Below are 56,132 nucleotides of genomic sequence, written 5' to 3' on the forward strand. Positions count from 1 at the left end.
TCATCGCCGCGCCTTCCGTGTCGGTCGCGGTGACCGACGGGATGTTGGTCACGGTGGTGCCCAGCGTGCCGCCGAAGGCGCCCGCCACGTTGTTGTACACCACGGCGCCGACGCCGCCGCTGTTCTGGCAGTTGCTGACCTTGGTGGCGAAGTCCACGGTGCCGCGCTGGATCAGGCAGACCTTGCCCGAGACGGCGGTGTTGACCTGGTCGCCAATGCCGAAGTCGGCCAGCGGTGCGGTGGCGGTCTTGACCGGCGAGCCTTCCATCGCGCCCGGGGCGTAGGTGCTGCTGCCCACGGTCAGGACGGCTTCCTGGCCGGTGCCCATCGGGACGGTCGACAGCACGCTCACGCCCGGGCCGGCCAGTTCGACGCTGCTGTTGTATTGCGAGAAGCTGGCCCATTGCTTGTTCTCGTCGACCGCGCCGACCATGATCACGCTCGCGTAGCCTGCCGGGTAGGACACCACGGTGTTGCCGTCGTTGCCGGCAGCGGCCAGGCTCAGGACGCCTTTGGAGTACAGGGTGTCGAAGGCCTTCTGCTCGGTGGTGCTCTTGCGCCCGCCGCCCAGCGACATGCTGATCACGTTGGCGCCGGCGGCGCCGCACTTGTTGGCGGCCGAGGCCAGGGTAGAGGAATAGGCCCAGCCGTCCTTGCCGAAGACCTTCACGATGTGCAGCTTGAGCTGCTTGTTGGCGGCCACGCCGACCACGCCGGTGCCGGCGTTGTTGATGGCGGCGATGGTGCCGGCCACGTGGGTGCCGTGGCTGTTCTCGTCGGTGTACCACCAGCCGGTGCCGGCATCGTATTCGCCGGTGGCCGGGTTGCCCGACAAGTCTTCGTGGCTGCGGTCATAGCCCGAGTCGATGATGCAGACCTTGCGGTTGGCGGCGTTGGCGTCGCTCAGCAGGTCGGCCTGCACCTGCTTGATGCCGTACGGGACCAGCTGGCCCGACGCGTACGGGGTGCCGGTCGACGGCGAGGTGAGGGCGAAGGGCTTGCGGATCACGTCTTCTTCGATGTATTCGACGTTCGGGTTGTTCTCCAGTCCTTTCAGCGCGACCGCCGGGACCTCGATGGCCATGGCGTTCATGCCGAAGATGTCGTGCTTGACCGAACCCTTGGCCGCGGCGACGGCCGACTTCACCTTGGCGGCGGCGCCCGGCTTGAAGGCGACGATGACGCGGGTGGTGTCGGGCGCTGCGGCCTGCGCGTTGCCGAGGACGCCGGCAGCGACCAGGGCCGCCAGGCAAACGCGAAGGGAGGATGCGCGAGTGTTTTTGTCTACCATGAATCTTCTCCGTTTGAAAACAAGTTATGTCGCCTTGGCTCTGTAGGCCGCGTGCGTTGTTGTGCCACCTCATGGGTGGTGAAATTAGTGTATTTCAAAAGCTTGTATATATGCATACCAAATTCAACTGTGCGCAGGCAACACTTGATCAGGCACAGCTCGCTACCGTTTGTCCATACACATCGTCTGTACAACGTGCTATCATCTTCCCCAAATATCCGCACAAAACGCACGCTTCGCCCCATCGTGCGTAAGCAAACGCCGAGGCGCGCCACGCGCATGCCCACTTCTTGTTATCATTTTAAACTTTACGGCGTTGCAATCCGGCGGCGTCCGTTGCGAGTACGAGGTTTAGGAAGGGAAACATGAAGACCAAGGCTGCAGTTGCATGGAAGGCGGGCCATCCGCTCACGATCGAAGAAGTTGAACTCGAAGGCCCGAAGGCCGGCGAGGTGCTGGTCGAGGTCAAGGCGACCGGCATCTGCCACACCGATTACTACACGCTGTCCGGCGCCGATCCGGAAGGCCTGTTTCCCGCCATCCTCGGCCACGAAGGCGCGGGCGTGGTGGTGGACGTCGGCCCGGGTGTCACCAGCCTGCGCAAGGACGACCACGTCATTCCGCTGTACACCCCGGAGTGCCGCCAGTGCAAATTCTGCCTGTCGCAGAAGACCAACCTGTGCCAGGCCATCCGTACCACGCAAGGCCGCGGCCTGATGCCCGATGCGACCTCGCGCTTCTCGCTGGACGGCAAGCCGCTGTACCACTACATGGGCACCTCGACCTTCTCGAACTACATCGTGGTGCCGGAGATCGCCCTGGCCAAGGTGCGTTCTGACGCGCCCTTCGACAAGATCTGCTACATCGGCTGCGGCGTCACCACCGGCATCGGCGCCGTGATCTTCACCGCCAAGGTGGAGGCGGGGGCCAACGTGGTCGTGTTCGGTCTGGGCGGCATCGGCCTGAACGTGATCCAGGCCGCCAAGATGGTGGGCGCCGACAAGATCATCGGCGTCGACCTGAACCCGGAACGCGAAGCGATGGCGCGCAAGTTCGGCATGACCCACTTCATCAATCCGACCAAGGTCGAAAACGTGGTCGACGCCATCGTCCAGCTGACCGACGGCGGCGCCGACTACAGCTTCGAATGCGTGGGCAACGTCACCACCATGCGCCAGGCGCTGGAGTGCTGCCACAAGGGCTGGGGCCAATCGATCATCATCGGCGTGGCGGCGGCGGGCCAGGAAATCTCGACCCGTCCGTTCCAGCTGGTGACCGGGCGCGTGTGGAAGGGCTCCGCCTTCGGCGGCGCGCGCGGCCGCACCGACGTGCCGAAGATCGTCGACTGGTACATGGAAAACAAGATCAACATCGATGACCTGATCACCCACCACCTGCCGCTCGAGCGCATCAACGAAGGCTTCGACCTGATGAAGTCGGGCGAATCGATCCGCTCGGTCGTGGTCTACTGATACCTGCCATTCGGCATCCTCGACGCGGCCTCCAGGCCGCGTTTTTTCATTCTGCACACCGGGGTCAGGTCTGACATTTAGACACGAACTCGAGCATTGATGTGTTGTATTGCTCAGCCCGTGTCCGAATGTCAGACCTGACCCCGGGTGTTTTTTCGTTCTGCTCCGCCATTTCTGCCGCCTGTCGCACCGGGCTGGCACGCGTCTGCACACACGCCTAGAGTAGTTGCGGTGCCGGGGTGGTCCGGCTCAAAGTAGAAAAAAAGTTCTAGACAATTTTATCTAGAACTTTTAATCTAGTTGCCAACGATGAGGGGGCACACCCGATGGACGAATGGTTCGGTACCGCGGCAAGCAGCCTGGCCTGGGCGCTGATCGATTTCCTGTGGCAGGGCCTGCTGGTCGGCTGGGTGGCGGCGCTGCTGCTGGCGCTGATGCGCAAGGCGCGGCCGCAGGCGCGCTACCTGGTGGCCTGCGGCGCGCTGCTGCTGTGCGCGGCGCTGCCGCTGGCCGGGATGGTCGCGCGCATGGCCGAGGCGGATGCCGGCCCGGCCAGTTCCGCGCTGCCGGTCGTGGCATCCGGCACGGTGGCGAACGCGGTGGCGGCGCTGCCGCTGGCCGCCATCGATGCCGGCCGGTTCGCCGCCTGGACGAATTGGGAGTCGGCCCTGCAGGAGCGCCTGCCGCTGGTGCTGTTGTGCTGGGCGCTGGGCGCCGGCCTGCTGGCACTGCGCATGGTGCTCGGGCTGGCCTGGGTGCGCCGGCGGACCCGGGCGGGGCAGTACCGGCTGGACCCGGCCTGGCAGGCGCGGCTCGACAGGATGGCGCAGGGCATGGGCATCGCCCGCCGCGTCACCCTCGGCCTGGTCGACGACTTGACGAGTCCGGTGACCGCTGGCTGGTGGCGCCCGGTGGTGCTGGTGCCCGCAAGCCTGGTGTCGGGCATGCCGCCGCAGCTGCTGGAAGCGCTGCTGGCGCACGAACTGGCGCACGTGCGCCGTTGTGATTACGTAGTGAATGTGATCCAGAGCGCGATCGAGATCCTGCTGTTCTACCACCCGGCCGTGTGGTGGCTGTCGAAGCGGATCCGCGACGAGCGCGAACAGATTGCAGATGATGTAGCCGCAAGCACGCTCGGCGAACCGCGGCGCCTGGCACTTGCACTGTCCGAACTGGACCTGTTCCAGTTCACCCCGCAACTTGCCCCAGCAGCACATGGAGGAAATCTTATGTCCCGCATCAAACGCCTGGTTCGTCCCGAAGTCGAACCGCTGAACTGGAAGCTGGCGCTTCCGATCCTGGGCCTGGCCACCGCGGCCGCCTTCTATTCCTGGTCGGCGCCGGCCCATGCCGAGGCCGGGCAGCCGACGCCGGCGCCGCGTGCCGAGCCGGCACCCCGTCCGCAAGCCGCGCCGGCCGAGCACCGCGTGGTGCGCAAGGAGGGCAGGGAAGAACCCTATGCCGTGGTGCGCGCCAATGACAAGAACACGAGCATGAGCGGCAGCAACGAGGACTGGGACGACATCAAGGAAGCCAAGCGCCGCATTGGCGGCGACTTCCTGTGGTTCCGCGAGGGCGGCCAGGCCTGGTACATCCAGGACGCCGGCGTGCTGGCCAGGGTCGACGCGGCCTGGGCCCCGATGACCAGGCTGGGGGCGCAGATGGACGCGTACGGCAAGGAGATGGACGTGCACGGCAAGGAGATGGATGCGCTCGGCAAGGAAATGGACGTGGCGGCGCGCGGCTTCAAGCCGGACGAGGGCAAGCTGCGTGCGGTCGAGAAGCGCATGGAAGCGCTGGGCGAAGACATGGAGAAGCTCGGCAGGCAGATGGGGGCGACCGATAGCGTCAAGGAACGCGAGCGCATCCAGCGCCGCATGAGCGAGGTCGGCCAGCAGATGTCGGCGGCCGGGCAGGAGATTGGCCAGCTGCACCAGGGGCCGGGCATGCGCGAGGCGCAGAAGTCGATGGACGCGATCGGCCGCCGCATGAGTGAGGCCGGCAAGCCGATGGATGCGATCGGCAAGAAGATGGGCGCGCTCGGCAAGGAAATGGAGCGCGAGAGCAAGGCGGCCGACAAGACAGTGCGCGCCCTGATCCGCGAAGCGCGCGACAAGGGGCTGGCCAAGCCGGTGCCGCAGGCTGGCTGAGTCCGGTCAGGCAATAGAAAAATCGGCCTGCCGCACGCTGCGACAGGCCGATTTTTACCAACTGGTCAAAAATGCCGGCGCGCTGCCTCAGCAGCGGCGCGCCGGGGCCGCGACCGGCCTTACTGTTGCGCGATCTTGCCGCGCCATGCGCCGCTTTCCGCGCCGCGCTTTTCCAGCAGTTCCTTGAAGTTCTGCAGGTTGCCGCGCAGTTCCATGCGCACGGCGCCCATGGCGTCGCCGATGGCTTCGAGGGCGCCATCCGGTTCATAGTCCATCTGGACCATGACGCGGCAGCAGTTATCCGAGATCTTGTGGAAGGTAGCGACGCCGCCGTTCTTCACGCCGGTGACGCTGCGCCATGCGATGCGCTTGTCCGGGATCTGTTCGGTGATTTCGACATCCCACTCCTTCTCTTCGCCGGCCACGTTGGCGCGCCAGTGCAGGTGCTTGTCGTCGAGCTGGCGGATTTCCTTGACGCTCTTCATGAACTGCGGGAAGTCCTCGAACTGCGTCCACTGGTTGTACGCGGTCTTGGCCGGAACATTGATCTCGATCGATTCCGAGACCGACGAGCTGGCGCCATAGCCATTGCGGTTCGACTTCAGTTTTTTGGACAGCATCATGCCGCCGACGGCAAGCGCGGCAACGGTAACTACGCGGTTCAGCATAAGTATTCTCCTTTGGGCTGGGAAGCCGCTCGCACCTGTAAATTGTTGGCCCGAAACAAGGGATGCGAGACTGATTGCTTCGTAAGATCATGGTCTGACGGGCCACGCGAACTGTCGCGAATCTCTCGTTAAAATAAGCGAAAAGACAATTGGGCGGCGCGCGGAACGATGGGCCGCTTATACTGATGAGCCCGTTGTTGGCCGCCAGAAAGGAGACGACATGAACCTGCAAGGAGGATGTTTCTGCGGTGCAGTTCGTTACACGGTAAAGGGAGATATTTTCAACAGCACACTGTGCCACTGTACCGATTGCCGCAGAATATCGGGCGCGCCCGCCCTGGCCTGGTTCAGCGCGCGCCGCGCCGACTTCCGCTTCACGCAGGGCGAGCCGCGGCGCTTTGCGTCGAGTGAGCACGTGCTGCGCAGTTTTTGCTCGCAATGCGGCACCACGCTTACGTTCGAAGACGCCCGCTGGCCGGAAGAACTGGACATCGCCAGCGCCAGCCTCGATGATCCGGAGCAGGCACCGCCAGGCGACCACACTTTCGTGCGCAGCCGCCTGAGCTGGGTGAAGCCAAACGACGGCCTGCCCGAATACCCGACCACGCGCTCGGCCGGGAACTAGCGCCGGCCGAGCCTTGCAGGCCTAGCGCCGCCGGATGCTGCCGTCGCTGATCTGGGCCTGGGTGTGCACCAGGTTGGCTTCGAAGGATTGCATCTGCAAGCCGACCGGCGTCATGTCGATGCCCGAGCCTTCGATGCGCGGGAACAGCTGGTTCTCCTCTTCCTGGATGTGGGCCGTGACGGCGCTGATCAGCTCGCGCATCAGGGTGTCGCTGTGGCTGTCGTCGAGCGACATGCCCTCCAGTGTCGCGACCAGGTCGTCCACCTTCAGATGGTCCTGTTCGAAGTGGCTGATCAGGGATGCGTCGATGCTGCGCACCGCCGGATAGAAGATCGATTCCTCCAGCCGCGAGTGCATGTGCAGGGACTGCAGGATCTGGGTCCCGGCCTGCTTCCTGACTTCCGGGTTGTCGCTGGCGAGATACCTGTCGGCCAGCGCGCGCACCATGTCATGGTCGCGGATCAATGCCTTGACCGGCTGGTCGACCGGAAACGCGCCTGCTGCTTTGTCGGTTGCCATACCATCCTCCTGTCGTGTTCGCTCGGTGGCGGCGGCGTCCTGCCGCCGCCGTGGCCTTTCAGGCTAGTACAGGCAAGGGATAAAACAAGGATGGCGTGGCAAGGCTTGCAAAGCTGGATGGGCATACAGTAATCACGGCGTTATAATGGCCGCATGCAGAATCTCCTCCATAACCTCAATCCCGAACAGCTCGCCGCCGTCACCCTGCCGTCGCAGAGCGCGCTGATCCTGGCCGGCGCCGGTTCCGGCAAGACGCGCGTGCTGACGACCCGCATCGCCTGGCTGATCCAGACCGGGCAGGTGTCGCCCGCCGGCATCATGGCGGTGACCTTCACCAACAAGGCGGCCAAGGAGATGCTGACGCGCCTGTCCTCCATGCTGCCGATTAATACGCGCGGCATGTGGATCGGCACCTTCCACGGCCTGTGCAACCGGCTGCTGCGCACCCACTACAAGGACGCCGCGCTGCCGCAAGCCTTCCAGATCCTCGATTCTCAGGACCAGCTCTCGCTGATCAAGCGCATGCTGAAGGCGCACAACGTGGACGATGAAAAATATCCGGCCAAGGCGCTGATGTACTTCATCAACAACGCCAAGGAGCAGGGCCTGCGCGCGAATCGCCTGGAGCCGAACGACCCGATCGAGCGCCGCATGATCGAGCTCTACGAGCTGTACGAGGGCCAGTGCCAGCGCGAGGGCGTGGTCGATTTCGCCGAGCTGCTGCTGCGCTCGTACGAGCTGCTGGCCCGCAATGGCCCCTTGCGCCACCACTACCAGATGCGCTTCCGCCACATCCTGGTCGACGAGTTCCAGGATACCAACGACCTGCAGTACAACTTGTTGAAACTGCTGGCCGGGCATGACGAGGAGGGCGGCGGCGCCATCTTCGCCGTGGGCGACGACGACCAGAGCATCTACGCCTTCCGTGGCGCCAACGTCGGCAACATGCAGGCCTTCGAGCGCGAATTCCGCGTCAAGAACCTGATCAAGCTGGAGCAGAACTACCGCTCCTTCGGCCACATCCTCGACAGCGCCAACTACCTGATCGCCAACAACACCAAGCGTCTCGGGAAGAACCTGCGTACCGATGCGGGGCAGGGCGAGCAGGTGCGTGTGTACGAAGCGGCCAGCGACCTCGAAGAAGCGCAATGGATCATCGAGGAAGCCAAGAGCCTGATGAAGGACGGCCTGTCGCGCAGCGAGATCGCGATCCTGTACCGCTCCAACGCGCAGAGCCGCGTGATCGAGCACGCGCTGTTCGCGGCCGGGCTGCCCTATACCGTGTACGGCGGCCTGCGCTACTTCCAGCGCGCCGAGGTCAAGCACGCCATCGCCTACCTGCAGCTGATGGACAACCCGCACAACGATTCGGCTTTCCTGCGCGTGGTGAACTTCCCCACCCGCGGCATCGGCGCGCGCTCGATCGAACAGCTGCAGATGGCGGCCGACACCTATGGCATCTCGCTGTACGCGGCGGTGCCCTACATGACCGGCAAGGCCGGCAGCGCGCTCGGCAACTTCGTGAAGCTGATCGAATCGGCGCGTTTCGAGACCCAGCAGCTGCCGCTGCCGGAACTGGTGCGCGTGGTGCTGGAGCGCAGCGGCCTGCTGCTGCACTACCAGAACGAGAAGGAAGGCGCCGACCGCATCGAGAACCTGGAGCAGATGGTGGGCGCCGCCACCCAGTTCGTGCAGGAAGAAGGCTACGGCCAGGCCGCCCCGGCCCACCTGGGCCCGCAGGCGCTGCCCGCGACGGGCGAAGCCATCGTCAACCAGGACGGCATCGAGGTCCTCGACGCCGACGCCCCGCTGGCCAGCGTGATGTCGCCGCTGTCGGCCTTCCTCACCCACGCTTCGCTGGAAGCGGGCGACGCCCAGGCCCAGGCCGGGCAGGATGCGCTACAGCTCATGACGGTGCACTCGGCCAAGGGCCTGGAATTCGACGCGGTCTTCATCACCGGCCTGGAAGAAGGCCTGTTCCCGCACGAGAGCAGCGCGCGCGAACTCGATGGCGTGGACGAGGAACGGCGCCTGATGTACGTGGCGATCACGCGCGCGCGCAAGCGTTTGTACATGAGCTTTACCCAGCAACGCATGCTGCACGGCCAGACCCGCTTCAACATGAAGTCGCGCTTCTTCGACGAACTGCCGGAAGAGTCGATCAAGTGGCTGTCGCCGCGCGTGCAGACCAACTGGTTCGCCGGCCGCAAGCAGACCACGGCCTGGGACGACGCCGCCTTCCGCGACGGTTCCGACAACAAGATCGCGCAGCAGATCACGCAGAAGTCCGGCAACGGCTCCGGCTGGCGCGTGGGAGAGAGCGTCTCCCACGCCAAGTTCGGCGAGGGCGTGATCGTCAATATCGAGGGTGGGGCGGGCGCGGCGCGCGCCCAGATCAACTTCGGCGCGGCGGGGATGAAGGTGCTGGACCTGTCGGTGGCGAAGCTGGAGCGCGTCGGCCGCTGATTTTGTAGGGTGGACGGCTATGCCGTCCGCGCGTTCAACCGGCAGGTAGTAAATCGCGGCGCGTCAGTTCAGGCGTGATTTGAACGCGCGCACGGCAAAGCCGTGCACCCTACTACTTGGTCAAATTGACGCCGCCGGTCGGGGCTCCCCCATCCACCGGCTTCCCGAAAATCTGCCGGTACCCCACATACATCGCGCACTGCAGCAGCAGGATGAACAGGAAGATCAGCCACATGATCACCACCCGCGTCATGTTCGAGGCGCCCAGCAGCAGGGTGATCACCATGCAGATGCCGAAGAAGATCGCGAACCAGGCCAGCAGCAGCACGATGAACACGCGTGCGCTGCGCACGACGGCGAAGAAGCTGTAGAACACCGCTTTGCCGGCGGTCATTTTCTGCCAGTAGGTGAGCGGCGCGGCGAAGCACAGCGACATCAGGGCCGCCACGTCCAGCCCGAAAATCATGAACATCGCCAGGATGTCCGACCCCGCCACCTGCGGCTGGCCCCCTTCGCGCCCCTGGCGCGCCACCTGTTCCCAGAAGCCCGGATCGACCGTGAAGCGCGTGATCACGGCCATCAGGAGCGACACGGCCAGGTAGATCAGGCCGACCTTGCACAAATCCTTCACCACCGGCTGGCGGAAGCCCGTCAGCAGCACGCCGGGCGTGACCCGCTCGCCGTTCTCGATCATCAGGCAGGCCTTCATGAAGGCCATCGAGAACGACGGGATCAGGACCACCGCGATCATCGGGCCGAGCAGGGGCACGGCGCTGATGCCGATGCTGATCAGGATGTTCGCGAACAGCAGCGTGGTCAGCGCGGCCGGTTGTTTGCGGAACAGGCCGGCGCCTTGCTTGAGCCAGTGCCAGCCGGTGATTGCAGGAATAGAGTTCATGTAGGCAGGTCGGGTGCGCCGCGTTCGATGCGGGCGCGCAGGATGCGTTCGAAGTGGGTAGGGTCGTGGGGCGTGAGCAGTTCGGCCGCACGCGGAATATGCAGATCATACAGGCGCGACAGCCAGAAGCGCAGCGCGCCGGCGCGCAGCATCGGCAGCCAGGCTGCCTGTTCGTCCAGCGTGAACGGGCGCACCGCGTGATATGCCTCGAGCAGGGCCAGCACGCGTGCCTCGTCGAGCACGCCGGTTGCGAGGTCGACGCACCAGTCGTTGACGGTCACGGCGACGTCGAACAGCCAGGTGTCGACGCCGGCAAAGTAAAAGTCGAAGCAGCCGGTCAGGCGCTCGTCTTCGAACATCACGTTATTGCGGAACAGGTCGGCGTGCACCGGGCCGCGGGTCAAGGCCGCGTAGGTGCCGGTCGCGGCGAAATCGGTTTGAAAGCGTACTTCATCGCGCAGCAGCGCCGCTTCCGGTGCGGAGATCAGGGGCAGCACGGTGGGGGCGGTCGCCGTGATCCAGTCCAGGCCGCGCAGGTTGGGCTGGTGCAGGGCGAAATCGCGCCCCGCCAGGTGCATGCGCGCTAGCATGCGGCCGACTTCGGCGCAATGCACCGGCTGCGGAGCGAGCTGCGAGGCGCCGCTCAGGCGGCTGACGATGATGGCCGGCTTGCCGTGCAGGGTGACCACCAGTTCGCCGTCGGCGGTCGGCACCGGCGCCGGCACCGGGATGCCGCGCTCGGCCAGGTGGCGCATCAGCTGCACGTAGAAAGGCAGCTGCTCGAAACGGAGGTTCTCGAAAATGGTCAGCACGAATTCCCCACGCTCGACCGTGAGGAAGAAATTGCTGTTATCGATGCCGGAGGAAATGCCCTGGAGCGCGAGGGCCTCGCCGAGAGGGAACTGCTTGATCCACTGGGAAAGGTCGTCCAGTGAGACCGCGGTAAAAACTGCCATGAGCTAGCAACAAAGGTGAGGGTCGGCTGCAGCCAGGGGCCGCAGCGTCAGGATTATTTTTTTTCGACGGGTTCCAGTGACGGCGGTGGCGGCACATCGGCGCGCGCGGGCACGCCTGCCTTGGTCGGGGCCGGCGACGGGGCCGCATTGGCCTGGTCGGTCGCCTGCTTTTTCGGGTTGCCGAAGTCGAATTCCATGACCTGCCATTGTGGGGCGCGGATCGCGCTGCTCTGGGCGTCGCCGGGTTGGGCGTTTCCTGGTGCAACGTTTGGTTTCATGATGTAGCGGCTCTTGCCACTTTGCACTTCCACTTCGGTGACCTGTCCGCTGTTGTCCCGCTTTTCGGTGATGCGGGTGCGTTCTTTCGGCGGAATGGTGGTGGCCGGCGTGTCGCTGCCCGGCTCGATGCGCTCGAGTTGCGGCGGGGTCTGGGCCGGGCGCTGTTGGGCGGGAGCCTGCTGTTGTGACTGCGCCGCGGCCAGGCCGGCGTGCGCGATCAGGCACAGCGTCAGGAGTTTCAGGCGGGAAGATGTGCGCAACATGATGGTCACCTTGTGTCGTTTGGTTCATTGTAACAAACAGACACGCTTCCCTGTGAAAAGTGTGCAGAGGCTGTGCCGGCCTGCCCGCCATCTCTTGTGGGGTGGCCAGGCCGATTCTGCGATAATGCGGGACACTTTGGCGCGGTCGCGCCGGCCTTATTTTGAGATGTCGCCCTATGGAAAATACCCTGCTGCTCGTTGACGGCTCCAGCTACCTTTACCGCGCCTACCACGCGCTGCCCGACCTGCGCAGCCCGGACGGTTTCCCGACCGGCGCCATGCACGGGATGGTCAACATGCTGCGCCGCCTGCGCGCCGACTACCCGGCGGCCTACATCGCCTGCGTGTTCGACGCCAAGGGCAAGACCTTCCGCGACGACCTCTACCCGGAATACAAGGCCACCCGCGCCTCGATGCCGGAAGACCTGGGCAAGCAGATCGAACCGATCCACGAGGTGGTGCGCCACCTCGGCTGGCCGATCCTGATGGTCGACGGCGTCGAAGCCGACGACGTGATCGGCACCCTGGCCGTGCAGGCCGCCGCGCGCGGCATGAAGACCATCATCTCGACCGGCGACAAGGACCTGGCCCAGCTGGTCAACGACAAGGTCATGCTCGTCAATACCATGAGCAACGAGAAGCTCGACGAAGCCGGCGTGCTGGCGAAATTCGGCGTGGCGCCGAACCGCATCATCGACTACCTGACCCTGATCGGCGACACCGTCGACAACGTGCCGGGCGTGAGCAAGTGCGGTCCGAAGACGGCGGTGAAGTGGCTGACCCTGCACGGCTCGCTCGACGGCGTGATCGAGAACGCCCATGCGATCGGCGGCGCGGTCGGCGAGAACCTGCGCGCGGCCCTCGAATGGCTGCCGAAGGGCCGCGAACTGATCACCGTGAAGACCGACTGCGACCTGGTGAGCCACGTGGTCTCCTTCGAGGAAACCCTGGTCGGCCGTCCGGAAGACGCCGAGGCCCTGCGCGACTTCTTCCAGCGCTACGGCTTCAAGACCATGCTGCGCGACCTGGGCGGCGCTCCCCGCGCCGACGGCGCGGTGGCGCCGGCGCGCGGCCTTGGCGCGGGCGGCACGCCGCTCAATTCCCCGGAAGGCGCCTCCGGCAGCCTGCCCGGCATGGCCATCATCAAGGGCGAGTACGAAACCATCCTCACCGACGAACAGCTCGACAAATGGCTGGCGCTGATCGACGCCGCCGCGCTGACCTCGATCGACACCGAGACCACCTCGCTCGACCCATTGAGCGCCGAGATGGTCGGCATCTCGCTGTCGGTGGAGGCGGGCAAGGGCGCCTACATCCCGGTGGCGCACCGCTATGCCGGCGCACCCGACCAGCTGGGGCGCGAGCACGTGCTGGAGCGCATGCGTTCCTGGCTGGAGGACCCAAGCAAGCCCAAGCTGGGCCAGAACCTGAAGTACGACATGCACATCTTCGAGAACCACGGCATCAAGCTCAAGGGCATCGTGCACGACACCCTGCTGCAGTCCTATGTGTTCGAGTCGCACAAGCCGCACGACATGGACACCATGGCGATGCGCCACCTCGGCTACACCACGATTCCGTTCGTCGACGTGTGCGGCAAGGGCGCCAACATGATCTGCTTCGACCAGGTCGAGCTGGGCCGCGCCACCGAGTACGCCGGCGAGGATTCCGACATCACCCTGCGCCTGCACCAGACCATGCTGCCGCACGTCGAGAGCGACGCGGGACTGACCCGCATCTACCGCGAGATCGAGATGCCGACCATGGAAGTGCTGCAGAAGATCGAGCGCAACGGCGTGCTGATCGACTCGGAGCTGCTGGGCGTGCAGTCGGGCGAGCTGGGCGCGCGCATGCTGGAGCTGGAGCAGCAGGCCTATGAACTGGCCGGCGGCCCCTTCAACCTCGGTTCGCCCAAGCAGATCGGCGAGATCTTCTTCGTCAAGCTGGGCCTGCCGGTGATCAAGAAGACCGCCACCGGCGCGCCGTCCACCGACGAAGAGGTGCTGCAGAAGCTGGCCGAGGATTATCCGCTGCCGAAGATCCTGCTGGAACATCGCGGCATGTCCAAGCTGAAGTCGACCTATACCGACAAGCTGCCCAAGATGGTCAACCCCAAGACCGGCCGCGTGCACACCAACTACGCGCAGGCGGTGGCGATCACCGGGCGCCTGTCCTCGAACGAGCCGAACCTGCAGAACATCCCGGTGCGTAACGCGGAAGGGCGCCGCATCCGCGAAGCCTTCATCGCGCCGCCCGGCAGCGTGATCGTCTCGGCCGACTATTCGCAGATCGAGCTGCGCATCATGGCGCACATTTCGGGCGACCCGGCCATGCTCAAGGCTTTTGCCGAAGGCGAGGACATCCACCGCGCCACCGCCGCCGAGATCTTCGGCATCCCGCCCGAGGAAGTGCAGAGCGAGCAGCGCCGCTACGCCAAGGTGATCAACTTCGGCCTGATCTACGGCATGAGCGCCTTCGGCCTGGCCCAGAACCTGGGCATCGAGCGCGGCGCGGCCTCCAATTACATCGAGCGCTACTTCGCGCGCTTCGCCGGCGTGAAGCAGTACATGGACGAGACCAGATTGCAGGCCAAGGCGCGCGGCTACGTGGAAACCGTGTTCGGACGCCGCCTGTGGCTCCCCGAGATCAACTCGCCGAACGGCCCGCGCCGCGCCGGCGCCGAACGCGCGGCGATCAACGCGCCGATGCAGGGCACGGCGGCGGACCTGATCAAGCTGGCCATGATCGCGGTGCAGGGCTGGCTGGAAGCCGACAAGCTCGGCACCCGCATGATCATGCAGGTGCACGACGAGCTGGTGCTCGAGGTGCCGGAAGCCGAGCTGGAACTGGTGCGCGTGAAGCTGCCGCAACTGATGGCGGGCGTGGCCACGCTGAACGTGCCGCTGGTGGCCGAGACCGGCGTGGGGCCGAACTGGGAGCGCGCCCATTGAGCATGGGCTTGCGCCGGCACCCTCACTCAGCCAGTTGCAGACCGTTCTCCTCGCACCAGCGCCGCAGCGCGCTGCGGGTGGCTTGCGCGTGAAAGCGTTCCCATGCGTCGCCCGCGCCGCGCTCTTCCAGCAGGCGGGCGAAGCCTTCGGTGTTGCGGTCGCGGAACATGTCGCGCACCGTCTCCTGGTCGTCGGCCAGGTGGGTGGCGGCGAAACGTAGGACGAGTCCGTCTCCAATCCCGAGCGTGCCGGCGGGCGGCACGGGAACATAGCGGTCGCCGCCGCCGGACGCCGCGGGCGTCGGCGCCTCCTCATCCATGTACTCGTCGTTCAGCAGATGGATCATGCCCGTGTCGCGCGACACCATGGCCGTGACCGACCCGCCGCCATCCTCGACCATCATGGCCGCCCCTTCGAGTTCATCCAGATTGACTGTTGACATGGCTAATCCTGTGCAAGTAGTCGGAGGCAAACAGTATGAAGCGCCTGCGCGCGACGGGTGCGCACGCTTGGCGACCAGACTGTCGGTGTCACAGGATTGCCGCACATTGCTGCGCCGGGCCTGTCGGTACGCCTCTCGCTCCGGTATCATGCGGGGATGAATGCGATTTCTTATCAACCGTTTGTCATTGGTGTCGCCGGCGGCAGCGGCAGTGGCAAGTCAACGGTGACCCAACAAGTCCTGGCCTCGTTCGGCGCCGAGATGGTGTCGGTGGTGATGCAGGACGATTACTACCGCGACCAGTCCGACCTCAGCCCCGAAGTGCGCCGCAAGCAGAACTATGACCATCCGGACGCCTTCGACTGGCCCCTGCTGGTGGAGCACGTCCGCGCCCTGCGCCATGGCGAAACGATCCAGATGCCGGTATACGACTTCACGATCGACAACCGCTCCGACAGGACGATTGCCGTCAAGCCGGCCCCGGTGATCGTGATCGAAGGCCTGTTCGCCCTGTACGACGCCGATTTGCGCGACATGATGTCGCTGAAGATCTTTGTCGACACCGCGCCCGATGTCCGCTTCATCCGCCGCATGCAGCGCGATGTCGCCGAACGCGGACGTTCGGTGGAGAGCATCGTCAACCAGTACATGGAAACGGTGCGCCCGATGCACAAGCAGTTCATCGCCCCGACCAAGCGCAACGCCGACGTCATCCTGCCGCACGGCGCCAACGGCCCGGCGGTCGACGTGATCACCACCAAGGTGGCAAGCGTCATCGGCCAGCTCAAGCGCCGTTCGACCGACCGCTGACCCAATTCCTGCGCATCTGTAAAGACTGTAAGCAACTGTTTCAAATGAGGGGGCAGTTGCTTTTCTGAATGCTAGGATCCTTTCCAGCCTGCTGCCGGCAGACCACGAAAGCGCATCCATGATCCAGACCCGATCCCGCCTCGCCCTCCTTGCTGCCACCGCCCTGAGCGCCGCCATCCTGTCCGCCTGTGGCGGCGGTGGCGGCGATGCCGCCGCACCCGGCACGCCCGTCAGCACCCTCGGCACCCTGGCCGTGTCGCTGACCGACGCCCCGGCCTGCGGCTTCGACGCCGTCAACGTCAGCGTTGCCAAAGTGCGCGTGCACCGCAGCGAAGGCGCGTCCGATACCGATACCGGCTGGACCGACATCAGCCTGCATCCGGCGAAGAAGATCAACCTGCTGAACCTGAGCAACGGCGTGCTCGAAGCGCTCGGCCAGGCCTCGCTCGAAGCAGGGCGCTATACCCAGCTGCGCCTGGTCCTGGACGGCAATGGCAACAGCGTGGTGCCGAGCGCCGGCAAGACCGAGCAGCCGCTCGAGACCCCGGGTGGCATCCAGAGCGGCATCAAGCTGGTCGGGAACTTCGAGGTGACGGCTGGCCAGAAGACCGAGGTCGTGCTCGACTTCGACGCCTGCAAGTCGGTGCTCACCCGCGGCAAGGGCAGCTATGCGCTCAAGCCTGTGGTGAAAGTGGTGCCGGCGACCCTGAACGGGATCTCCGGCTTCGTCAGCACCGCGCTGCTGGGCCGCAGCGTGCAGGTCTCGGCGCAGCAGAACGGCCAGATCGTCAGCGCCACCATGCCGGATCCGGCCACCGGCGAATTCCGGCTGACGCGCCTGGCGCCCGGCAACTACGACGTCGTCATCACCGCCAGCGACAGCGCGGCCAGCGTGGTGGCGGGCGTGCCGGTGGCGTCGAGCAGCAGCACCACGGTGCTGAGCACCGCGAACGCGCCGATCCTGCTGGCGCCGGGCGTCACCGGTGCGATCGGCGGCACGGTCACGATGAGCCCGGCCAGCCTTGATGCCGCCTACGTCTCGGCCAAGCAGAGCTTCGCGGCCGGCCCCACCGTCACCATCAAGTACCAGGGCGCCGACCTGGCCAGCGGCACCTACACGATCGCCGGCCTGCCGGTGACGGCGCCGCAGTTCGCGACCTATACCAGCACGCTGCCGCTGGCCTTCAGCGCCAGCAGCGCAGCCCCGGCGGGCAGGTACCGGGTCGAGGCGGCGGCGGCCGGCTACGTGGGCAAGTCGGCCGACAACGTCGACATCCGTAGCGCCAACCAGTCGAACCTGAATTTTTCGCTCACCCGCTGATCGCTCATCAGTGAAACGTGCGCCCCTCCGGACTTTGCTAAGATAGCAAGCCTGTCCAACACCACCGGAGGGGCCACATGAAAGATCTCATTCGCGATGCCGAAAGCCTGCTGTCCGCCAGTTCGTTCAGCGAAGGTGTCGACCGCCGCGTCTTCCTGAAAGCCGCCGCCGGCGGCGGATTCGCCGTCGCCGCGCTGCCGGTGGTGGCGCAGACCCAGATCCAGACCAGTACCGAAGGCCTGGACGCCGCCGACCATATCGTGGTCATCAACGGCCAGGACGTGCCGGTCTACCGCGCCCAGCCCAAGGACCGCAGCAACCTGCCGGTGGTGCTGGTCATCTCCGAGATCTTCGGCGTCCACGAGCACATCAAGGACGTGGTGCGCCGCTTCGCCAAGGCCGGCTACCTGGCCGTGGCCCCGGACCTGTTTGTGCGCCAGGGCGACGCCACCAAGACCCCGATGCCCGACCTGATGAAGAACATCATCGCCAAGGTGCCGGACGCCCAGGTCATGAGCGACCTCGATACCATCGTCAGGTGGACCAGGCAGCGCGGCGGGAATACCGACAAGCTGGGCATCACCGGCTTCTGCTGGGGCGGGCGCATCACCTGGCTGTACGCGGCGCACAACCCGAACGTCAAGGCCGGCGTGGCCTGGTATGGCCGCCTGGTGGGCGATACCAATCCACTCCAGCCGAAGCACCCGATCGACGTCGCCCAGAACCTCAAGGTGCCGGTGCTCGGCCTGTACGGCGCCAAGGACAACGGCATCCCGCTGGACTCGGTGGAACGCATGCGCAAGGCGCTCGATGCCGGCAACAGCCGCTCCATGATCCACGTGTACCCGAACTCGGGCCACGCCTTCCACGCCGACTACCGCCCGAGCTATAACGCCGCCGACGCCAAGGACGGCTGGGCCAAGGCGCTGGACTGGTTCTCGAAACACGGCGTGGCCTGATCTGCACGGAGCGCGGCCGGGCAGGGTAAAATGTCCGGCTTGCCGCTCCGCACAAGAACAAGAGGCCTTACATCGACCCCGTCCTGACTTCCATCCTGCTGGCGACCGCGATCGCCGGCGTCGCCAGCATTACCGGCGCTGCCGTGTTTTCGTTCGCGCTGCTGTCGAAGGTGGTGGAGCGGATGGTCAGCCTGTCGGTCGGCATCATGCTGGCCACCTCGCTGCTGCACGCGCTGCCCGAAGCCTTTGAATCCGGGGCCGATCCGCGCAGCCTGTTCGCCACCCTGCTGGGCGGCCTGCTGGCCTTCTTCGTGCTGGAGAAGCTGGCGATCCTGCGCCACTCGCACCACCACGAGGGCGACGGCCACCACCACGCCCACGGCCATGACGCCCACCAGGCCGGCAAGTCCGGCTGGATGATCCTGCTGGGCGACTCGATGCACAACTTCACCGACGGCATCCTGATCGCCGCCGCCTTCCTCGCCAATCCGGAACTGGGCATCGTCACCGCGCTGGCCATCGTCGCCCACGAGATCCCGCAGGAGATCGGCGACTTCATCGTGCTGCTCAACGCCGGCTTCTCGCGCCTGCGCGCCTATGTCTTCAACCTGCTGTGCAGCCTGATGGCAGTGGCGGGCGGCCTGCTCGGCTACTTCACGCTGGACCAGGCCAGCGGCCTGATTCCCTACGTGCTGGTGTTCGCGTCCTCGGGCTTCATCTACATCGCGGTGAGCGACCTGATGCCGCAGATGCAGCGCCGCGCCACCGTGCGCGAGTCGGTGCCGCAGGTGGCCCTGATCGCGCTCGGCGTGGCGATCGTGGTGGTGCTGAACCACGCCAACTGAGCGGCGTCTTCCCTTCTTTTTTGGTTCTTCGCGGGGAATGGGGGAAGACGGGGTTGACGATCTAATCGGGAGGTGGTGGCGGTGGCCTGATGTTGGTAGATTGATAGTCGCCAAACAAATCAGTCTATCAAACCACCGCCATGCTCAATGCTATGTCGTCTGTCCCGTTTTGGGAAGGCCATATTGTCGACACCGTCCAAGAACAAGAAGACGGATCACTGTTAATCGTTCTCGATACCTGCCCGGCAAGGGATGCTGTGTGCGGAGCGTGCCACCAGCCTTGCGCCCTGGTGCATGAGCGCCGAAGGCGTAAGGTGCGCGATCGCGACGTTCTGGACAAGCGCGTCTGGCTCGATGTGCCGGTACGGCGGCTGGACTGCCATCACTGCAATGCACGAGTGGCCGAGCACATTGTTTGGCTCGACCGCCGGGCGCGCATCACGCACCGCGTGCGTCTGTGGGTCGAGGCGCTGGCGCAGTTGCTGCCCATAGCCCATATAGCCCGGTTGACCGGGCTGCACTGGCATACCATCAAAGAGATTGATCATCGGCGACTAAAGCAGCTGCACGGCGACTTCTCGGCGGTGGGCGTACGCCGCTTGGTCATGGACGAATTTGCCCTGCACAAGGGCCATCGCTACGCTACCGTGGCCATGGATGCCGAGCGTATGCGCGTCTTGTGGGTTGGGGAAGGCAACAGCCGGGAAGCGATCCGGCCATTCTTTGAGCTGCTGGGCGAGCAAGGCTGCCAGCGAATCGAGGCGGTGGCCATGGATATGAACACGGCCATGGACCTTGAAGTGCGTCAGCAATGTCCAAACGCGGAGGTGGTCTACGATTTGTTTCATGTCGTGGCCCGCTTCGGCCGCGAAGTCGTCGACCGGGTGCGCGTCGATCAAGCCAATACGTTACGGGCCGAACCAAAAGCGCGCCAGGTCATCAAGCGTAGCCGCTGGCTGTTACTACGCAACCGCGACAACCTCAAGGCCGAACAGGCCGTCAAGCTCGAAGAACTGCTCGCCGCCAATCAGCCGCTGGCAACGGTCTACCTGCTCAAGACCGAATTGAAAGAGATCTGGTATGCGCCATCGGTCCGGGAAGGTGCTCGTCGATGGAAGGCTTGGCTCAAACTCGCCTTGGAAAGCCATATCACACCGCTGATCCAGTTTGCCAAACGGCTGGCCAAGTACCGGCGCGGCATTCTGGCTTCGGCCATCTATCCGATGAACTCATCGATCCTGGAAGGCGTCAACAACCGCATCAAAGTCATCAAGCGCATGGCCTACGGATTTCGGGATGCATCCTACTTCTTCCTGAAAATCAAGGATGCGTTTCCCGGCAAAACGCGATGAACCTCTTTTTTCCATCTGCCCGCCACAAGCGGGCAGGGCATGCGTGTGCGCCTGTTGCGCCCTTAATGATAATGACTTATCATTACCGAAGAATTCAACGGAGGAACCCCTGTATGCCCGCTTCGACCTTCCCACGCACGCCGCTCGCGCTGGCCATCCTGTTTGCCTTCGGCGCCCCGCTGGCGCATGCGCAAACCGACAGCCGCCTGAAAGCAGATCCCGACACCGTTCCGACCGTGGTGGTCTCCGCCAGCGCCCTCGGCGTGGTGAGCGACGACATGATCACGCCGGTGAGTTCGCTCGGCGGCGGTGAACTGGTGCGCGTGCGCGAGTCGACCCTGGGCGAAACCCTGGCCAACCAGCCCGGCATCAATTCGAGCCACTTCGGCGCCGGCGCCAGCCGCCCGGTGATCCGCGGCATGGACGGCCCGCGCGTGAAGATCCTGTCCGACGGCGCCGAAGTGCAGGACGCTTCCACCATCAGCCCGGACCACGCCGTTGGCTTCGAGCCGGTGCTGGCCGAGCGCATCGAGGTGCTGCGCGGCCCGTCGGCGCTGGCCCATGGCGGCGGCGCGGTCGGCGGCGTGGTGAACATCCTGGACCGCAAGATCCCGACCCGGGTGCCGGAGCAGGGCGTCGAAGGCAGCGCGGAAGTGCGCGCCAATTCGGTGGCGCGCGAGAAGACCGGCGCATTCGAGGTGACCGGCGGCAGCGGCAACGTCGCCGTCCATGCCGAAGGCGTCAAGCGCGACGCCGGCGAATACCGCGTCGGCAAGGGCTGGGCCGAGGGCAAGCGCGTCCCCGGCAGCTACAAGGACAGCGAGAGCGGCACCGTGGGCCTGTCCTGGGTGGGCGAACGCGGCTACCTGGGCGCGGCCTACACCAAGGAGCGCACCGAATACGGCATCCCCGGCCACAACCACGAATTCGAGAGCTGCCATCCGCATGGTGATCACCTGCATTGCGGCGGCCACGACGATCACGACGACCACGCTGGTCACGACGAGCACGGGCACGGCCACGACGAGGTGCCGGTCGTGAAGCTGGACAGTGACCGCTGGGACCTGCGCGGCGAGTACCGCAACCCGCTGCCGGGCTTCGCCAAGGCACGCCTGCGCGCTTCGCTCACCGACTATCGCCATGACGAACTGGAAGCGGGCGTGGTCTCGACGAGTTTCATGAACCGCGCGCACGACGCCCGCGTCGAGCTGGAACACGATCCGGTCGCGGGCTGGCGCGGCGTCGTCGGCGCCCAGACCACACGTCGCGACTTCAAAACTGAAGGCGACGAGGCCTACGTGCCGCCGACCGTCACCAAGAAGCATGCGGTATTCGTCACCGAGGAATACAAGCTGGATAACTGGCGCTTCGAAGCCGGCGCCCGCCACGAGTGGCAGGACATCCGCGTCGACAGCGCGCCGCAAAGGGATACCGACGCACGCGGCACCTCGGTGGCGCTGGGCGCGGTGTGGAAATTCCAGCCGCAGTATTCGCTGCGCGCCGGCATCGCCCGCAGCCACCGCCTGCCGACCTCGGAAGAACTGTACGCGGACGGCGTCCACCTGGCCACCGCAACCTACGAGATCGGCAACCAGAATCTGGGCAAGGAAACCTCGAACAACATCGATGTCACCCTGCGCAAGTTCGAGGGCGATACGACGTTCTCGCTGAGCGCCTTCCGCAACCGCGTCGACAACTACATCTACGCGCGCACGCTGGACAACCATGATGGCTTCCAGCTGGTCGAATACGCCCAGCGCGACGCCGTCTTCACCGGTCTGGAAGGGGAGCTGCGCCACAAGTTCTCGAATATCGTGGAAGGCACGCTGTTCGGCGACTACGTGCGGGCCCGCTTCGACGGCGCCGCCGACGGCAGCCGCAACATCCCGCGCATCCCGGCGCACCGCGTCGGCCTGCGCCTGAATGCGGACTGGCAGGCCTGGCACGGCATGGCCGAACTGGTCCGCGTCGGCAAGCAGGACAAGGTGGCGGAATACGAGGACAGGACCGGCGGCTATACCATGCTCAACCTCGGCACCCACTACACCACGCGCATCGGCGGCGTGCCGGCCCAGCTCTACGCACGTATCAACAACCTGACGAACGAACTGGCCTTCAGCCATACCTCCTTCATCAAGGAAGCGGCGCCGCTGCCTGGCCGTAACATCACCGCCGGCCTGCGCTTCCTGTTCTGATGAAAACCCTGATCCGGTTCGCCGACTACGCCGGCATGGCGGCGTCGGCCCTGTGCCTGGTGCACTGCCTGGCGATGCCGCTCCTGATCGCGGCATTTCCCTTGCTGGGCCTGGGCGGGACGCACCACGCGCTGCACGATGCCTTGCTGCTGGCCGTGACGGTGCCGGTGCTGCTGGCGCTGGTGCCGGGCTACCTCAAGCACCGCGATCCGGTCGCCCTATCATTGGGATTGGTCGGCCTGGGCGCCTTCCTGCTGGCGGTGTTCGTGGTCGGACCGCGGCTGGGCGACATGGCGGAGACGGTGGCGGCGGTGCTGAGCAGCGTGCTGCTGCTGGGGGCGCACTGGCGCAACCATCGTTATTGCAAGGATTGCAGGTAGGGTGCACGGCTTTGCCGTGCGCGCGTTCAGCTCACGGATGCATTGTGGCGGCGCAAATCGTAGTTGAACGCGCGGGCGGCGAAGCGTGGTCTGGTCCACTGGACCAGACCACGCCTACGAACGGCAAGAATTACACAAGCCGTACAAGGTCAGCTCGTGCGACTCCAGCACGAAGCCCTCCGGCGTCAGCTTCTGCATGTCGCCCGGGCAGGCGTGCACCTCGTACACCTTGTCGCACGAGCGGCAATGGAAGTGGTGATGGTGGCCGTGTCCCGCGATTTCGTAGCGGTCGCCCCCGCCCGGCAGCGACACCGTGGTGATCTCGCCGGCTTCCAGCATCGACTTGATGTTGCGGTAGATGGTCGCCATGCCGATGCCCGGCACCACGGCCTGGGCCTGTTCCAGGATTTCCTGCGGCGCCAGCGGACGTCCGGCGTCTTCCATGCACTGGTGGATCGCCTTGCGCTGGCGCGTATTGCGTTGTTCCATGGCGGCTTATTTCTTCCCGCGCAGCGATTCGAGTTCGGCGCGCAAGGCGCTGCGCTCGGCGTAGGACTTGTCCAGCTGCGCGCGCAGGGTCTTCACTTCGTTCTCGAAGTTGTCGCGCGCGGTGGTGGCGCCCACCAGTTCCATCTCGGCGGCCAGGCGCGCGTCCGACTCGCTGGCCTGGGCCGCGACGTTGCGTTCGAGCTGGGCGCGCAGGTCGGCCAGTTGCCTGTCCTTGCCGTCGATCGCCAGCTGGTCCTTGGCCTTGCTCACCAGCGCCTCGGTGGCAACTTGGCGCGCGTCGCGCAGTTCCGCGCTCAGGCGCTCGATCTCGGCCTGGTGCTCGCTCGATGCGGCCAGCGCCTGGTCGCGCGCGGCTTCGAGCTCGGCGCCGCTCTCGCGCAGGGCGGCCGCATCGGCTTCGGCCGCGGCCAGCGCGTCGCGCACCGGCGCGGCGGTCTGTTCGGCGACCTGCTGCACCCAGCCGCTCAGGGCGGCTGCAACCGCTTCGGGAATCTCCAGCGCCGCGGCGCCTGCGTTCATCTTGTCTTCGTTCGACATTGCTGCGTGATCTTTCGTTGCCGCTTTTTTCATCAGGATGGCTCCTGGCTCAAGCCTCGCCTTTGGCAACAGGGCGGCCGGTATCGTTCTTGCCGTCGCCCACCCATTCGCTCCACGAGCCCGGATACAGCGCCGCTCCCGGCATGCCGGCCACTTCCAGCGCCAGCAGGTTGTGGCAGGCGGTGACGCCCGAACCGCACTGCATGATGGCCCGGGCCGGATCCTCGACCAGCTGGGCGAACTCCTCCCGCAGCGCGGCCGCGTCCTTGAAGCGCCCGTCCGCCTGCAGGTTGTCCTTGAAGAAGCGGTTGCGGGCGCCCGGAATATGGCCGCCGACCGGGTCGATGGTTTCGTTCTCGCCGCGGAAGCGGTCGGAGGCGCGCGCGTCGATGACGATGCGTTCGCCCTTGTCCACGTTGTCCATGACTTCGGCCACGGTGACGGTCGGCACGAAGGGCGCACGCAGCTCGATGCCGCCGCGCGGCTTCGCGATAAGCTCGGTCGTGAGCGGCTTGCCGATCGCCTGCCATGCCGCCATGCCGCCGTCGAGCACTGCGACCGCCTCGTGGCCGAGCCAGCGCAGCAGCCACCACAGGCGCGCGGCGAACATGCCGCCGTGGGCGTCGTAGGCCACGACCTGGGTGTCGTCGTCGACGCCCCAGGCGCGCAGGGTCTCGATGAGCGCCTCTTTTTCCGGCAGCGGGTGGCGGCCGCGGAACACGCCGTCCGGGCCGCGCTTGGCGCCGGACAGCTCGGTCTCGATGTCGCCGAAGACCGCTCCCGGCAGGTGGCCGGCGGCATAGCCGTCGCGGCCGGCCGCCGGGCTCATCAGGTCATGGCGGCAGTCGACGACCACCCAGCGCGGGTCGTCGATATGCGCTGCCAGGTCTTGCGCCGAAATCAGTGTCGTATACATGTCGCTCCTCAAGTCTCGCTGGCGATTGGATCGGTGTCCTTGACCACGGCGCCTTTGGCCGTGCTGCGTGTATTGTAGAACGTCGCGGCGATGCCGGATGCAAGGATCACCGCGATGCCCAGCCAGACATGCCAGTCGAAGGTGTCGCTCCACAGGGCCAGACCCCACAGGCTGGAGAACACGATGCCGGTGTACTGCAGGTTGGCCACCACCAGCACCTTGCCGACGCGGTAGGCGCGCGTCATCGCTATCTGGGCCAGCAGGCCGAACAGGCCGACCGCCAGCAGCAGGGCGCCGCTGTACAGGGTGTGGCTCTGGAACACGGCGCCCGGCCCGGCCCCGCTGTCGCCCGCCAGCGTGCCCAGCAGCCCGGCGACGGTGGTGCTGAGCGAGAAGTAGAACACCACGCGGTATTCGGGTTCGCCCATCTGGCCGAGCCGGCGCACCTGCATGTAGGCCGCCGCCGAGATCAGCGACGAGGCGATGCCGGCCAGGCCGCCGATCCACTGCTTGGTCTCGATCGCCGGCTGCAGCACCAGGGTCACGCCGAAGAAGCTCATGGCGATCGCCAGCACCAGCGGCCACTCGGGCAGCTTGGTGCCGCTCCACCAGCCGTGGGCGAACATCCAGGCCGCGATCCAGATCGGCGCCATGTAGTTGAGGGTGACGGCGGTGGCCAGCGGCAGGCGCGAAATGGCGAAGAACCACAGCCACAGCGAGACCACGCCGACGACGCTGCGCCAGACGTGGGCTGCCACGAAGGGAGTCTTGAAGGTGCCGCCCTGGTGGCGCACCGCCACCAGCAGCACCAGCGTGCCGATGAGGCCGCGGTACATCAGGAGTTCGGAAGTGGAGTAGAACTCGGAGGCCAGCTTCACGCCCGCGCCCATGGCGGCGAACGCGAAGCTGGCGAACAGCATCCAGAGTGAAGCCATTAATTAGTTAGAGCGCAAGTTTGCTTCGGTACCACTCGTGGAAATGCTGCATCCCGTCTTCCATCGGCGACTGGTAGGGTCCCACCTCGTTGACGCCGCGCTCCAGCAGGATCTTGCGGCCGGCATCCATGCGCAGGCCGATCTCGTCGTCCTCGACCGCGGTTTCCATGTAGGCGGCGCGCTCGGCTTCCACGAACTCGCGCTCGAACAGCACGAACTCTTCCGGATAGTAGAACTCGACCACGTTGCGGGTCTTCTGCGGGCCCATCGGCCACAGGGTGGACACCACCAGCACGTTCGGGTACCACTCGACCATGACGTTCGGATACAGGGTCAGCCAGATGGCGCCGTACTTCGGCGGCTGGCCGTTGTTGAACTTCAGGACCTGTTCCTGCCATTTCTTGTAGGCCGGCGAACCCGCCTTCTGCAGCGCGCGGTTCACGCCCACGGTCTGGACGCTGTAGTCGCGGCCGAACTCCCACTTCAGGTCGTCGCACGAGACGAAGTTGCCCAGGCCCGGGTGGAAGGGCTCGACGTGGTAGTCCTCGAGGTAGACCTCGATGAAGGTCTTCCAGTTGTAGTCGCACTCGTGGATCTCGACGTGGTCGAACATGTAGCCGGTGAAGTCGAGGTCGCGGGTGACCTCCATGTTCTTCAGCTTCTCCATGACGTCATAGCCGTTCTGCTCGAACAGCAGGCCGTTCCAGTTCTGCAGCGGCGTCTTCGACAGGTTCAGGCAGGGCGTCTCCGGGAAATGCGGAGCGCCGATCAGCTGGCCTTTCAGGTCGTAGGTCCAGCGGTGCAGCGGGCACACGATGGTGTTCGCGTTGCCGCGCCCATTGAACATCAGCGCCTGGCGGTGACGGCAGACGTTGGACAGCACTTCGATGCCGCCCGCGTTGCGGACCAGCATGCGGCCTTCGTTTTCGGATGCAAGTGTCGCGAAATCGCCTACCTCAGGCACCATCAGTTCGTGGCCGACGTAGCGTGGGCCCTTGTGAAACAGCTCTTGCAGCTCGCGCTGCATCAGCGTATTGTCAAAGTAGACATTTACCGGAAGCTGAGCACATGAGCGCGCCAGCTTGGCGTGGGTAGCCAGATCGGACATCCCAACCCCCCTTTAATCAAGTACCACCAAAGAAGAGAAAGAATCCAAAGACCAGTATCTTGGAATGAGGATTACGGTATTTCGGACAGAACCGAAGATTATACCTCGGAAACAGACTCAGGGGTCAGGGCCCATCGCGTGGCAGAGGCGAAACCGCGCAAATAAGCTGTTGAATCGTCACGGGTTTCATGGGGAGGAAGCACCACGATAGTAAAATGTTACAAACAGACAAGTTGCGCTCGATGCAATGTGCGCCCCTTGAGAGGAAGGATTGGACTAAAATACGCGATTAGACTGTCCCATGGCGCACCCTTGCGCCGTCCCCCTACAGAATAGCTATGGCAAATATGACAAACGGCGCGCCGCCGGAATCCTTCGAAGGCGCGATGGCCGAGCTGGCCCAGCTCGTGTCGCAGATGGAATCCGGCCAGCTTCCGCTGGAAGCCTCGGTGGCCGCTTATGCGCGCGGCTCCGAGTTGGTGAAGTATTGCGCGGCCCAGCTGGAAAAGGTCGAGTCCCAGGTCAAGGTGCTCGAAGGCGACATGCTCAAGCCTTTCTCGGTCGAAGGCGAGGGCGAGCAATGACGCAGCCGTTCCAGGACTGGATGCAGCAGGTGCAGCAGGACGTCGAGCATGCGCTCGAGACCTTCCTGCCCGCCGCCACCGCCATCCCGCACAAGCTGCACGAGGCGATGCGCTATACCACGCTGGGCGGCGGCAAGCGGATCCGCCCGCTGCTGGCCTACGGCAGCGGCGCCCTGTTCGGGGGCGACCCCGACGCGCTGGCGCGCGTGGCCAGTGCCGTCGAGATGATCCACGTGTACTCGCTGGTGCACGACGACATGCCCTGCATGGACGACGACGACCTGCGCCGCGGCAAGCCGACCGTGCACGTCGCCTACGACGAAGCGACCGCGCTGCTGGTGGGCGACACGCTGCAGGCCCAGGCCTTCGAGACCCTGGCCGGCAGCGCCAGCCTGCCGCCCGCGCGCCTGGTCACCATGCTGCGCCTGCTGGCCGAGGCGGCGGGATCGAGCGGCATGTGCGGCGGCCAGGCGATCGACCTTGACAGCGTCGGCCTGGCGCTCACGCGCGAGGAACTGGAGCGCATGCACCAGCTCAAAACCGGGGCCATGCTGCGCGTCTCGGTGATCCTGGGCGCGCTGGCCGGCCGTGATGTGTCGGCCACCGAACTGGAGGCCCTGACCGCTTACTCGAAGGCGATTGGCCTGGCTTTCCAGGTGGTGGACGATGTGCTGGATGCGACGGCCGATTCGGCCACGCTGGGCAAGACCGCGGGCAAGGACGCGGCCGACAACAAGCCGACCTATGTGTCGATCCTCGGGCTGGACCAATCGAAGGAACTGGCCGAGCAATTGCGGCGTGAAGCGCACGATGCGCTGACGCCATTCGGAGAACAAGCACTGCGGCTGCGCGAACTCGCGGACCTCATCGTGCAGCGGAAGGCATAAATGAACCTGCTAGAGACCATCAACGACCCCGCGGACCTGCGCAAGCTGCCGCGCACGCAACTGACCCCGCTTGCCACCGAACTGCGCCAGTTCCTGCTCGACTCGGTGTCGAAGACCGGCGGCCACCTGTCCTCGAACCTGGGCACGGTGGAGCTGACCATCGCGCTGCACTACGTCTACAACACCCCGCACGACCGCATCGTGTGGGATGTGGGCCACCAGACCTATTCGCACAAGATCCTCACCGGCCGCCGCGGGCGCATGCCCAGCCTGCGCCAGCTGAACGGCCTGTCGGGCTTCCCCAAGCGCGACGAGAGCATCTACGACACCTTCGGCACCGCGCATTCGTCGACTTCGATCTCGGCGGCCCTGGGCATGGCCCAGGCGGCCAAGCTGAAAGGCGAAGACCGCCACGCGATCGCCGTGATCGGCGACGGTTCCATGACCGCCGGCATGGCCTTCGAGGCCCTGAACAATGCGGGCGTCGAGGAAGACTGCAACCTGCTGGTGGTCCTGAACGACAACGACATGTCGATCTCGCCGCCGGTGGGCGCGCTCAACCGCTACCTGGCGCGTTTGATGTCCGGCCAGTTCTACGCCGCCGCCAAGAACGTGGGCAAGAGCGTGCTGCCGGGCCCGGTGCTGGACCTGGCGCGCAAGCTCGAGGAACACGCCAAGGGCATGGTGGTCCCGGCCACCATGTTCGAGGAGTTCGGCTTCAACTACATCGGTCCGATCGATGGCCACGACCTGGATTCCCTGATCCCGACCCTGGAGAACATCAAGAAGCTCAAGGGCCCGCAGTTCCTGCACGTGGTGACGAAAAAAGGGCAGGGCTACAAGCTGGCCGAGGCCGAGCCGATCCTGTACCATGGCACCGGCAAGTTCAACCCGACGGAAGGCATCAAGCCGGCGACCGCGCCGAGCAAGATCACCTACACCGAAGTGTTCGGCAACTGGCTGTGCGACATGGCGGCCGCCGACACGCGCCTGGTCGGCATCACGCCGGCGATGCGCGAAGGCTCGGGCATGGTGCGCTTCCACCAGCAGTACCCGGAGCGCTACTTCGACGTCGGCATCGCCGAGCAGCATTCGGTGACCTTCGCCGCCGGCATCGCCACCGAAGGTCTCAAGCCGGTGCTCGCGATCTACTCGACCTTCCTGCAGCGCGGCTACGACCAGCTGATCCACGACGTGGCCCTGCAGAACCTGGACGTGACCTTCGCGCTCGACCGCGCGGGCCTGGTGGGCGCCGACGGCGCCACCCACGCCGGCAACTACGACCTGGCCTACCTGCGCTGCATCCCGAACATGGTCGTGATGGCCGCATCAAGCGAGAACGAGTGCCGCCAGATGCTGACCACCGCCTACCACTACCCGGGCCCGGCCGCGGTGCGCTATCCGCGCGGCGCCGGCGTCGGCGCGGAGATCCAGGAAGAGCTGACGTCGATCGAGATCGGCAAGGGCGAGCTGCGCCGCGAAGGCAAGGGCATCGCGATCCTGGCCTTCGGTTCGATGGTGGCGCCGAGCATCGCCGCCGGCGACGAACTGAACGCCACGGTGGCCAATATGCGCTTCGTGAAACCGCTCGATGTGGAACTGGTCAAGCGCCTGGCCAAGGAGCACGACTACTTGGTGACGGTGGAAGAAGGCTGCGTGATGGGCGGCGCGGGCAGCGCGGTGATGGAAGCGCTGGCGGCGGAAGGGCTTGCCAAACCGGTGCTCAACCTGGGCCTGCCGGACAAGTTCATCGACCAGGGCGATCCGGCGGCGCTGCTGGCCTCGGTGGGGCTGGATGCCAAGGGCATTGCCGCTTCGATTCGCCAGCGTTTCGCGGCGGGCGAACCGCGCCTGGTGGTCAATAATACGTAAACCGTAGGGTGGACGGCTTCGCCGTCCGCGCGTTCAACTCACGGTAGCGTTGTGGCCAGGCTTGCACTAGCTGGACGCGCGGACGGCAGAGCCGTCCACCCTACTTTCCAAACAGTGCTTCGGCCCGCTGGTACAGGATCCACGAGGTCGCGATGTACTTGTCCCCGCTGCGCGACACATGCCCCTTGTGGGTATGCGTGAACCCCGCCGGTGCGATGACCAGGCGCCCCTTGCGCGCCTCCACCTTGCGCCCCTGGTACAGGAACTCGGTCTCCCCGCCCTCGGCCACATCGTTCAGGTAGAACTGCCACAGCAGCACCCGGTGCAGGGTCTCGCAGCTGGCGTTCTGCGGATAGATCTCGGAATGCCAGTGGTGGTAGCCACCCGTGCCCTGCAAATATTTCTGCAGGTTGACACCGCCTACCCGATAGATGGTCTGCATCAGCCCGACGATGTTCGGCCTGCCCACTTCGTCGAAGTTGTCGAGCGATACCGTAATCGGCTCGCCCGTCTCCGGGTGCGCGACCTGCGGCGACACCGCGCCCATCAGGAGCGCGCGATAGGTGTCCATGTACTGCTCGAGGTGCTGCGCCATGGTACGGACCAGCAGGACGCCGACGTCCTCCCATTCCTTCAAACCGTTGATGGTGAGGTCGTAACTGTCCTTCTTGCTGATGTCCACCCCGTTGCCGGTACAGCCGCGCGTCACATTCGGGCTGGCATCGAAGCGCGCGCGGATGGCGTCGCACTGCTCGGCGCTCAGCGCGTTGTCGTAGACCCCGATGAAGTCTTCCATCGGCTTACCCCCGCTTGCGCTCGTGCTGCCACAGCACGTCGCTGCCGCCGGCGAAGCGGTTCAGCACGCGCGCCAGCACGAACATCAGGTCCGACAGGCGGTTCACGTACTGGCGCGGATGCGGGCGGATCTGTTCGGCATGCGAGAGCGCCACGATGCTGCGCTCGGCGCGGCGGCAGACGGTGCGGCACACGTGGGCAAGCGAGGCGGCGCGCGAGCCGGCCGGCAGGATGAATTCCTTCAGCACAGGCAGGTCGGCGTTGTATTTCTCGAGCAGGCCGTCCAGGCGCGCCACGTGTTCGTCCTTGATCATCTCGTAGCCCGGGATGCACAGCTCGCCGCCCAGGTCGAACAGGTCGTGCTGGATCGAGATCAGTTCCTCGCGCAGGTCGCCCGGCATGTCTTCGCACAGCAGCAGGCCCACGAAGGAGTTCAGCTCGTCCACCTCGCCGAGCGAATGGATGCGCGCGCTGTCCTTGCCGGTGCGGCTGCCGTCGCCCAGGCCGGTGGTGCCGTCGTCGCCCGTGCGGGTGGCGATTTTGGAAAGTCGATTACCCATGATGCAGCCTTATGCAATATATTGAAAAAACGATAGGGCGAGCATACGACAAAAAGCATCAATTGTGCCTACAATTCAAGAATGAGCGCCACACCATCCACTCTTGCCGGAAGGCGCGAACAGGTCGCAGCAAGCCTGCGTGCGCGCCTGCCTGACGGCTGCGTCCTGTCCGACCCCGAAGACACCCGTCCCTACGAATGCGACGGCCTGGCGGCCTACCGCCAGCTGCCCATGATCGTCACGCTGCCCACCAGCGAAGAAGAGGTGCTGGCGATCCTGGATACCTGCCGTGAATTGAACGTGCCGATCGTGCCGCGCGGCGCCGGCACCGGCCTGTCGGGCGGCGCGCTGCCGATCGCGGACGGCGTCGTGCTCTCGACCGCGCGACTGAACCGCATCGTGCGCCTGGACGCCTACGCGCGCACCGCCGTGGTCCAGCCGGGCGTGCGCAACCTCGCCATCTCGGAAGCGGCCAGCCAGTACGGCCTGTACTACGCGCCCGACCCCTCGTCGCAGATCGCCTGCACCATCGGCGGCAACGTGGCCGAGAACTCGGGCGGCGTGCACTGCCTGAAATACGGCCTGACGGTACACAACGTGCTGCGCGTGCGCGTGGCCACCATCGAAGGCGAGATCATCGAACTCGGCAGCGAAGCGCTGGACGCGCCGGGCCTGGACCTGCTGTCCGTGTTCATCGGCTCGGAAGGCATGCTCGGCATCGTCACCGAGGTTACGGTCAAGCTGGTGCCCAAGCCTGCGGTGGCCCAGGTCGTCATGGCGTCGTTCGACGACGTCATCACCGCCGGCAATGCGGTGGCCAGCATCATCGCCGCCGGCATCATCCCGGCCGGGCTGGAGATGATGGACCGCACCTCGGTGCGCATGGTCGAGCCCTTCGTGCGCGCCGGCTACGATCTGGACGCCGCCGCCATCCTGCTGTGCGAGGCCGACGGCACCGCGCTCGAAGTGGCGGAAGAAATCGAACGCATGAAGACGGTGTTCGAAGGCGCCGGCGCCACGGCGATTGCCGTGTCGCAGAGCGAGCTTGAACGCATGCGTTTCTGGTCCGGGCGCAAGAACGCCTTCCCGGCGGCGGGCCGCATCTCGCCGGACTACTACTGCATGGACGGCACCATCCCGCGCAAGCAGCTGGCGCGCGTCCTGCAGGGCATCGAGGACATGGAGAACACCTTCGGCCTGCGCTGCTCCAACGTGTTCCACGCGGGCGACGGCAACATGCACCCCCTGATCCTGTTCGATGCCAACCAGCCGGGCGAATTCGAGCGCGCCGAGGCCTTCGGGGCGGCGATCCTGGCGCTGTGCGTCGAGGTGGGCGGCACCATCACCGGCGAACACGGCGTGGGCATGGAGAAGATCAACTCGATGTGCGTGCAGTTCGGCCGCAAGGAGCTCGACGCCTTTTTTGACGTCAAGCGCGCTTTCGATGCGCCCATGCTGCTCAACCCGGACAAGGCGATCCCGACCCCGCACCGCTGCGCCGAATTCGGCAAGATGCACGTGCACGGCGGCGAGCTGCCGTTCCCCGACCTTCCGCGTTTCTAACACATGCACTCCATCGAACAATTCCAGGAACGGGTGCGCGCCGCCGCCGCCGACAAGACGCCCCTGCGCATCCGCGGCGGCGGCAGCAAGGACTGGTACGGCCAGCGCCTGGAGGGCGAGATCCTTGACACGCGCGGCTACCGCGGCATCGTCGACTACGAGCCGACCGAACTGGTGATCACGGCGCGCTGCGGCACGCCGCTCGCCGAGATCGAGGCCGTGCTGGCCGAACGCAACCAGATGCTGGCCTTCGAGCCGCCGCACTTCGGCGAGGGGGCCACCCTGGGCGGCGCCATCGCCGCTGGCCTGGCCGGCCCGCGCCGTGCGGCCAGCGGCGGCGTGCGCGACTTCGTGCTGGGCGCGAAGCTGCTGGACGGGAAGGGCGACGTGCTCGGCTTCGGCGGCCAGGTGATGAAAAACGTGGCCGGCTACGACGTCTCGCGCCTGCTGGCCGGTTCGCTCGGCACGCTCGGCCTGCTGCTGGAGGTGTCGGTCAAGGTTTTGCCGAAACCGTTTGCCGAAACGACACTGTGCCTGGAGCTGCCCGAGAGCGAGGCGATCCGCAAGCTGAACGAGTGGGGCGGCCAGCCGCTGCCGCTGTCGGCCAGCAGCTGGCACAACGGCGTCTTGTGGCTGCGCCTGTCGGGCGCCCAGGCCGCGGTCGACGCCGCCGTGCGCCTGATCGGCGGCGAGATCATGTCCAATCCGGCCTGCTTGTGGGAAGATCTGCGCGAGCAGCGCTTGCCCTTCTTCGGCGGCGACGACGCCTTGTGGCGCCTGTCGCTGCCATCCACGACGGAGGCGCTTCCTCTCGGCGGAGTGCAGCTGATCGAGTGGGGCGGGGCCCAGCGCTGGCTGCGCAGCGAACTGGATGCCGCCGCCATCCGCGGCGCGGTATCCGCCGCCGGCGGCCACGCGACCCTGTTCCGCGGCGGCGACAAATCCGCCGGCGTATTCCAGCCGCTGCAGAGCGCCGTCGCGCGCATCCACGAACGCCTGAAGAATTCCTTCGATCCGGCGCACATCTTCAATCCGGGACGACTGTACTGACATGCAAACCAAGCTGGCCGACTTCATCAAGGACACCGCGGACGGCAAGGAGGCGGAAAGCATCCTGCGCGCCTGCGTGCACTGCGGCTTCTGCACCGCCACCTGCCCGACCTACCAGCTGCTGGGCGACGAGCTCGACGGCCCGCGCGGCCGCATCTACCTGATCAAGCAGGTGCTGGAAGGTGCCGAGCCAACGCGCAAGACCCAGCTGCACCTGGACCGCTGCCTTACCTGCCGCAACTGCGAAACCACCTGTCCGTCGGGCGTCAAGTATGGCCGCCTGGTGGACATCGGCCGCCGCGTGGTCGAGGAACGCGTGCCGCGCCCCCTGGCAGACCGCATCAAGCGCACCACGCTCAAGGAATTCCTGCCGCGCGCCGCCCTGTTCAAGCCGGCGTTCAGGGCAGGGCAGCTGGCCCGCCCGGCGCTGTCCAAAGCGCTGCAGGACAAGCTGCAACCGGCACGCCATGCCGGCGCCTGGCCCACCCGCACCCATGCGCGCAAGATGCTGGTGCTGGAGGGTTGCGTGCAGCCGGCGATGGCGCCCGGCATCAACGCCGCCACCGCGCGCGTGCTCGACGCCTTCGGGGTGCAGCTGATCGTCGCACCCAAGGCCGGCTGCTGCGGCGCCGTGCGCTACCACCTGAACGACCAGGCGGCTGGACTGATTGACGCGCGCCGCAACATCGACGCCTGGTGGCCGTGGGTGGAGCGGGGCGAGATCGAGGCGATCGTCATGACCGCTTCCGGCTGCGGCGTCACCGTCAAGGAATACGGCCACCTGCTGGCCCACGACGAGGCCTATGCCGCCAAGGCCGGGCGCATCGCGATGCTCACGCGCGACCTGTCCGAGATCATGCCGGAGTTCGAGGAGCAGATCGCTGCCAGACTGACAGGGAAGATCGCGAAACGCGTCGCCTATCATCCGCCCTGCACGCTGCAGCATGGCCAGCAGATCCGCGGCAAGGTCGAGGGCGTGCTGCGCGCCGCCGGCGTCGACGTCACGCTGTGCGCCGACAGCCACCTGTGCTGCGGCTCGGCCGGCACCTATTCGGTGCTGCACCCCGAGATCGCGCACGAACTACGCGACCGCAAGCTGGCCAGTCTGGCGGCCTGCAAGCCGGACGAGATCGTGTCCGCCAACATCGGCTGCATGACCCATTTGCAGTCGGGGACGCCAACGCCGGTCACGCACTGGATCGAATTGCTCGACCGCGCGCTGGCTTGAACCCGGGCGCCACGGCACGCGCCGCGTACCGGCGCCGCCGTGCTAGGATCGCCCCGTGTTGCATGCAAAGGATCGATCTTGAGTTTCATTTTCCAGCTTGTCCGCGAAGACGAGGGCCTGCCGCCCATGGTCGTCTTCGAGGATTCGACCACGCCCGGCCTCGTGCCCGTATGGGAAGAAGCCGGCGTCTACGACGCGCTGTACAACAGCGACGGCAAACTCGCGCGCGACGTGTCGCGCGCCATTTCCTATGGCCTCGACCGCGTCAGCGAAGACGCTTCCCTGGCCCAGCTGATGCCGCCGGGCGTCTCGCAGGGCGAGGCCATCCGTTTCCTGGAGAACGTGAACCGCGCCTGCATCACCCACGGCGCCGCCTGGATCCAGACCCGCTGATTTGGTAGTCGAGTTACATCTTTTTGTCGTAGTATGTTTCGTTCTGCCGGAGGAGAAGTAGTTTTCCTACGGCGCGACAACAACGACAAGGAGACCCGATGACCTTCCACCGCTCATGTGCCGCGGCCGCCGCAGTGGCCGCATCCTGCCTGCTGGCCCTGCCGGCCTGGGCCCAGCAGCTGATCGCCAGCGCTGCCTCGCCCAACGATGTCATCCAGGTGGAGGTGCAGGTCGACGGCATGGGCAAGCTGGCCTACGGCGTCAAGCGCCAGGGCAGGGACATCATTGCCCCGTCGCGCCTGGGCTTCAACCTGGCCAATGCGCACAAGCTCGACGGCGGCTTCAGCCTGCGCCGGCAAGGCGTCAGCGAGCATGACAGCACCTGGGAACAACCCTGGGGCGAGCGCCGCTTCGTGCGCAACCATTACCGCGAGCTGCGGGTCGACCTGGAGCAGAAGAACCGCGCCGGCCGCCAGTTGGCGGTGGTGTTCCGCATCTACGACGACGGCGTCGGCTTCCGCTACGAATTCCCGGCCCAGCCGCAGCTGAAGCAAGCCGAGATCATCGACGAGCTAACCGAGTTCACGGTGGCCCAGCCGGCCACCGCCTGGTGGATCCCGGTGGGCGAACTGCCTGGACTGGAAGAAGAGATCCGCAAGGCGCCGCTCAAGGAAATCGGCATCGCCAACACCCCGCTCACCGTGCGTCTTGACGACGGCACCCACATCGCCTTCCATGAGGCGGCCCTGGTCGACTACGCCACCATGTGGCTGCGCAAGGTCGACGGCCAGAAGCTGCGCGCCATGCTGGCGCCCTCGCCGAGCGGCCCGGCGGTGGTGCGCAAGGGCGCCTTCACGACGCCATGGCGCACCCTGCAGATAGCGAGCAACGCGGCCGGTCTGTACATGTCCGACCTGGTGCTCAACCTGAACGAACCGAACAAGCTCGGCGACGTGAGCTGGGTGAAGCCGTCGAAGTTCGTCGGCGTCTGGTGGCAGATGCACCTGCAGAGCGGCACCTGGAACGCCGGTCCGAAGCACGCGGCCACCACCGCCAACACGAAGAAATACATCGACTTCGCGGCGCAACATGGTTTCCGCGGCGTGCTGGTCGAGGGCTGGAACAAGGGATGGGAGAGCGACTGGGGCCATGGCGGCGCCGACTTCAGCTTCACCCAGTCCTATCCGGACTTCGACCTGCCGGGCCTGGCCGCCTATGCGAAGTCGAAGGGCGTGCGCCTGATCGGCCACCACGAAACCGGCGCCAACATCGTCGCCTACGAAAAGCAGATGGATGCGGCGTACCGGCTGTATGCGAAGCTGGGCGTGGACAGTATCAAGTCGGGCTATGTGCACGAAGCCGGCAGCGCCCTGTTCACCGGCCGCGACGGCAAGCCGCGCTACGGTCACTACGATTCGCAGGAAGGCGTGAACCACTTCCTCAAGGCGGTGACCGAAGCGGCGAAATACAAGCTGTCGATCGACACCCACGAACCGGTCAAGGATACCGGCCTGCGCCGCACCTACCCGAACTGGCTCACGCGCGAAGGCGCGCGCGGCGTCGAGTACAACGCCTGGGGCAACCCGCCCAACAGCGTGGACCACGAAGCCAAGCTGGTGTTCACCCGCATGCTGAGCGGCCCGATGGACTACACCCCGGGCGTCCTGAGCCTGGTCGGCGCGGACGGCAAGACCTTCAACTCGACCCAGGCCAAGCAGCTGGCCAACTTCGTCGTGATCTATTCGCCGATCCAGATGGCGGCCGACCTGCCGGAGAACTACGCCAAGTATCCGGCCGCCTTCAAGTTCATCAAGGACGTGCCGACCGACTGGGCCGACACCCGCGTGATCAATGGCGAAGTGGGGGAGTACGCCACCATCGCCCGCAAGGACCGCACGGGCGAGGATTGGTACGTCGGCGCGGTCACCGACGGCGAAGCGCGCACCTTGCCGCTGCCGCTCGATTTCCTCGACAAGGGCAAGCGCTACACCGCCGAGATCTACCGCGACGGCGACGCGGCCGACTACCGCAGCGAGCGCCGCTTCGACCTGGTGACGGAGACCAGGACCGTCACCGCGGCCGATACCCTGCAGCTGCGCCTCGCGCCGGGTGGTGGGCAAGCGATCCGCCTGACGCCGCAGCCCTGATTTTCGTAGGGTGGACGGCTCCGCCGTCCGCGCGTTCAACTCACCCATGCGCTGTGGCAGATCACCTGTAAGCTGAACGCGCGGTCGGGGGACCCGACCACCCTACGAACGTTCGCCTATTGCGCCAGCAGCTTCTCGATGTCGCCGGCGATTTCGCCTGGCGCCGTCTGCGGCGCATAGCGCTTGACGACCTCGCCGTCGCGCCCGACCAGGAACTTGGTGAAGTTCCACTTGATGGACTCCAGGCCCAGCACGCCCGGCTTCTCGCCCTTCAGGTGCTTGAACAGCGGGTGGGCCCCGTCGCCGTTGACGTCGACCTTGGCGAACATCGGGAAGCTCACGCCGTAGTTCTTCTCGCAGAAGGCGCCGATCTCCGCTTCCGTGCCCGGCTCCTGCTTGCCGAACTGGTTGCAGGGAAAACCCATCACCACCAGCCCGCGCTCGCCGTACTGGCGGTGCAGTTCTTCCAGACCCTTGTACTGCGGCGTGAAGCCGCAGGCGCTGGCGGTGTTGACGACCAGGAGCACCTTGCCGCGGTACGCGTTCAAGTCCATTGGCTTGCCGTCGAGCGTGGTGGCGCTGAAATCGAATACGTTCATGTTTGAGCCCTCGTCTGGAAAACCAGAAGTGTATGTCATGGCGGCGCAACACGTATGCATGCCTCAACCGCTCAAGTCCGTGCTTGTTATCTTTTGTTACAAACGATAAGAAGTTTGCATGCGACAATCCGGCTCGCCCAAACTGTCGAGCTTCATCCATGTCCAACCGATTCCACTTCGCACACCACTCCCGTCATCCGCGCCGTTCCCTGATCGCGCACCTGGTCGCCGGCACGCTGCTGGCGCCGTTCGCGGCCAGCGCACAGCAGGCCCCTGCCGTGCAGGAGCAGGTGAAGCAGGAAGCCGCCAGGCCCGCACAGGCGCCGGTCCAGGCTCAGCCTGCCCAGGCAAGCGTCGCGCCGCCGGCGCAGACGCCAGTCGAGTCCACCGTGACCGTCAGCGCAACCCGCACCCAGAACCGCATCGACCGCCAGAGCTATGACGTCAAGGCCGATCCGGCAACCTCGAACGACACCGTGGCCGATACCCTGAACAAGGTGCCCTCGGTCGCCGTCGACGCGGACGGCAACGTCACGCTGCGCGGCCGCGGCAATGTGCAGATCCTGGTGGACGGCAAGCCGTCCGCGATGATGCAGGGCGAGAACCGCGCGGCCGCGATCAATGCGCTGCCGGCGGCCGACCTGGAGTCGGTGGAAGTCATCAACAACCCGGGCGCGCAGTTCGGCAACGAAGGCGGCGGCGGCCCGGTCATCAACCTGGTGATGCGGCGTGAACGCAGCCCGGGCGGCTTCGCCGTCGTCAACGGGAACGTCGGCAGCGAAGGGCGCTACAACACCTCCGCTTTCGGCAGCTGGACACAAGGACGCTACAGCGTGCAGGGAGCCCTGTTCCGCCGCGAGACCAAGAATGATTCGAGCGGCGAGACCCGGCGCGAGCGCATCAACCCCGCCACCGGCGCGATTGCACCCAGCAGCCAGGATTCGGACAGCATCAACCGTGGCCGTTCGACCGGCGCCAACGTGGGCCTGACCTACAACCTTGGCGACAAGGACGTCGTCGGCCTGAATGCCAATTACTCCCAGTCCGACAACGAATCCGAGTTCGTCGAACGCTACCGCAGCACGAACGCGGCAGGCATCGTCGACAGCCAGTACCTGCGCACAAGCGGGAGCGATAACAGGAACCGCAATTACGGCATTGGTGCGCGCCTCGACCACAAAGGCGATGCGCCCGGCGAAATCTTCAAGATGGACCTCCGCCTCTCGGGCAGCGACGGCGATGGCGGCTCGCGCGCGACCAACGTCTATACCGTGCGCCCACCCAGCGCCACCGCCCCCGACACCCGCCAGGAACGCGACAACGAGACCCGTATTGCCGACTTTACCGGCGATTACGAGCTGCCGGGCGAACACGGCGTATTCAAGATGGGCTACAAGGTGGCGCGCAACCACAACGTCGCCGACAACGGCTTCTTCGACATCGATCCGTCCACCGGCGCCGAGCGCGTCAACACCACGCGCACCAACCGCTTCGAGCTGACGGACGTGACCTACGCGCTGTATGGCAGCTACCAGTGGCGCGTCAACGAGAAATGGGGCGTGCTGGGCGGCCTGCGCGCCGAGTATGCGGACCTCGACATGAACCAGGTCACGACCGGCCAGCGCGCCAGCAACCATTATTTCGACGCGATCCCGAGCGCCTTCGTCACCTATGGCCTGTCGGACGACACCACACTGCGCCTGAGCTACGCGCACCGCATCCGTCGTCCAGGCGCGGGCGAGTTGAATCCCTTCGTGATCTACCGCGACGAGCTGAACCTCTACTCGGGTAACCCGAACCTGCAGCCGGCCAATACCGATTCGCTGGAGCTGGGGGTGGAGACCAAGCTGGGCAAGGTCGACACCAACGTACGGCTGTACATGCGCCACGAGAGCGACCTGATCAACGAGCGCCGCATCCTGCTGGCCAACGACGTGCTCCTGACCACGCGCGAGAACGCCGGCAGCGCCCGTTCGGGTGGGATCGAATTCAACTTCAGCGGCCGCGCCACGCAGAAGCTGATGCTTAACGTGAGCGGTAACGTCGGCTACTCCGAGCAAACGGTGCTGGACCGCGCGAACGACGACAAACGCAGCGCCGTCTCGATCGGCGGCCGCGCGCGCATCAATTACCAGCTGGATCCGAAGAACAGCTTCATGCTGATGCTGAATGCGCAGGGCAAGACCCTGTTCGGCCAGGGCTACCGCGAGCCGCAGCGCACGGCCGACCTGAACTACCGCCACAATCTCACGCCGGCGCTGACGCTGACTGTCAACATCAACGACCTGTTCGATTCGCAGAAGATGGAGATGATCACCGAGACCGACCGCCTGCGCGAGCACAGCATCCGCCGCTTCGGCGGCCGCATGGCTTACATCGGCCTGTCCTACCGCTTCGGCAGCTTCGGCGGCGCCGGCGGCCAGCGCCGGCCGATGATGATGGGCGGTCCGGGTGGCCCGGGCCACGGCGGCATGATGGGCGGCCCCGGCCGCTAGAGCGCCGCTTCAAAGAGGGATGCGGCGGCGCCGCCGGGCGTGTATGCTGTCCGGCCGAACCACCGCATCCTTGCCATGTCCCGCACCACCATCACCTTCAGCGGCGAAACCCCCGACCGCGCCCGCATCGAATCCTCCCTTGCTTCCGGCAACCCCCTCGTGTTCGAGGACTGCGACCTGTCCAGCCTCGACCTGTCGCGCCTGGACCTGCAGGACTGCGTGTTCCGCTCCTGCCTGCTGGCGGAAACCTCGTTCTACGCGGCCAGGCTGGCGCGCACGCGCTGGCAGCGCTGCCGCGGCGGCCATGCCGATTTCGAGTCCGCCGACCTGGTCGATGCTTCGTTCGCATCCTCCGACCTGAACAACAGCAGCTGGCGCCGTGCGCGCCTGGCGTCCGCTTCCTTCCGCAGCTGCAAGCTGACCGGCGCCCAGTTCGAAGAGACCAGCCACCTGGCCTTGAGCTTCGAGGACACGCTGCTGGTCGGGGCCGACCTGCGCCGCATGTCCTTCCGCAAGGCGACGCTGAGGGGACTGGATTTTGCCGATGCCGACTTGTCGGGCTGCGACTTCCGCGAAGCGGTGTTCGAAGGCGGCAGCCTGCGCGACGCCCACATCAGGGACACGCGTTTCGAGGGCGCGGACCTGCGCGACGCCGATATCGGCGGCTTGAAGCTGGCGAGTGCGAAGCAGTTTCTTGGTGCGACCATCTCGGTGCGCCAGGCGGCCGAGATGGTGCGGGAGATGGGACTGAACGTGGCCTGATCCGGGCCGGCGATCAGGTCTTGAAATCCGGCCTGAACGTCACGCCCGGCGGTGTACATTGGTCGACCGGTTTCGGTTTCTTCGCATCGTCCTGGCGCACGTAGCACTCGTCGAACACCGAGCAGTAACAGGCTGCGAGGTCGATGTCGCTCATGCTGCGGTGGAGGGCGTCGAAAACCGGGTTGGGTGTACGTGGCTCCTCTGCGGTGAACATCGACATGATGTCTCCGGGACGGACCAGGGAGTTGACCACGTTGCCGCGCCGGTTCATGGGCACGAAGCTTTCCTCCGTCATGGCGCAGCAGGTCTCCAGCAACTGGCTCAGGTCGGCCATGGGCTCGCCCTTGTACATGAGCTGGACCCATTCGACGCGGGCCGGGCCGATACCGCTGTTGATCAGGATGTATTCGACGCGCTTGCGGGAAAACCCGGTTTCAGGGTCTTTGTCGACGCTGCTCATATTGCGCGCCAGCTCCACATAAGGATAACTGTTGGCGGCAACCAGCTTTTCCATCGAATGCGCCGAGTGCAGGCCGAGCCAGAGCGAGACCAGCGACACCACGCCGGCCGCGACGGCGAGCGAGATGTCGAGCCAGCGGATGCCGGTGCCGTGCGGATGATGGTGCTGATGACTTTCGTGTTCCACGTGCCGCTCCCGAGCTTGGCTAAAGGATAAATTTTAGCAATACTGGCAAGGGCGCGGCACAGGCGGGAGAAAAGAATGCGGCGCGCATAGCGGCCGCATTCGCCTTCGTTCAGAAGCTTTCCCAATCCTCTTCGCGCACGCTGGCCGCGCGTGGCGCTGGACCTGCCGCCGGGCGGGTCGGCGCCGGGGCAGGCGCAGGCGCAGCCAGGCGGGTGGCCGTCCTGGCCGTCCTGGCCGGCGCGGCAGGCGCAGCCGCCGATGGTGCGCGCGCATCCAGCTTGAACACCGATACCAGCCCGGCCAGCTTGCCGGCCTGGTCCTGCAGCGATTCGGCCGCCGCCGCCGCTTCTTCCACCAGCGAGGCGTTCTGCTGGGTCACCTGGTCCATCTGGCTGATGGCCATGTTGATCTGTTCGATGCCCGAGGTCTGCTCCAGGCTGGCCGACGAAATCTCGCCCATGATGTCGGTGACGCGGCGCACGCTGGCGACGATCTCGTCCATCGTGGCGCCGGCCTGGTCGACCAGACGGGCGCCGGCGTCCACCTTGCCGACCGAATCGTCGATCAGGAGCTTGATTTCCTTGGCCGCGGCGGCTGAACGCTGGGCCAGGGTACGCACTTCGGAAGCCACCACCGCGAAGCCGCGGCCCTGTTCGCCGGCGCGCGCCGCTTCCACGGCCGCGTTCAGGGCCAGGATGTTGGTCTGGAAGGCGATGCCGTCGATGACGCCGATGATGTCGACGATCTTCTTCGAGGAGGCGTTGATCGAAGCCATGGTGTCGACCACCTGCGACACCACCATGCCGCCGCGTTCGGCCACGTCCGAGGCCTTCAGCGCCAGGGCGTTGGCCTGCTGGGCGTTGTCGGCGTTCTGCTTGACGGTCGACGTGAGCTCTTCCATCGACGACGCGGTTTCTTCCAGCGAGCTGGCCTGTTCCTCGGTGCGCGACGACAGGTCGAGGTTGCCGCTGGCGATCTGGCTCGAGGCCGAGGCGATGGCGTCGGTGCCCTTGCGGACGTCGCCGACGATGTGCGCCAGGCTGTCGCGCATGGTCTTCATCGCGAACAGCAGGCTGGCGCGGTCGCCCGGGCGCAGGGCGACGTCGATGTCCAGCTCGCCGGCGGCGATGCGGCCGGCGATCTCGCTCGCATAGGCGGGTTCGCCGCCCAGCTGGCGGGTCAGGCTGCGGGTGATCAGGACGCCCAGGCTGATGCCGCCGAGCGCGCTGCCGAGCACCAGCAGCAGCATGGTGCTGCGGCTCGATTCATAGGTCGCCGTCGCTTCGGCTGCCACCTTGCGCGCGTTCTCTTCCTTGATCTGGATCAGCGCCGTCAGCCGTTTATCGACCTCGTCGGAACGGGGCGCCACCGTGGTGCGCAGGTAGTCCAGCATTGCGTCCTTGTCGGCGGCGCTGTCGTCCACAGCCATCTTCATTGCCTGGCGTACCGCTGTCTGGTATTCGCTCAGGGCCTGGTCGACCGCGGCGAAACCGCGCTTGCCACGCTCGCTGAAATAGAGTGGGCGTGCCTTGTCGAGGCTGGCGCTCAGCATGGCCGTGCGTGCCTCGATGGCGTCGAGCGCCGCCTTGCGTTCCTGCGCCTCGCGCGCCAGCATCAGGTTGCGCAGCGAACGTCCGATGTCGATCAAATGGATGTTCGCTTCCTTGGTATGGGCGATGCCCAGCAGTTCCCGGGTGTACAAGCGGTCGGTGTTCTCGTTCATGTTGGACATGCTGACGATACCGATGGCGGCGACCACGGCGCCGATGAACACAACGGTGAGGAAGCCGGCGAGCAGGCGTGTGCCGACCTTCATGCGATTGAACATGATAATCCTGTCAAAAAGGGTTGAGGCGGCGGGGCTGCGGCCAGGCCAGGCTGTCCGGGGAGCGGGGTTCAATACCGGATGAATCCCGGAATCGGTCGAATGCCGAGGCCGGATACTGCTGTCCAGGGCGGACAACGCGGACCTCGACATCGCTTGCCGGCATGCGGAGGAAACCCCGTATCGCACTGCCGGCATTCGCCGCCAAAGCTGCACGATATCATGTTACACGAATGATTTCAGCCGGAAACAATTCAGAAACAAATTTTCTATAAAATAAGAATCAAAGTAAAATTTCTTATTTGTCTAGATCTTGCAAATATTATTTGCAAAAAATAGCAAAAAGCGAAATATTGTAAATATTTACTAAAGAAAATATTGTTGCTACATAACAACCATCTGAATCACACGATGCCGAGGTGATCCATCCCGGTCGAGAAATCGCGGTTCTTCGCGTGCTTGCTGTTGAGCTTGATGTTCAGGCGCAGGTCGTTCACCGAGTCGGCGTTGCGCAGCGCATCCTCGTAGCTGATCTTGTCCGCCTCGTACAGGTCGAACAGGGCCTGGTCGAAAGTTTGCATGCCCAGTTCGCGCGACTTCTTCATGATCTCCTTGATCTCGTGGACGTCGCCCTTGAAGATCAGGTCGGAGATAAGCGGGGAGTTCAGCAGGATCTCCATCGCCACCACGCGGCCCTTGGCTTCCTTCTTCGGGATCAGGCGCTGCGAGATCAGGCCTTTCAGGTTGAGCGAGAGGTCCATCAGGAGTTGCTGGCGGCGCTCTTCGGGGAAGAAGTTGATGATGCGGTCGAGCGCCTGGTTGGCGCTGTTGGCGTGCAGGGTGGCCAGGCACAGGTGGCCGGTCTCGGCGAACGCGATTGCGTGCTCCATGGTCTCGCGGTCGCGGATCTCGCCGATCTGGATCACGTCCGGCGCCTGGCGCAGCGAATTCTTCAGCGCCGCCTCGAAACTGTCGGTATCGACGCCCACTTCGCGCTGGGTGATCACGCAGTTCCGGTGCGGGTGGACGAATTCGACCGGGTCCTCGATGGTGATGATGTGGCCGTAGCTGTTCTCGTTGCGGTAGCCGACCATCGCCGCCAGCGTGGTCGATTTGCCCGAGCCGGTGGCGCCGACCATGATGACCAGGCCGCGCTTGGTCATGATCACGTCCTTCAGGGTTTCCGGCAGCTCGAGGTCCTCGAAACGCGGGATGGTGGTGGTGATCACGCGCAGCACCATGCCCACGCAGCCCATCTGCATGAAGGCCGAGACGCGAAAGCGCCCCAGGTCGCCCGGGCTGATCGCGAAGTTCGCTTCCTTGGTCAGCTCGAAGCCGGCGGCCTGCTTGTCGTTCATGATGGCGCGCGCCAGGTCGGCCGTATGGGTGCCGGACAGGGCCTGGCTCGAGACCGGCGTCATCTTGCCATCGATCTTGATCGCCGGCGGGAAGCCCGCGGTGATGAACAGATCGGATCCGCCCTTGCTGGTCATCAGGCGCAGCAGGTCGAACATGAACTTGGATGCCTGGTCGCGTTCCATGGCTGCTCCTTAACCCGGGAAGTTTTCTGGAATCTTGGCGGCGGCGCGGGCCGCGGCGCTGGAGATCACGTTGCGGCGCACCAGGTCGGTCAGGTTCTGGTCGAGCGTCTGCATGCCGACGCTGCTGCCGGTCTGGATGCTCGAATACATCTGCGCGATCTTGGCTTCGCGGATCAGGTTGCGGATCGCCGGGGTGCCGATCATGATCTCGTGCGCCGCCACGCGGCCCGAGCCGTCCTTGGTCTTGAGCAGGGTCTGCGAGACGACGGCCTGCAGCGACTCCGACAGCATCGCGCGCACCATCTCCTTCTCTTCGGCCGGGAACACGTCGACGATACGGTCGATGGTCTTGGCGGCCGAGGAGGTGTGCAGGGTGCCGAACACCAGGTGGCCGGTCTCTGCCGCCGACAGGGCCAGGCGGATGGTTTCCAGGTCGCGCAGCTCGCCCACCAGGATGCAGTCGGGGTCTTCGCGCAGCGCCGAGCGCAGCGCGTTGTTGAAGGACAGGGTGTGCGGGCCGACTTCGCGCTGGTTGATCAGGCACTTCTTGGAGTCGTGCACGAATTCGATCGGGTCCTCGATGGTGAGGATGTGGCCGTACTCGTTTTCGTTGAGGTGGTTGATCATTGCCGCCAGCGTGGTCGACTTGCCCGAGCCGGTGGGGCCGGTCACCAGGACCAGGCCGCGCGGTTTCAGCGCCAGCTCGCTGAAGATCTTCGGCGCGTTCAGTTCTTCCAGCGACAGGATCTTGGACGGAATGGTACGCAGCACCGCGGCCGCGCCGCGCTCCTGGTTGAAGGCGTTGACGCGAAAGCGCGCCAGGCCGGGGATCGCGAACGAGAAGTCGCACTCCAGCACTTCCTCGTACTGCTTGCGCTGGCCGTCGTTCATGATGTCATAGATCATGCCGTGCACATCCTTGTGCTCCAGCGGCGGCAGGTTGATGCGGCGCACGTCGCCGTGCACGCGGATCATCGGCGGCAGGCCGGCCGACAGGTGCAGGTCAGAAGCCTTATTCTTGACCGAGAAGGCGAGCAATTCCGAAATGTCCATAATCTATATAATCCCTGTGCCGATCCCGACTCAAAATATTTCCTGCAGAAAATCATTATGTCCATAATCGCCGAGAACTTGCAAGCTGTCGAAGCGACAATCGGGGCCGCCTGTGCAGCGAGCGGAAGGCCCAGGAACGCGGTCACATTACTGGCCGTATCGAAGACCTTCCCAGCGCAGGCCGTGGTCGAAGCGATGGCCGCGGGACAGCGCGCCTTCGGCGAGAACTACCTGCAGGAAGCGCTCGACAAGATGCAGGAAGTGGCGCGCCTGCAACCAGATACGCCGATCGGCTGGCATTTCATCGGTCCGATCCAGAGCAACAAGACGCGCCCGATCGCCGCCCATTTCGATTGGGTGCACACGGTGGAACGCCTGAAGATCGCCCAGCGCCTGTCCGAACAGCGTCCGGCGGAACGCGGCCCGCTCGACATCTGCCTGCAGGTAAACATCAGCGGCGAAGCCAGCAAGAGCGGCGCCAGCGCAGCGGAACTGCCGGAACTGGCGCGCCAGGTGGCCGCCTTGCCGAACCTGCGCCTGCGCGGGCTGATGGCGATTCCCGAGGCGAGCAGCGACCCGGCGCGGCAGCGCGCCGCGTTTGCCCGCCTGCGCGCCCTGTTCGACGGCCTGCGCGCCGATGGCCTGGCGCTCGACACCCTGTCGATGGGCATGTCGGGCGACCTGGGCGCGGCCATCGCGGAAGGCGCGACCATCGTCCGCATCGGCAGCGCCATCTTCGGCGCCCGCCATTACGAGCAATAAAAAGGAACAGCATGAAGATTGCATTCATTGGCGGCGGCAACATGGCCACCGCCCTGATCGCCGGCCTGGCGGGACAACTCACCGGTGCCGGCAGCCTGCACGTGGTGGACCCCAATCTCGATGCGCTCGCGCGCCTGGCCGGCCAGTACGGCGTGAGCACGGCGGCGTCGATCGACGTGCAGGTGGGCGCCGCCGACGTGGTCGTGCTGGCGGTCAAGCCCCAGCAGATGCGCGAAGTCGCGCTGGCGCTCCGGCCATTGCTGGGCGCCCAGCCGCTGGTGCTGTCGATCGCGGCCGGCATCCGCATCGCCGATCTGTCGCGCTGGCTGGGCGGCTACACCCGCATCGTACGCGCGATGCCGAACACCCCGGCGCTGATCGCGATGGGCATCACCGGCATGGTGGCCGGGCTGGACGTCGACGAGGCCCAGCGCTCGGCGGCCGACCAGGTGCTGCGCGCGGTCGGCCAGACCGTGTGGCTGAAGGACGAGAGCCTGATCGATCCGGTGACGGCGGTGTCGGGCAGCGGCCCGGCCTATGTCTTCTACTTCCTCGAAGCGATGCAGCAGGCGGCGCTGGAAATGGGGCTGGACGCGGAGCAGGGAAGGCAGCTGGCGCTGGCCACGTTTACCGGGGCGGCCCAGTTGGCGGCGCAGTCGGGCGACCCGGTCGAGGTGCTGCGCCAGCGCGTGACCTCGAAGGGCGGCACCACGCATGCGGCGATCGCCAGCATGGAGGCGGCGGGGGTGAAGGAAGCGATCGTCGCGGCGATGAAGGCGGCGGCGGAGCGCGGGCGCGAGCTCGGGGACGAACTCGGCAAGGACTCGTAGGGTGGGCGGGTCTCCCGCCCGCGCGTTCAACTCCCTTATGAAAAGCCAGTTCGGCCGATCATAAGCTGATTGAACGCGCGGACGGCAAAGCCGTCCACCCTACGATTAGTGGACTTCGAAGCCTCGCCAGCGCAGCACAGGCAGCAGCTTCTGTGCGAACTTGTAGGCCGACACGACCGCCGTCACGCTGCCCACCGCCCACTTGGGCTTGGTGAGAAACAGGCCGGCCGCCACGCCGGCCACGATCAGCGCCGTCTTCTGGTGCCTGGCCGCGTAGGCCGGGATCAGGCCCAGCGTCTGCGGCGAGGACAGCATGGCCACTTCCTGCGCCACCTGGGCGCGCTGGTCCGCACATCTCGCCACCAGCGCCTCGCGGCGCTGCGCCAGTTCCAGGGATTTAGACGCCATGGAGGTTCTCTCCCTTCAGGGCCGCCGCATCCTTGCGCAGTTCGGCCAGGGTGGCCGGCAGCATCGGGGGACGCGCGGCCAGGCCGGCGCGCAGCTTCATGACAGCGAACAGGGTGCTCAGGATGAACAGCACGGCCATGCCGCCGACCGCCGCCAGGCGGTGGGTGTCCCAGAACAGCACCAGCACGAACAGGATGACCAGGCCCAGCGCGAACAGCCCCAGCACCGCGGCCGCGACGGCCCAGGCGAGGTAGCCGAACAGGCGCTGGGCGCCTTCCTGCAGTTCGATGGCGGCCAGCTCGAGGCGCGTACGCGCCAGGTCGAGCACGTTGGCCCCGATCCTTCTCACCGCCGCCGTGATACTCATCTTAGCGGCGGGCGATCAGCATGCCGATCACGACGCCGACGGCGGCGCCCAGGCCCACGGACTTCCAGGGATTCTCGTGCACGTATTCGTCGGTGACGCGCGCCGCTTCCTTGGTCTTCTCGACCACGGTCTGCTGGTATTCGCCCAGGCTTTCCTTGGCGGTCGACAGGGTGTGCTCGAACTTGGCCTTGGCGGCCTTGAGCTCGTCGCCGGTCAGTTGCCCGCCGTTGCGCAGCCACGCTTCCGCGTCCTGGATCACGGTCTTCAGGTCGGACAGCAGTTGGTCACGGGTGCCGGTTTGGGTCGGGATTTTTTCCATCATGGGTGGGCCTCCTTAAAAATGGGAATGAATGCCTTTCGTGCAATATTACCTGAATGCATAGTCGAGTGCGACACCAATGAACAGTGCGGCGCCAAGCCAATTGTTGTGACGAAAAGCCTTGAAGCAGGCCATGCGTTCGCGATCGCGAATCAGGGTGTAGTGGTAGAGCGCCATCGCGGCCGCAACCACGACGCCGCCCACGAACCACCAGCGCAGGCCCAGGTACCAGCCGCACACCAGGTCGATGGTCAGCGCCGCGCCGTAGCACAGCATGACTGCGGCCACGTCGAAGCGCCCGAAGGTAATGGCCGAGGTGCGCATGCCGATCTTGAGGTCGTCGTCGCGGTCAACCATGGCGTACTCGGTGTCGTAGGCGACGGCCCAGAACACGTTCGCCACCAGCAGCCACCAGGCCACCGCCGGCACCGTGTCCTGCACGGCGGCCCAGGCCATCGGGATGCCGAAGCCGAACGCGATCCCGAGATAGGCCTGCGGGATCGCGAAGAAGCGCTTGAAGTAGGGGTAGGTGCCGGCCACGATCACGGCCACTACCGACAGCTGCTTGGTCAGCGTGTTGAGCGGCAGGATCAGCAGGAAGGAGAGCAGCGCCAGCACCCCTGCCACCATCAGCGCTTCCCAGGCGCGGATCTTGCCGCTGGTGAGCGGGCGGTCGACGGTGCGCTTGACGTGCCTGTCGAAATCGCGGTCGGCATAGTCGTTGATGGCGCAGCCGGCGGAGCGCATCAGGGCGGTGCCGAGCACGAAGATCGCCAGCACGCTCATGTCCGGCACCCCGCCGGACGCCATCCACAAGGCCCACAGGGTCGGCCACAGCAGCAGGAGGATGCCGACCGGCTTGTCGGCACGGATCAGGCGGAAATACAGCGCCAGCTTGTTCATGATGTTGCGTCTTGTCGAGCAAGAATTGTTGAGCAGAAGACAGGGATTCTAAAGCCTTTGGCGGGAAAGGGCTTGCCGGTACAATCGAGCCCTACCGACTAGCCTTCATTCATCATGCATATCTGGGTCGATGCCGACGCCTGCCCGGGCGTCATCAAGGACATCCTGTTCCGCGTGGCCGAGCGCCTGCAGCTGGAGGTCACGCTGGTGGCCAACCAGCTGGTCCGGGTGCCCGGCTCGCGCTTCATCCGCGCCCTGCAGGTGCCAAGTGGCCCGGACGTGGCCGACGCCGAGATCGTCGCGCGCGTGCAGGATGGCGACATCGTCGTCACCGGCGACATCCCGCTGGCGGCGCAGGTGCTGGAAAAGGGCGGACTGCCGCTCCATCCGCGCGGCGAGTGGTACACCAAGGACACGATCGCCCAGCAACTGACGATGCGCGCCTTCATGGAAGAGCTGCGCGGCAGCGGCGTCGATACCGGCGGGCCGGCGGCATTCAGCCAGGCCGACAGCCGCAATTTCGCGAATGCGCTGGACCGCCAGCTGGCCCGCTCACACACCCGTAGGGTGGGCGGCTCCACTCCTGCGACATGATCATCCGCGCTATTACTGCCGCCCACGCGTTCAGCTCCCTCATGAGCAGACGCCTCGGCTATTCGTAGTGTGCTTGAACGCGTGGGCGGCTTCTCCATGCTGGCTGATCACGCCATCGGGTATAGCCGCCCACAAAAACGATAGCGTTCAATCAGGCGGCCGCTTCGAGCGCCACCATGTCGACGCCGGGCAGCTTGCACTCGCCCACCGCCGCCGCCACCGCGTCGATCGCCGCGCGGCGGGTAAAACTCTTGCGCCACAGGATGACGACCCGGCGCGAGGGCGCCGGATGGGAGAAGGGCACGTAGGTCAGCAGGCCGTTGGGGTCGTGCATGTCGGCCACCGAGGCGCGCGGCAGCACGGTCAGGCCGATGCCGCTCGCCACCATGTGGCGGATGGTCTCCAGCGAGGAGCCTTCGAAGGTGCGCTGCATGCCATTGCCCGGCGACGAATAGCGCGCCATCTCCGGGCACACTTCCAGCACCTGGTCGCGGAAGCAGTGGCCGGCGCCCAGCAGCAGCATGGTTTCCAGCTTCAGGTCGTCGGCCGGAATTTCCTTGCGCTTGGCCCAGGGGTGCGAGCGCGGCATCGCCACCACGAAGGGCTCGTCGTACAGGGTCTGCATCGACATGCCGTGTTCGGGCAGGGGCAGGGCCACGATGGCGGCGTCGAGCTCGCCCTGGCGCAGCAGTTCGAGCAGCTTGTGGGTGTAGTTCTCCTGCAGCACCAGCGGCATCTGCGGCACGGTGTCGATCAGTTTCTTGACCAGCGGCGGCAGCAGGTAGGGGCCGATGGTGTAGATCACGCCCAGGCGCAGCGGCCCGGCCAGCGGGTCCTTGTTCTGTTTCGCCAGTTCCCTGATGGCGGCGGTCTGCTCCAGCACGCGTTCGGCCTGGGCCACGATCTGCGCGCCCAGCGGCGTGACGGAGACTTCGGAGCCGCCGCGCTCGAACAGCGTCACGCCGAGTTCGTCCTCGAGCTTCTTGATGGCGACGGAGAGGGTGGGCTGGGCGACGAAGCAGGCTTCGGCGGCATGGCCGAAGTGTTTGGCGCGTGCGACGGCGACGATGTATTTCAGCTCGGTCAGTGTCATAGGCTTTTCCAGAATGTCACGGCTGGCAGGCCGTAACATCCTGACACAATGTTGGCATTAAGTCAGCCAGGATTTCATCACCCCCGCATCATAGTCGATATAATTGCCTGGCAGGATTTCCGCCTGCGTTTACGCGAGGTACCCATGTCGTCGACCTTCGGCCCGGCGGAAGCCCAGGCCTACATCCACAAGCTGCTGACGGTGATGCACCACCAGGGCGGCTCCGACCTGTTCATCTCCAGCGATTTCCCGCCCAGCATGAAGCACCAGGGCGCGATGAAGCCCCTGAGCCAGCAGCGCCTGTCTGGCGAGGTCACGCGCGCGCTGGCCCTGTCCCTGATGAACGAGCGCCAGCGCCTCGAGTTCGAGACCGAGATGGAGTGCAACTTCGCGATCTCGCTCCCCGGAGTATGCCGCTTTCGCGTCAACGTCTTCGTGCAGCAGCAGAGCGTGGGCATGGTGGTGCGCACGATCGCCTCCGAGATTCCGAACTTCGAGAAGCTCGACCTGCCGGACGTGCTGAAGGACGTCGTGATGACCAAGCGCGGCCTGGTGCTGGTGGTCGGCGGCACCGGTTCCGGCAAGTCCACCACGCTGGCGGCGATGATCGACTACCGCAACAGCCATTCGGCGGGCCATATCATCACCGTGGAAGACCCGGTCGAGTACGTCCACAAGAACAAGAACTGCCTGGTCACGCACCGCGAGGTGGGCGTCGACACGCACTCCTGGCACAATGCCCTGAAGAACACGCTGCGCCAGGCGCCGGACGTGATCCTGATCGGCGAGATCCGCGACACCGAGACCATGGAACACGCGATCGCCTTCGCCGAGACCGGCCACCTGTGCCTGGGAACCCTGCACGCGAACAATGCCAACCAGACCCTGGACCGCATCATCAACTTCTTCCCGGAAGAGCGCCGCAACCAGCTCCTGATGGACCTGTCGTCCAATTTGCGCGCGGTGGTGTCGCAGCGCCTGATCCGTACCGAGGACGGCAAGGGCCGCAAGGCGGCCATCGAGATCCTGCTGAACACGCCCACCATCGGCGAGATGATCCTGAAGGGGAACTTCCAGAACATCAAGGAGATCATGCACAAGTCGCGCGAGCTCGGCATGTGCACCTTCGACCAGGCCTTGTACGAGCTGTACAACAAGGGCTACATCGGCTACGACGAAGCGATCCGCAACGCCGACTCGGCCAACGGCCTGCGCCTGCAGATCAAGCTCTCGGGCGAGCGCAAGGGGCCGACTGGTGCCGGCGCCGGCGCGGCCGAGCTGTCGATGGCGATCGAGGAAGAACCGGACGGCGATGCCCCCACCACGACTTAACCAGACAAGAACCCATGCCTGCATTCGAAAACAAGATCTGCACGCGCGCCGACCTGGCGCAGCGTATCGCCCAGTTGCCCAAGCCGGTGGTGCTGACCAACGGCGTGTTCGACATCCTGCACCGCGGCCACGTGACCTACCTGGCGCAGGCGCGCGAACTGGGCGCCTCGCTGGTGGTGGCGGCCAACACCGACGCCTCGGTGAAACGCCTCGGCAAGGGCGACGACCGCCCGCACAACACCCTGGCGGACCGCATGGCGGTGCTGGCGGCGCTGGAGTCGGTGAGCCTGGTGGTGGAGTTCGACGAGGACACCGCGCTCGAGGTGGTGCTGGAAAGCCGCCCCGACATCTACGCCAAGGGCGGCGACTACGACATGACGGCCATCCCGGAAGGGCAGGCGGTGCTGGCCTATGGCGGGCGCGCGGTGGCGATCGATTTCGAGCACGACCGCTCGACGACCAAGCTGGTGGCCAAGATCAGGGGCTGAGCTTGGCTTCGCCGGACGGCCGCCTGTCGACGGGGCGGCCGTCCATGCGGCGCTTGCCGGATCCGGCAAGCGTGTTATGCCGAGGCCTTGCGGCTGCGGCGGCGCAAGGCCGTCATGCCGGCCAGGCCCAGGCCCAGCAGCGCGACACTGCCGGGTTCCGGCACCTCGTTACCGCCGCCTTCGCCTTCGATCGCGATGCCGAAGAAGTTGTCGGCGCTGCCTTGCGCGTTCAGCAGGGATGCCGACAGGCCGATGCGGTTGGTGGCACTGAGCACCCCGTTGACGCCGCTGATACCCGCGTCGTCCAGGACGAAGCCATATCCGGAATTGCCGTTGCCGGTCTGGGTCGTCGGAAAGACGACCGGTTTGTTCAGGCTGGTGGAATAAAGGATGGCGCCAGCCATCGAATACACCGTCAGGGTCATCGCGTTGAGCGTAATGCCATTGGTAGCAGCGGCGCCAGGTTCATTCGGATTGAAAATCAATAACAGGTTGGCCGCGTCGGTAATGCCGAGTTGGCCGAATGAATAGGTCGCATTCTTATTGCCACCGTCCGCGGAAACGTTACCCGTGGTAACGTCAGCCGATCCGGACCAGCCAACGCTTCCGGACGCGCTCGTGTTGTCGCCCCTGGGTTTCAAGGACAGAATCGAACTGACATTGCCGAAGCCGGTGCCGCCCAGGTCCACCGTGTCATTCGGCGGCAGGGCCTGAATAATGCCTGCCTGACTCGACATGCAAATACCCGACAGGGCTGCGGCGATTACCATTTGTTTGAATAGATTTCGGCTCATCATCATTCCTTTCAGTGACAAAACATTCCCAATTGAAAATCCCGCTTTGGTGCGAGCTGGTGTCGATCTGATAAGTAATTGATTAATAAAAACTTTTTCAGAATCACCTTTGGTTTATGCAGGATTCATACCAGAATTTGTATTTACAATAAATTCAAATACTTAAAACGAGGAGGAATGCAACGATCAATGAAAGTGTCAAATTCATCGACAACATTCATATCAATGTAGATTCTTTATATAAATGGTTAATGTTGCTGGAGGTGAATTGAATATGACAATAAAGTTAAGTGAATTAAATACTTGGCAATCGTCTTGTTATTTGGTTAAAGCTGTAAAAGATTTCTCTATATCAAAAAATACCCCTTTGTTTGTTGCCTTGCGGAATTAGATCAACTATATTTACGAACTGAAAAAGGCAAACCGTGCGAAAGCGCGGGACGCAAAGTCACGGTCTACCGGGCGCAGGCCCCATGACGGCAGGACTGCCAGAGCAAGTACACTTCCCGGATTCCGCCGTGCGGTCCGGTGTGGAGGCGTGCGTTCATGCGGCAGTCCTGTCGAGAGCAAACACTTAACAGGAAATGCCATGAACTTCATTCACATCCCCTTCGTGCTGCGCACCCTGACCCTCGCCGTGCTCGGCGCCAGCGCCGTTTCCGCCGCAGCCGCGCCAGCCAACGATGACCTGCTGGTCAAGGGCCGCATGCTGGTCGAAGTCCGCGACGGCGTCACGACCGATTCGCTCGGCAAGATGATCGAGACGCCTGGCCACAAGCGCTACAAGCTCGGCCAGAGCGGCATCTACATCGTCGACCTGCCGGCGAATGCCTCCGAAAAGGCCGTGCTGGCACGCCTGAAGAACAATCCGCACGTGAAATCGGCCGAGCAGGACCGCCTGGTGCCGAGCACGCTCGCGGTGAACGACCCCTACATCGGCAGCGCCTGGCACGTCGGCAAGATCGGCGCCAACGCCGCCTGGGACCTGGCCCAGGGCAGCGGCGTGACGATCGCGATCCTCGACTCGGGCATCGACGCCGCCCATCCGGACCTGGCGCCGAACCTCGTCGGCGGCTACAACGTGTACGATTCGAACACCAACCTGGCCGACGTCTGCGGCCACGGCACCTCGGTCGCGGGCGCCGCCGCCGCGGTCAGCGACAATGCTATCGGCGTGGCCGGGATCGCCGGACGCGCGCGCATCATGCCGGTGCGCGTCGCCTACAAGAAAACCACCGACGGCGGCTGCTATGCCGCCTACAGCACCGTCGCCAGCGGCCTGATCTACGCCGCCGACAACGGCGCCCGCGTCGCCAACGTCAGCTATGGCGGCGTGACCACCAGCTCCTCGGTGACCAGCGCGGCGAACTACATGAAGTCGAAGGGCGGCCTGG

53 protein-coding genes and 1 riboswitch (2 of these 54 only partly in view) are annotated in these 56,132 nt (G+C 65.3%); of the genes, 28 read left to right on the forward strand and 25 right to left on the reverse strand.

Annotated features, from left to right (window positions below; genetic code table 11):
- On the reverse strand, positions 1–1,291 hold the 5' portion of the coding sequence (locus MasN3_RS05670) for a S8 family serine peptidase (RefSeq protein WP_281912924.1). It extends 272 nt beyond the left edge of the window; 1,291 of the gene's 1,563 nt are visible here — the first part of the coding sequence; the start codon lies at positions 1,289–1,291; its stop codon lies beyond the left edge, outside the window.
- A 365-nt stretch (positions 1,292–1,656) separates the two neighbouring features.
- Between MasN3_RS05670 and MasN3_RS05675 the strand changes: the two genes are divergently transcribed.
- Together MasN3_RS05675 and MasN3_RS05680 are read left to right on the forward strand one after the other, a co-directional pair.
- Positions 1,657–2,763, forward strand: a complete 1,107-nt coding sequence (locus MasN3_RS05675; protein WP_281912926.1) for an S-(hydroxymethyl)glutathione dehydrogenase/class III alcohol dehydrogenase — start codon at positions 1,657–1,659, stop codon at positions 2,761–2,763.
- A gap of 326 nt (positions 2,764–3,089) precedes the next feature.
- Entirely contained in the window at positions 3,090–4,913 is a 1,824-nt protein-coding gene (locus tag MasN3_RS05680; protein WP_281912928.1) for a M56 family metallopeptidase, read from the forward strand.
- 119 nt (positions 4,914–5,032) lie between these two features.
- Here MasN3_RS05680 and MasN3_RS05685 read toward each other — a convergent pair whose 3' ends face one another.
- Positions 5,033–5,581 carry an SRPBCC family protein gene (locus MasN3_RS05685; protein ID WP_281912930.1) on the reverse strand — a complete coding sequence of 183 codons (549 nt, stop codon included), beginning with the start codon at positions 5,579–5,581 and terminating at the stop codon, positions 5,033–5,035.
- A gap of 220 nt (positions 5,582–5,801) precedes the next feature.
- Here MasN3_RS05685 and MasN3_RS05690 point away from each other — a divergent pair, with 220 nt between their 5' ends.
- Complete coding sequence (locus tag MasN3_RS05690) at positions 5,802–6,206, forward strand: GFA family protein (RefSeq protein ID WP_281912932.1); 405 nt, start codon at positions 5,802–5,804, stop codon at positions 6,204–6,206.
- 21 nt (positions 6,207–6,227) lie between these two features.
- Here MasN3_RS05690 and MasN3_RS05695 read toward each other — a convergent pair whose 3' ends face one another.
- Positions 6,228–6,725 carry a hemerythrin domain-containing protein gene (locus MasN3_RS05695; RefSeq protein WP_281912933.1) on the reverse strand — a complete coding sequence of 166 codons (498 nt, stop codon included), beginning with the start codon at positions 6,723–6,725 and terminating at the stop codon, positions 6,228–6,230.
- Positions 6,726–6,878: 153 nt separating this feature from the next.
- Between MasN3_RS05695 and MasN3_RS05700 the strand changes: the two genes are divergently transcribed.
- Complete coding sequence (locus MasN3_RS05700) at positions 6,879–9,191, forward strand: UvrD-helicase domain-containing protein (protein WP_281912934.1); 2,313 nt, start codon at positions 6,879–6,881, stop codon at positions 9,189–9,191.
- Between the two features lie 112 nt (positions 9,192–9,303).
- On the opposite strand, the gene MasN3_RS05705 is transcribed toward MasN3_RS05700, so the two are convergent.
- The 3 genes from MasN3_RS05705 to MasN3_RS05715 are packed head-to-tail and all read right to left on the reverse strand — an operon-like array spanning position 9,304 to position 11,587.
- On the reverse strand, positions 9,304–10,089 hold the full coding sequence (locus MasN3_RS05705; protein ID WP_281912936.1) for a BPSS1780 family membrane protein: 786 nt from the start codon (positions 10,087–10,089) through the stop codon (positions 9,304–9,306).
- Complete coding sequence (locus MasN3_RS05710; RefSeq protein ID WP_281912937.1) at positions 10,086–11,045, reverse strand: homoserine kinase; 960 nt, start codon at positions 11,043–11,045, stop codon at positions 10,086–10,088. The genes MasN3_RS05705 and MasN3_RS05710 overlap by 4 nt, the downstream gene beginning before the upstream one ends.
- Before the next feature lie 53 nt (positions 11,046–11,098).
- On the reverse strand, positions 11,099–11,587 hold the full coding sequence (locus MasN3_RS05715; protein WP_281912938.1) for a hypothetical protein: 489 nt from the start codon (positions 11,585–11,587) through the stop codon (positions 11,099–11,101).
- A gap of 176 nt (positions 11,588–11,763) precedes the next feature.
- Between MasN3_RS05715 and polA the strand changes: the two genes are divergently transcribed.
- Positions 11,764–14,538: a DNA polymerase I gene (polA, locus tag MasN3_RS05720; RefSeq protein WP_281912939.1), complete on the forward strand. Its 2,775-nt coding sequence runs from the start codon at positions 11,764–11,766 to the stop codon at positions 14,536–14,538.
- Positions 14,539–14,560: 22 nt separating this feature from the next.
- Here polA and MasN3_RS05725 read toward each other — a convergent pair whose 3' ends face one another.
- A complete protein-coding gene (locus MasN3_RS05725; protein ID WP_281912941.1) occupies positions 14,561–14,980 on the reverse strand; it encodes a hypothetical protein in 420 nt (139 codons plus the stop codon).
- A 156-nt stretch (positions 14,981–15,136) separates the two neighbouring features.
- Between MasN3_RS05725 and udk the strand changes: the two genes are divergently transcribed.
- The 7 genes from udk (at position 15,137) to MasN3_RS05760 (ending at position 22,842) form a co-directional block, all read left to right on the forward strand.
- Positions 15,137–15,790 (forward strand): uridine kinase, encoded by a 654-nt coding sequence (gene udk / locus MasN3_RS05730; protein ID WP_281912942.1) that lies wholly within the window; start codon positions 15,137–15,139, stop codon positions 15,788–15,790.
- A gap of 118 nt (positions 15,791–15,908) precedes the next feature.
- On the forward strand, positions 15,909–17,111 hold the full coding sequence (locus tag MasN3_RS05735) for a DUF4382 domain-containing protein (RefSeq protein ID WP_281912943.1): 1,203 nt from the start codon (positions 15,909–15,911) through the stop codon (positions 17,109–17,111).
- Between the two features lie 77 nt (positions 17,112–17,188).
- Complete coding sequence (locus MasN3_RS05740) at positions 17,189–18,070, forward strand: dienelactone hydrolase family protein (protein ID WP_281912944.1); 882 nt, start codon at positions 17,189–17,191, stop codon at positions 18,068–18,070.
- A 143-nt stretch (positions 18,071–18,213) separates the two neighbouring features.
- Positions 18,214–18,915 (forward strand): ZIP family metal transporter, encoded by a 702-nt coding sequence (locus tag MasN3_RS05745; RefSeq protein WP_281912946.1) that lies wholly within the window; start codon positions 18,214–18,216, stop codon positions 18,913–18,915.
- A 152-nt stretch (positions 18,916–19,067) separates the two neighbouring features.
- Positions 19,068–20,267, forward strand: a complete 1,200-nt coding sequence (locus tag MasN3_RS05750; RefSeq protein ID WP_370662345.1) for an ISL3 family transposase — start codon at positions 19,068–19,070, stop codon at positions 20,265–20,267.
- A gap of 113 nt (positions 20,268–20,380) precedes the next feature.
- A complete protein-coding gene (locus MasN3_RS05755; RefSeq protein ID WP_281912947.1) occupies positions 20,381–22,462 on the forward strand; it encodes a TonB-dependent receptor domain-containing protein in 2,082 nt (693 codons plus the stop codon).
- Entirely contained in the window at positions 22,462–22,842 is a 381-nt protein-coding gene (locus tag MasN3_RS05760) for a MerC domain-containing protein (RefSeq protein WP_281912948.1), read from the forward strand. The genes MasN3_RS05755 and MasN3_RS05760 overlap by 1 nt, the downstream gene beginning before the upstream one ends.
- Before the next feature lie 114 nt (positions 22,843–22,956).
- On the opposite strand, the gene MasN3_RS05765 is transcribed toward MasN3_RS05760, so the two are convergent.
- Genes MasN3_RS05765 through MasN3_RS05785 form a run of 5 tightly spaced genes read right to left on the reverse strand, consistent with a single transcriptional unit; the run spans position 22,957 to position 26,848 of the window.
- Entirely contained in the window at positions 22,957–23,331 is a 375-nt protein-coding gene (locus MasN3_RS05765) for a Fur family transcriptional regulator (RefSeq protein ID WP_281912949.1), read from the reverse strand.
- A gap of 6 nt (positions 23,332–23,337) precedes the next feature.
- The gene (locus MasN3_RS05770; protein ID WP_281912950.1) at positions 23,338–23,922 is read right to left on the reverse strand and encodes a hypothetical protein; all 585 of its coding nucleotides are present in this window, start codon (positions 23,920–23,922) and stop codon (positions 23,338–23,340) included.
- Positions 23,923–23,938: 16 nt separating this feature from the next.
- Complete coding sequence (locus MasN3_RS05775; RefSeq protein WP_281912951.1) at positions 23,939–24,805, reverse strand: sulfurtransferase; 867 nt, start codon at positions 24,803–24,805, stop codon at positions 23,939–23,941.
- Positions 24,806–24,813: 8 nt separating this feature from the next.
- Positions 24,814–25,740 (reverse strand): DMT family transporter, encoded by a 927-nt coding sequence (locus MasN3_RS05780; protein ID WP_281912953.1) that lies wholly within the window; start codon positions 25,738–25,740, stop codon positions 24,814–24,816.
- Between the two features lie 7 nt (positions 25,741–25,747).
- Positions 25,748–26,848 (reverse strand): aromatic ring-hydroxylating oxygenase subunit alpha, encoded by a 1,101-nt coding sequence (locus MasN3_RS05785; protein WP_281912955.1) that lies wholly within the window; start codon positions 26,846–26,848, stop codon positions 25,748–25,750.
- A gap of 338 nt (positions 26,849–27,186) precedes the next feature.
- Between MasN3_RS05785 and MasN3_RS05790 the strand changes: the two genes are divergently transcribed.
- Genes MasN3_RS05790 through dxs form a run of 3 tightly spaced genes read left to right on the forward strand, consistent with a single transcriptional unit; the run spans position 27,187 to position 30,191 of the window.
- Entirely contained in the window at positions 27,187–27,432 is a 246-nt protein-coding gene (locus MasN3_RS05790; protein ID WP_281912957.1) for an exodeoxyribonuclease VII small subunit, read from the forward strand.
- A complete protein-coding gene (locus MasN3_RS05795; RefSeq protein ID WP_281912958.1) occupies positions 27,429–28,319 on the forward strand; it encodes a polyprenyl synthetase family protein in 891 nt (296 codons plus the stop codon). Before MasN3_RS05790 ends, MasN3_RS05795 begins: the two co-directional genes overlap by 4 nt.
- Positions 28,320–30,191: a 1-deoxy-D-xylulose-5-phosphate synthase gene (gene dxs / locus MasN3_RS05800; protein WP_281912959.1), complete on the forward strand. Its 1,872-nt coding sequence runs from the start codon at positions 28,320–28,322 to the stop codon at positions 30,189–30,191.
- 100 nt (positions 30,192–30,291) lie between these two features.
- Here dxs and MasN3_RS05805 read toward each other — a convergent pair whose 3' ends face one another.
- The gene (locus tag MasN3_RS05805) at positions 30,292–30,987 is read right to left on the reverse strand and encodes a 2OG-Fe(II) oxygenase (protein ID WP_281912961.1); all 696 of its coding nucleotides are present in this window, start codon (positions 30,985–30,987) and stop codon (positions 30,292–30,294) included.
- A 4-nt stretch (positions 30,988–30,991) separates the two neighbouring features.
- The gene (locus MasN3_RS05810; RefSeq protein WP_281912963.1) at positions 30,992–31,546 is read right to left on the reverse strand and encodes a cob(I)yrinic acid a,c-diamide adenosyltransferase; all 555 of its coding nucleotides are present in this window, start codon (positions 31,544–31,546) and stop codon (positions 30,992–30,994) included.
- 81 nt (positions 31,547–31,627) lie between these two features.
- Between MasN3_RS05810 and MasN3_RS05815 the strand changes: the two genes are divergently transcribed.
- The 5 genes from MasN3_RS05815 to MasN3_RS05835 all read left to right on the forward strand — a co-directional run bounded on the left by MasN3_RS05815 (position 31,628) and on the right by MasN3_RS05835 (position 37,927).
- On the forward strand, positions 31,628–33,109 hold the full coding sequence (locus tag MasN3_RS05815) for an FAD-linked oxidase C-terminal domain-containing protein (RefSeq protein WP_281912964.1): 1,482 nt from the start codon (positions 31,628–31,630) through the stop codon (positions 33,107–33,109).
- A gap of 3 nt (positions 33,110–33,112) precedes the next feature.
- Complete coding sequence (glcE, locus tag MasN3_RS05820) at positions 33,113–34,159, forward strand: glycolate oxidase subunit GlcE (RefSeq protein WP_281912965.1); 1,047 nt, start codon at positions 33,113–33,115, stop codon at positions 34,157–34,159.
- Between the two features lies 1 nt (position 34,160).
- Complete coding sequence (gene glcF, locus MasN3_RS05825; RefSeq protein ID WP_281912966.1) at positions 34,161–35,387, forward strand: glycolate oxidase subunit GlcF; 1,227 nt, start codon at positions 34,161–34,163, stop codon at positions 35,385–35,387.
- A 78-nt stretch (positions 35,388–35,465) separates the two neighbouring features.
- A complete protein-coding gene (locus MasN3_RS05830; protein ID WP_281912967.1) occupies positions 35,466–35,780 on the forward strand; it encodes a hypothetical protein in 315 nt (104 codons plus the stop codon).
- Positions 35,781–35,878: 98 nt separating this feature from the next.
- Positions 35,879–37,927 carry a glycoside hydrolase family 97 protein gene (locus MasN3_RS05835; RefSeq protein WP_281912968.1) on the forward strand — a complete coding sequence of 683 codons (2,049 nt, stop codon included), beginning with the start codon at positions 35,879–35,881 and terminating at the stop codon, positions 37,925–37,927.
- Between the two features lie 116 nt (positions 37,928–38,043).
- Here MasN3_RS05835 and MasN3_RS05840 read toward each other — a convergent pair whose 3' ends face one another.
- On the reverse strand, positions 38,044–38,526 hold the full coding sequence (locus MasN3_RS05840; RefSeq protein WP_281912969.1) for a glutathione peroxidase: 483 nt from the start codon (positions 38,524–38,526) through the stop codon (positions 38,044–38,046).
- Positions 38,527–38,684: 158 nt separating this feature from the next.
- Here MasN3_RS05840 and MasN3_RS05845 point away from each other — a divergent pair, with 158 nt between their 5' ends.
- Together MasN3_RS05845 and MasN3_RS05850 are read left to right on the forward strand one after the other, a co-directional pair.
- A complete protein-coding gene (locus MasN3_RS05845; protein ID WP_281912971.1) occupies positions 38,685–41,021 on the forward strand; it encodes a TonB-dependent receptor domain-containing protein in 2,337 nt (778 codons plus the stop codon).
- A gap of 75 nt (positions 41,022–41,096) precedes the next feature.
- Positions 41,097–41,783, forward strand: coding sequence for a pentapeptide repeat-containing protein (locus MasN3_RS05850; protein ID WP_281912972.1), 687 nt, complete (start codon positions 41,097–41,099; stop codon positions 41,781–41,783).
- 13 nt (positions 41,784–41,796) lie between these two features.
- Here MasN3_RS05850 and MasN3_RS05855 read toward each other — a convergent pair whose 3' ends face one another.
- From MasN3_RS05855 to MasN3_RS05870, 4 genes are all read right to left on the reverse strand, one after another.
- Positions 41,797–42,429, reverse strand: coding sequence for a hypothetical protein (locus tag MasN3_RS05855; RefSeq protein ID WP_281912973.1), 633 nt, complete (start codon positions 42,427–42,429; stop codon positions 41,797–41,799).
- Positions 42,430–42,538: 109 nt separating this feature from the next.
- Positions 42,539–44,257, reverse strand: coding sequence for a methyl-accepting chemotaxis protein (locus MasN3_RS05860; RefSeq protein ID WP_281912975.1), 1,719 nt, complete (start codon positions 44,255–44,257; stop codon positions 42,539–42,541).
- A gap of 401 nt (positions 44,258–44,658) precedes the next feature.
- Entirely contained in the window at positions 44,659–45,795 is a 1,137-nt protein-coding gene (locus tag MasN3_RS05865) for a PilT/PilU family type 4a pilus ATPase (RefSeq protein WP_281912976.1), read from the reverse strand.
- 9 nt (positions 45,796–45,804) lie between these two features.
- Positions 45,805–46,848 carry a type IV pilus twitching motility protein PilT gene (locus MasN3_RS05870; RefSeq protein ID WP_281912978.1) on the reverse strand — a complete coding sequence of 348 codons (1,044 nt, stop codon included), beginning with the start codon at positions 46,846–46,848 and terminating at the stop codon, positions 45,805–45,807.
- Positions 46,849–46,905: 57 nt separating this feature from the next.
- Between MasN3_RS05870 and MasN3_RS05875 the strand changes: the two genes are divergently transcribed.
- A complete protein-coding gene (locus MasN3_RS05875; protein WP_281912980.1) occupies positions 46,906–47,610 on the forward strand; it encodes a YggS family pyridoxal phosphate-dependent enzyme in 705 nt (234 codons plus the stop codon).
- Between the two features lie 11 nt (positions 47,611–47,621).
- Complete coding sequence (gene proC, locus MasN3_RS05880; protein ID WP_281912981.1) at positions 47,622–48,440, forward strand: pyrroline-5-carboxylate reductase; 819 nt, start codon at positions 47,622–47,624, stop codon at positions 48,438–48,440.
- 105 nt (positions 48,441–48,545) lie between these two features.
- Here proC and MasN3_RS05885 read toward each other — a convergent pair whose 3' ends face one another.
- Genes MasN3_RS05885 through ubiA form a run of 4 tightly spaced genes read right to left on the reverse strand, consistent with a single transcriptional unit; the run spans position 48,546 to position 50,437 of the window.
- On the reverse strand, positions 48,546–48,848 hold the full coding sequence (locus tag MasN3_RS05885; protein ID WP_281912982.1) for a hypothetical protein: 303 nt from the start codon (positions 48,846–48,848) through the stop codon (positions 48,546–48,548).
- A complete protein-coding gene (locus MasN3_RS05890; RefSeq protein ID WP_281912983.1) occupies positions 48,838–49,215 on the reverse strand; it encodes a phage holin family protein in 378 nt (125 codons plus the stop codon). Before MasN3_RS05890 ends, MasN3_RS05885 begins: the two co-directional genes overlap by 11 nt.
- Before the next feature lies 1 nt (position 49,216).
- Entirely contained in the window at positions 49,217–49,537 is a 321-nt protein-coding gene (locus tag MasN3_RS05895) for a DUF883 family protein (protein ID WP_209587824.1), read from the reverse strand.
- Between the two features lie 45 nt (positions 49,538–49,582).
- Entirely contained in the window at positions 49,583–50,437 is an 855-nt protein-coding gene (ubiA, locus tag MasN3_RS05900; RefSeq protein WP_281912984.1) for a 4-hydroxybenzoate octaprenyltransferase, read from the reverse strand.
- Positions 50,438–50,551: 114 nt separating this feature from the next.
- Here ubiA and MasN3_RS05905 point away from each other — a divergent pair, with 114 nt between their 5' ends.
- Positions 50,552–51,031, forward strand: coding sequence for a YaiI/YqxD family protein (locus MasN3_RS05905; protein WP_281912985.1), 480 nt, complete (start codon positions 50,552–50,554; stop codon positions 51,029–51,031).
- A gap of 151 nt (positions 51,032–51,182) precedes the next feature.
- Here MasN3_RS05905 and MasN3_RS05910 read toward each other — a convergent pair whose 3' ends face one another.
- Positions 51,183–52,124, reverse strand: a complete 942-nt coding sequence (locus tag MasN3_RS05910; RefSeq protein WP_281912986.1) for a hydrogen peroxide-inducible genes activator — start codon at positions 52,122–52,124, stop codon at positions 51,183–51,185.
- 144 nt (positions 52,125–52,268) lie between these two features.
- Between MasN3_RS05910 and MasN3_RS05915 the strand changes: the two genes are divergently transcribed.
- Both MasN3_RS05915 and MasN3_RS05920 read left to right on the forward strand, forming a co-directional pair.
- Positions 52,269–53,456 carry a PilT/PilU family type 4a pilus ATPase gene (locus tag MasN3_RS05915; protein ID WP_281912987.1) on the forward strand — a complete coding sequence of 396 codons (1,188 nt, stop codon included), beginning with the start codon at positions 52,269–52,271 and terminating at the stop codon, positions 53,454–53,456.
- 14 nt (positions 53,457–53,470) lie between these two features.
- A complete protein-coding gene (locus MasN3_RS05920; RefSeq protein WP_281912988.1) occupies positions 53,471–53,944 on the forward strand; it encodes an adenylyltransferase/cytidyltransferase family protein in 474 nt (157 codons plus the stop codon).
- 74 nt (positions 53,945–54,018) lie between these two features.
- Here the strand turns inward: MasN3_RS05920 and MasN3_RS05925 are convergent, their stop codons facing one another.
- On the reverse strand, positions 54,019–54,738 hold the full coding sequence (locus MasN3_RS05925; RefSeq protein ID WP_281912989.1) for a PEP-CTERM sorting domain-containing protein: 720 nt from the start codon (positions 54,736–54,738) through the stop codon (positions 54,019–54,021).
- A 407-nt stretch (positions 54,739–55,145) separates the two neighbouring features.
- A riboswitch (cyclic di-GMP riboswitch) is annotated at positions 55,146–55,231 on the forward strand.
- A gap of 96 nt (positions 55,232–55,327) precedes the next feature.
- Here MasN3_RS05925 and MasN3_RS05930 point away from each other — a divergent pair.
- Positions 55,328–56,132: the beginning of a S8 family serine peptidase gene (locus MasN3_RS05930; protein WP_281912990.1), read on the forward strand. 983 nt of this gene lie beyond the right edge of the window; 805 of the gene's 1,788 nt are visible here — the first part of the coding sequence; it begins with the start codon at positions 55,328–55,330; its stop codon lies off the right edge, out of view.

This window comes from Massilia varians (assembly GCF_027923905.1).
Classification (GTDB): domain Bacteria; phylum Pseudomonadota; class Gammaproteobacteria; order Burkholderiales; family Burkholderiaceae_D; genus Telluria; species Telluria varians_B.

Coding starts and splice junctions, on each gene's coding strand:
- MasN3_RS05805 (WP_281912961.1), bottom strand. CDS start 30,987: ATGGAAGACTTCATCGGGGTCTACGACAACGCGCTGAGCGCCGAGCAG.
- MasN3_RS05755 (WP_281912947.1), top strand. CDS start 20,381: ATGCCCGCTTCGACCTTCCCACGCACGCCGCTCGCGCTGGCCATCCTG.
- MasN3_RS05815 (WP_281912964.1), top strand. CDS start 31,628: ATGAGCGCCACACCATCCACTCTTGCCGGAAGGCGCGAACAGGTCGCA.
- MasN3_RS05685 (WP_281912930.1), bottom strand. CDS start 5,581: ATGCTGAACCGCGTAGTTACCGTTGCCGCGCTTGCCGTCGGCGGCATG.
- MasN3_RS05845 (WP_281912971.1), top strand. CDS start 38,685: ATGTCCAACCGATTCCACTTCGCACACCACTCCCGTCATCCGCGCCGT.
- MasN3_RS05870 (WP_281912978.1), bottom strand. CDS start 46,848: ATGGACATTTCGGAATTGCTCGCCTTCTCGGTCAAGAATAAGGCTTCT.
- MasN3_RS05895 (WP_209587824.1), bottom strand. CDS start 49,537: ATGATGGAAAAAATCCCGACCCAAACCGGCACCCGTGACCAACTGCTG.
- MasN3_RS05735 (WP_281912943.1), top strand. CDS start 15,909: ATGATCCAGACCCGATCCCGCCTCGCCCTCCTTGCTGCCACCGCCCTG.
- MasN3_RS05750 (WP_370662345.1), top strand. CDS start 19,068: ATGTCGTCTGTCCCGTTTTGGGAAGGCCATATTGTCGACACCGTCCAA.
- MasN3_RS05715 (WP_281912938.1), bottom strand. CDS start 11,587: ATGTTGCGCACATCTTCCCGCCTGAAACTCCTGACGCTGTGCCTGATC.
- MasN3_RS05885 (WP_281912982.1), bottom strand. CDS start 48,848: ATGGCGTCTAAATCCCTGGAACTGGCGCAGCGCCGCGAGGCGCTGGTG.
- MasN3_RS05890 (WP_281912983.1), bottom strand. CDS start 49,215: ATGAGTATCACGGCGGCGGTGAGAAGGATCGGGGCCAACGTGCTCGAC.
- MasN3_RS05760 (WP_281912948.1), top strand. CDS start 22,462: ATGAAAACCCTGATCCGGTTCGCCGACTACGCCGGCATGGCGGCGTCG.
- MasN3_RS05850 (WP_281912972.1), top strand. CDS start 41,097: ATGTCCCGCACCACCATCACCTTCAGCGGCGAAACCCCCGACCGCGCC.
- MasN3_RS05740 (WP_281912944.1), top strand. CDS start 17,189: ATGAAAGATCTCATTCGCGATGCCGAAAGCCTGCTGTCCGCCAGTTCG.
- MasN3_RS05775 (WP_281912951.1), bottom strand. CDS start 24,805: ATGTATACGACACTGATTTCGGCGCAAGACCTGGCAGCGCATATCGAC.
- MasN3_RS05865 (WP_281912976.1), bottom strand. CDS start 45,795: ATGGAACGCGACCAGGCATCCAAGTTCATGTTCGACCTGCTGCGCCTG.
- MasN3_RS05905 (WP_281912985.1), top strand. CDS start 50,552: ATGCATATCTGGGTCGATGCCGACGCCTGCCCGGGCGTCATCAAGGAC.
- MasN3_RS05770 (WP_281912950.1), bottom strand. CDS start 23,922: ATGAAAAAAGCGGCAACGAAAGATCACGCAGCAATGTCGAACGAAGAC.
- MasN3_RS05910 (WP_281912986.1), bottom strand. CDS start 52,124: ATGACACTGACCGAGCTGAAATACATCGTCGCCGTCGCACGCGCCAAA.
- MasN3_RS05920 (WP_281912988.1), top strand. CDS start 53,471: ATGCCTGCATTCGAAAACAAGATCTGCACGCGCGCCGACCTGGCGCAG.
- glcF (WP_281912966.1), top strand. CDS start 34,161: ATGCAAACCAAGCTGGCCGACTTCATCAAGGACACCGCGGACGGCAAG.
- MasN3_RS05695 (WP_281912933.1), bottom strand. CDS start 6,725: ATGGCAACCGACAAAGCAGCAGGCGCGTTTCCGGTCGACCAGCCGGTC.
- MasN3_RS05915 (WP_281912987.1), top strand. CDS start 52,269: ATGTCGTCGACCTTCGGCCCGGCGGAAGCCCAGGCCTACATCCACAAG.
- MasN3_RS05680 (WP_281912928.1), top strand. CDS start 3,090: ATGGACGAATGGTTCGGTACCGCGGCAAGCAGCCTGGCCTGGGCGCTG.
- MasN3_RS05675 (WP_281912926.1), top strand. CDS start 1,657: ATGAAGACCAAGGCTGCAGTTGCATGGAAGGCGGGCCATCCGCTCACG.
- MasN3_RS05840 (WP_281912969.1), bottom strand. CDS start 38,526: ATGAACGTATTCGATTTCAGCGCCACCACGCTCGACGGCAAGCCAATG.
- MasN3_RS05925 (WP_281912989.1), bottom strand. CDS start 54,738: ATGAGCCGAAATCTATTCAAACAAATGGTAATCGCCGCAGCCCTGTCG.
- MasN3_RS05765 (WP_281912949.1), bottom strand. CDS start 23,331: ATGGAACAACGCAATACGCGCCAGCGCAAGGCGATCCACCAGTGCATG.
- glcE (WP_281912965.1), top strand. CDS start 33,113: ATGCACTCCATCGAACAATTCCAGGAACGGGTGCGCGCCGCCGCCGCC.
- MasN3_RS05875 (WP_281912980.1), top strand. CDS start 46,906: ATGTCCATAATCGCCGAGAACTTGCAAGCTGTCGAAGCGACAATCGGG.
- MasN3_RS05780 (WP_281912953.1), bottom strand. CDS start 25,740: ATGGCTTCACTCTGGATGCTGTTCGCCAGCTTCGCGTTCGCCGCCATG.
- proC (WP_281912981.1), top strand. CDS start 47,622: ATGAAGATTGCATTCATTGGCGGCGGCAACATGGCCACCGCCCTGATC.
- MasN3_RS05860 (WP_281912975.1), bottom strand. CDS start 44,257: ATGTTCAATCGCATGAAGGTCGGCACACGCCTGCTCGCCGGCTTCCTC.
- MasN3_RS05700 (WP_281912934.1), top strand. CDS start 6,879: ATGCAGAATCTCCTCCATAACCTCAATCCCGAACAGCTCGCCGCCGTC.
- ubiA (WP_281912984.1), bottom strand. CDS start 50,437: ATGAACAAGCTGGCGCTGTATTTCCGCCTGATCCGTGCCGACAAGCCG.
- dxs (WP_281912959.1), top strand. CDS start 28,320: ATGAACCTGCTAGAGACCATCAACGACCCCGCGGACCTGCGCAAGCTG.
- MasN3_RS05710 (WP_281912937.1), bottom strand. CDS start 11,045: ATGGCAGTTTTTACCGCGGTCTCACTGGACGACCTTTCCCAGTGGATC.
- MasN3_RS05690 (WP_281912932.1), top strand. CDS start 5,802: ATGAACCTGCAAGGAGGATGTTTCTGCGGTGCAGTTCGTTACACGGTA.
- MasN3_RS05795 (WP_281912958.1), top strand. CDS start 27,429: ATGACGCAGCCGTTCCAGGACTGGATGCAGCAGGTGCAGCAGGACGTC.
- MasN3_RS05790 (WP_281912957.1), top strand. CDS start 27,187: ATGGCAAATATGACAAACGGCGCGCCGCCGGAATCCTTCGAAGGCGCG.
- MasN3_RS05785 (WP_281912955.1), bottom strand. CDS start 26,848: ATGTCCGATCTGGCTACCCACGCCAAGCTGGCGCGCTCATGTGCTCAG.
- MasN3_RS05705 (WP_281912936.1), bottom strand. CDS start 10,089: ATGAACTCTATTCCTGCAATCACCGGCTGGCACTGGCTCAAGCAAGGC.
- MasN3_RS05835 (WP_281912968.1), top strand. CDS start 35,879: ATGACCTTCCACCGCTCATGTGCCGCGGCCGCCGCAGTGGCCGCATCC.
- MasN3_RS05725 (WP_281912941.1), bottom strand. CDS start 14,980: ATGTCAACAGTCAATCTGGATGAACTCGAAGGGGCGGCCATGATGGTC.
- udk (WP_281912942.1), top strand. CDS start 15,137: ATGAATGCGATTTCTTATCAACCGTTTGTCATTGGTGTCGCCGGCGGC.
- MasN3_RS05810 (WP_281912963.1), bottom strand. CDS start 31,546: ATGGGTAATCGACTTTCCAAAATCGCCACCCGCACGGGCGACGACGGC.
- polA (WP_281912939.1), top strand. CDS start 11,764: ATGGAAAATACCCTGCTGCTCGTTGACGGCTCCAGCTACCTTTACCGC.